The following is a 57,671-nucleotide window of genomic DNA, read 5'->3' as shown; positions in this document are numbered from 1 at the left end:
ACGCGGCGCATCTCGTGGTCGATCACATCGAGGGTGTGGGGCGCGGCGGAGAGCCCGTACGCCTGCTGGGGGTCGGCCGGCAGCGCGGACAGGCGGCCCACGCGTGCGCTCATGCCCCAGCGGGCGACCATGCCCCGGACGATCCGTGTGACCTGCTCCAGATCGCTCTCCGCCCCGGTGGAGACGACCCCGAAGACGACCTGCTCGGCCGCCATGCCGCCGAGGGCGCCGATGACACGGCCGCGCAGGTACTCCTCGGTGTACGCGTAGCGGTCCGACTCGGGAGTGGAGAGGGTGACGCCCAGCGCCGCGCCGCGCGGCACGATGGTGACCTTGCGGACCGGATCGGCGCCCGGCTGGAGCATGCCGAGCAGGGCGTGGCCGCTCTCGTGGTAGGCGGTGCGGCGGCGCTCGTCCTCGGGCATGACCAGGGGGCGTTCGGCACCGAGCTGGACCTTCTCCAGCGCCGTCGACAGGTCCGCCTGCGTGACCTGGTCCCGCCGTCGTCTGACGGCCAGCAGCGCGGCCTCGTTGGCGAGGTTCGCGAGGTCGGCGCCCGTCATGCCGGGGGTGGTGCGGGCGACCTGGGCGAGGTCGACGCCGGGCGCGAGGGGGATGCCGCGGGTGTGGATGCGCAGGATGGCCTCGCGGCCGGCGCGGTCGGGCGGGGAGACGTGCACGACGCGGTCGAAGCGGCCGGGGCGGGTCAGGGCCGGGTCCAGGACGTCGGAGCGGTTGGTGGCGGCGAGCACGACGACGCCCTCGGCGCCGGAGAATCCGTCCATTTCCGTGAGGATCTGGTTCAGGGTCTGTTCCCGTTCGTCATGGCCGCCGATGGAGGTGCCGCCGCGTACCCGGCCGATGGTGTCGATCTCGTCGATGAAGATGATCGACGGCGCCACCTTGCGGGCCTCGTCGAAGAGTTCACGGACCCGCTGCGCGCCGACGCCGACGATCATCTCGACGAATCCCGAGGCGGAGGCGGAGAAGAACGGCACTCCGGCCTCGCCGGCCACGGCCCGGGCGAGCAGCGTCTTGCCGGTGCCGGGCGGGCCCGCGAGCAGCACGCCGCGTGGCATGCGGGCGCCCATCCGCCGGTAGTCGCCGGGGTTCTTCAGGAAGTCGACGACGTCGTCGAGTTCGCCCTTGACCTCGTCGATGCCGGCCACGTCCGCGAACGTGGTGCGCTCGGCGCCCGGTTTGACCTCGACCGGTTTCGGCGGCCCGCGCCGGCCCAGTACGCCACCGCCCAGTCCGCCCAGCCCGCCGCCGCCCAGCCTGCGCATCATGAAGATCCATACAGCGACCAGCAGGATCACGGGCGCGAGGGAGACCAGCAGCGTCTCCAGCAGGCTGGGGCCGTGGGAGACCGGTTTCGCGGTGACCGCGACGTTCTTCGCGGTGATCGTGGCCCACAGGTCGCGGTCGCTGGCGAAGGCGGGCTTGTAGGTCTTGAACTCCGTGTACGTCTCGCCCTTGCCGCCGCCCGGCACGGGCTCCGGCCGCTTGAGCTTGCCCTCGATCTCCGCGCCCTGGGAGTAGATGTTCGCCACGTTGCCGGCGTCGAGCTGCTGGGTGAAGACGGTGTAGTCGACGGTCCTGGTCGTGGTGCCGCGCACGCTGTTGTAGATCCAGCCGAACGCCGCGTAGACCAGGAGCAGCACCAGCAGCTGTGTCAGGCAGCCGCCCAGGACGCGCCGGGGCGAGGGGGGCTCCGGCGGCTTCGGCGGGGTGCCCTCCGAGCGCCACGGCTGTTTGGGGTCGTCGCGCGGCGGTACGGACTCGGACATGCGGTGGGCCTCCCCGGCGCGGGCGGTTTCCGGTGGCTGCGTCCGGAAAAAGGGCGTGCTGTCCGCAGGATCGTCGCCGTACGGCCGGGGTGCCCGGCGGGAGGCCCGGCAAGGTGACGATGTTGGGCCGGACGGGCGGGACGGGGGCCCGTACGGCCGGGTCCCGCCGGGCCGCGCGGGACGTCCGCACGGTGTCGCGCCCCCGGGGCGGAACGGACCCTCCCGGGGAGCCCCGTCCGCGCCCCGGCCCCCCGCTCGCGCCCCCGTCGTCCCGCGCCCGTGCCCCGCCCCGCGCCACAGGCGCGACCGCTCGCTTCCGCGTTCACTCCCCGAGCGCGCCCTCATCGTGGACGATGGGCCCGTAGTCACCTCAACCTGCCCACCCACAAGCCCCGTTGCTGGAGCCGACGATGGCCAAGAGCGTTCCGGTTCACTGCCCCACGTGCCGCCGGGAGCACGCTTTCACTCCGCCGACCTTTCCGTGCGCGTGCGGCGCGCCGCTGACCCTGCCCGTGCCCCCTGACGCCGCGACCGAGTTATCCGCGCACTGTTCCTGGCGGGATTCGTGGGTGGCGGTGCGCTGCCCTGCCTGTGACCGGCAGGACCAGTGGCCGCGCCCCGAGTTCGGCTGCTCGTGCGGGGCCGTGGTGCGGGTGTGCGTGAACCCGACGGCCGGTGGGGAGGCTGCCGGGGGCGAGGCGCCGGACGAGCAGGCGCCGCCTCTGCGGCCCCCGTTCCGGCCCGTCGCGATCCGTACCGCCGAGGACGCGGTCGTCGCCGCCGAACGGTATGTGACCTGGCTGGGGTTCGCGGGGGTGACCCGGCCCGGTGACCCTGTCGGCTCGGGGGTCGACCTGCGCGCGGCCGGGCTCGTCGCGCGCGTCGACCCCACGACCGTCCCCACCTCGCTGCGCGCCGTGGAGTGCCTGTGGCTGCACGGGCTGGCGGACTCGGCGGTCGGCGCGTTCTTCTCCCTCGCCGGCTACGAGCGCGAGGCCCGGGCCCGCGCCGACCAGCTGTATCTGCCGCTGTTCGTCATGGATCTGACCGGGACCCCGCAGCCCCTCAACGGGCCCGCGGACGAACTCGTGGACCACGGGCCCGTCTGACCCCCGGAAGTCCCGGGGAGTCCCAGGAGCGTGCCCGGGCCCACCGGCACCGGGAGCAAGCTCAAGAAAACCTCTGAACGCCGCGCCACCGATGGCGAGTCGGTACCGGGAACCGGAAGACTGCGTGGCGGGCCCGCGAACGAGACGGGGGGATCGCGGGCCCTCCACGCGCCGCCGCGCGACGGCGCCGCTACGCCTGCGCGACCCCCGCCGTCGCCTGCTCCCGCAGCTCCACCTTCCGCACCTTCCCGCTCACGGTCATCGGGAAGGACTCCATGATCCGCAGATAGCGCGGCACCTTGTAGTGCGCGAGGCTTCCCCGGCAGTAGCGGGCGAGTTCGTCGCGGCTGAGGTGCCCGGCCGGGTCCCGGAGTATGACGCAGGCCATGATCTCCTCGCCGTACTTCTCGTCCGGCACCCCGATCACCTGCACGTCGGCGATCTTGGGGTGGGCGTGCAGGAACTCCTCGATCTCCCGCGGGTAGACGTTCTCCCCACCCCGGATGATCATGTCCTTGATGCGGCCGACGATACGGACGTAGCCGTCCTCGCCCATGGTCGCGAGGTCGCCGGTGTGCATCCATCCCTCGGCGTCCACGGCCTCGGCGGTCAGCCCGGGCTCCTGCCAGTAGCCGAGCATCACCGAGTAGCCGCGCGTGCACAACTCGCCGGGCTCGCCGCGCTCCACGGTCTTCCCCGTGTCCTGGTCGACGACCTTGACCTCGATGTGCGGCAGTACGCGGCCCACCGTGCCGGTGCGGCGGGCGAGGTCGTCGTCGCGGCGGGTCTGGGTGGCGACCGGGGAGGTCTCGGTCATGCCGTAGCAGATGGCGACCTCCGCCATGTGCATCTCGGCGACCACCCGCTTCATGATCTCCTCGGGGCACGGCGAGCCCGCCATGATGCCCGTCCGCAGCGAGGACAGGTCGTAGGTCGCGAAGTCCGGCAGGTTCAGCTCCGCGATGAACATCGTCGGCACCCCGTACAGCGAGGTGCCGCGCTCGCGTTCGACGGCGTGCAGGGTGGCGGTCGGATCGAAGGAGGGCGCCGGGAGGATCACGCACGCGCCGTGCGAGGTGGCGGCCAGATTGCCCATGACCATGCCGAAGCAGTGGTAGAGCGGTACGGGCACCACGACGCGGTCGTCCTCGGTGTAGCCGAGCAACTCGCCCACGAAGTAGCCGTTGTTGAGGATGTTGCGGTGGGAGAGGGTGGCGCCCTTGGCGAAGCCCGTGGTCCCGGAGGTGTACTGGATATTGACCGGGTCGTCGCAGCTCAGCCGCGCCTCGCGGTCCGCGAGCCGTTCGTCGGTCACCCGCTCCCCGAAGGCGATCAGCCCGGCCCAGGTGGGATCGGCGATGTAGACGACGTCCCGCAGCGCGGGCACGCTCGCGCGCACCTGCTCCACCATGCGCCGGTAGTCGCTGGTCTTGTGCTCGACGGACGCGACGAGCACGCTCACGCCGGACTGCCGCAGCACGTGCCCCAACTCGTGGACGCGGTAGGCCGGATTGATATTGACCATGACGGCGCCGATACGGGCCGTGGCGTACTGCACCATCATCCACTCGGGACAGTTGACGGCCCAGATGCCGACCCGGTCCCCTTTGGCCACGCCCTTGGCGAGCAGCCCGCGCGCCACCTGGTCCACGGCCCGGCCGAACTCCGCGTACGTCCAGCGGCGTCCGCTGGGCACGTCGACGAGCGCCTCGCGGTCGCCGAACCGTTCGACGGCCCGGGCGAGATCGGCGCCGATGGTGTGGTCGAGCAGGGGTGTGGTGGTGCTCCCGGCCGCGTAGGAGGATGTGCTCACCTGTGGTCTTCCTCTCGGTACTCGTCTCCACCGCCGCGCATGGTGCGTTCGCGCAGCTCGATACGCCGGATTTTGCCGGACACGGTCTTGGGCAATTCCGCGAATTCCAGCTTCCGGACGCGCTGGTAGGGGGCGAGCACGGCACGCGAGTGGGCGAAGAGGGCCCGTGCGGTGTCCGCGTCCGGCTTCCAGCCGGCGGCGAGGACGACGTACGCCTTGGGTACGGCCAGGCGTACGGGGTCGGGGGCGGGCACGACGGCGGCCTCGGCGACGGCCGGGTGGGCGAGCAGGGCGCTCTCCAGCTCGAACGGCGACACCTTATAGTCACTTGACTTGAAAACCTCGTCACTTCGGCCCACGTAGGTGAGGTATCCGTCGGCGTCCCGTGAAGCGATGTCGCCCGTACGGTAGTAGCCGCCCGCCATGACCTCGGCGGTGCGCTCGGGGTCGCCCGCGTACCCGGCCATCAGTCCCACCGGGCGGTCCGTCAGGTCCAGGGCGATCTCGCCCTCGTCGGCGGGCTCGCCGGTGACCGGGTCGAGGAGGACGACGGTGAAGCCGGGGCCGGGGCGGCCCATGGAGCCGGGCTTGAGCCGCCGGCCGGGCGGGTTGGCGATCTGCACGGAGGTCTCGGTCTGGCCGAAGCCGTCGCGGACGGTCACGCCCCACGCCGCGCGGACGGCCTCGATGACCTCGGGGTTGAGGGGTTCGCCGGCGGCGACGGCCTCGCGGGGCGGGGTGCGCAGGGCCGAGAGGTCGGCCTGGATGAGCATGCGCCACACGGTCGGCGGGGCGCAGAAGCTGCTCACCCCGCAGCGGTCCATCTCGGCCATCAGCCGGGCCGGGTCGAAGCGCGTGTAGTGGTGCACGAAGACGGTGGCCCCGGCGTTCCAGGGCGCGAAGAGGCTGGACCAGGCGTGCTTGGCCCAGCCGGGCGAGGAGATGTTCAGGTGCACGTCGCCGGGGCGCAGCCCGATCCAGTACATGGTCGTCAAGTGGCCGGCCGGGTAGGAGAGGTGGGTGTGCTCGACGAGTTTGGGGCGGGCGGTGGTTCCGGAGGTGAAGTAGACGAGCAGGGGGTCGTCACCGCGGGTGGGTCCGTCGGGGGTGAAGTCCTCGGGGGCGTGCGCGCTGTCCTCGTAGGCGAGCCAGCCGGCGGTGGCGCCGCCGACCGCGATCCGGGTGGGTCCGGCGGGCAGGCCCGCGAACTTGCCGGTGTCGGCGGCGCCTACGAGCACGTGGGCGACGGCGCCGCGCTCGATGCGGTCGGCGAGGTCGGCGGGGCCCAGCAGGGGGGTCGCGGGGATGACGACGGCGCGCAGTTTCATCGCGGCGAGCGCGGTCTCCCACAGTTCGCTCTGGTTGCCGAGCATGACGAGGAGGCGGTCCCCGGCCCGTACGCCCTGGGCGCGCAGCCAGTTGGCGACCTGGTCGGAGCGGCGGCGCAGGGCGTCGAAGGAGTGGCGGGCCTCGCGGCCGTCCTCCTCCACGATCCACAGCGCGGTGCGGTCGTTGCCGCGGGCGAGCGGATCGAACCAGTCCAGGGCCCAGTTGAAGTGCTCGGGGCGGGGCCAGGCGAAGCCCTCGCAGGCGCCCTCGCAGTCCTCGCGGTGGGCGAGCAGGAAGTCGCGGGCGGCGCGGAACGCCGCCGCCGGGTCCGTCCCGCCGGCCCCACCGGCCGCTGGTGTCGCGTTGCTTGGCGTCACGTGTCCTCCAGATCGCTGTGGGCGCGGGCGGACCCGTGTGTTACGGATCCGTCAACGCGCCGTCAAGGGTGCCGGGTACAGGGTCAACAGGCTGTCAAGGGGCGGCGCTCGGGGGCGGGGGGCGGGCATAGCGTGAGCGACGCACCATCGCTCGTTCCGACACCCTTCCACCTTCGGGGACTGTCATGCATGTGAGCCGTACCCCTGCCGAGGCCGCCGCCATCGCCGCGGTCAGCTGCCCGCAGGCCGACGAGTCAGAGCCCTCCGAGCCTGCCCATCCCGACGGGGCGCGGCCCCTGGACCGGGGTTCCGCGGACCCGCTGTACGTGCCCGTGCGGCCGTGCGCCGACGGCTTCGCCCTGCGGATCTTCCGCTCGCCCCTCGGGGCCCGTACCGCTGTCGCCTTCACCAGCCGGGCGCGGCTCTTGGCCGTGCTGGGCGCCGGTCACGACTGTGTCCGGCTGTCGCTCGACGCGGTGCACGCGCTGACCGCGCCCCTGGGGATCGACAGCGTGCGTCTCGATCCGCAGCTGACGGCTCCCCCGGTGCGTACCGGCCCGGAGGGCGTCGAAGCGCTTCCGGTCTTCCCCGGCTGAGGAACTGCCGTACGGGCTGCGGCTGTTCGCCGCCCGCTCCCGTTCCGTTCTCTTTTCTCCTTCCCGGCCGTCCCCGCCGGCGTGCCGCCGTGCCGGGGACGGCCCCGCCTTTGTGCCGCTGTCTCCTCGGAAGAGGCCCGTACCGTGTCCCTGCCCCTCGTGCCCGTGCCCGTTCCCCTGCCGGACCTTCCCGGCTCCGCGCCCGCCGCGGTCGTGTGGCCCGCGTCCGCCCAGGCGCTGCCCGGCGGTGATCTGGCCGTCGGCGGAGTGCCGCTGACCGAGCTCGCCGACCGCTTCGGCACCCCCTGCTATGTCGTCGACGAGGACGAGGTGCGCGCGCGGGCCCGGGCCTGGCGGGCGGCGCTGCCGGACGCCGAAGTCGCCTACGCCGGCAAGGCGTTCCTGTGCCGGGCGATGGTCCACTGGATCGAGGAGGAGGGGCTGTCCCTGGACGTGTGCTCGGCGGGCGAGCTCGAACTCGCCGCGCACTGCGGCTTCCCCGCCGAGCGGATCGTGCTGCACGGCAACGCCAAGAGCCCCGAGGACCTGCGCACGGCGCTGCGGCTGGGGGTGGGGCGCGTGGTGATCGACAGCACCGGGGAGATCGCCCGGCTCGCGGCCCTGGTCCCGGCGGGCGCCCGGCAGCGGGTCCTCGTCCGGGTCGTCCCCGGGGTGGCGGCGGGCGCGCACGCGGCCGTACGGACCGGGGTGGCGGGCCAGAAGTTCGGGCTGCCGGTCGCGGGCGGCGAGGCCGAGGACGCCGTCGAGCGCGTCCTGGGCCAGCCCCGGCTGGAGCTCGTCGGCCTGCACTGCCACCTGGGCTCGCAGATCACGGACCTCGACCCGTACGTCACCGCCGTACGGCGCCTGGTGACGCTGCTGGCGCGGCTGCGCGACAAGCACGGGGTGACCTTCCCCGAGCTCGACCTCGGCGGCGGCTTCGCCATCGCCTACCGCGACGGCGAGGCGTCCCCGGACCCGGGCGCGTACGCGCGGCGGGTGGGCGGTGAGCTCGCGCTGCGCTGCGGGGAGGCGGATCTTCCGGTGCCGCGGCTGACGGTGGAGCCGGGGCGCTGGATAGCGGGCCCGGCGGGGGTGGCGCTGTACCGGGTACTGGCGGTCAAGCGCTCCGGGAACCGTACGTTCGTCGCGGTCGACGGCGGGATGAGCGACAACCCGCGCCCGGCGCTGTACGGGGTGCGCTACACGGTCCGGCTCGTGGGCCGGCCGACGGCCGCGCCCGCGCGGGCGATGACGGTGGTGGGCCGGCACTGCGAGGCCGGCGACGTGCTGGCCGAGGACGTGCCGCTGCCCGGGGACGTCCGGCCCGGGGACGTGCTCGCGGTGCCGGCGGCCGGGGCGTACCACGTCTCCATGGCCTCCGCCTACAACCTTGTCGGCCGGCCGCCGGTGGCCGCCGTCCGCGACGGCCGCGCGCGGCTGCTCGTCCGCCGGGAGACCCTGGACGACCTGCGGGGACGTGACGTGGGGGTGTGATCCGGGGGTGTGACCGGGGTGACGTGGGGTGTGACGTGGGGGTGTGATGTGGGGGTGTGGGCCCCGGGATGCCCCAGGAGTCACACCGCCCTCTATCGCTTCTTTTGGCCCGTATATCCTGTAGTGCGGTCCGACGACGAGCGAGAGGGAGCCAGCATTGTCCGACACCCCTCCCGGCCGTCGCAGACCCGCGCCGAAGAAGCACTCCTGGCTCCGGCCGAACGGAGGCCGGGCACACGGCGGCCGTACGGAGGCCCCCGCCGCCCCGGACCCGGCGCCCGCCCCCGATCCCATGGACCCGCCCGCCGGCGAGGGCACCGTCGTGCACGCCGCCGTCTACCGCGACGGCCGCCGCGTCGCCACCCCCGCCTCGCTCGCCGACACCTACCGGCAGCTGCGCGAACAGCCCGGCGGCATGGCCTGGATCGGGCTGCACCGCCCCTCGGAGGGCGAACTCCTCTCGCTGGCCGAGGAGTTCGACCTGCACAAGCTCGCCGTCGAGGACGCCCTGGAGGCCCACCAGCGCCCCAAGCTGGAGCGCTACGGCGACACCCTCTTCGTCGTGCTGCGCGCGGCCCGCTACCTCGACGCCCCCGAGGAGGTCGACTTCGGCGAGCTCCACCTCTTCGTCGGACCCGACTTCGTGATCACGGTCCGGCACGGGGCCGCCCCCGACCTGTCCGCCGTGCGCGAGCGCATGGAGGCCGCCCCCGAGCTCCTGGCACTGGGCCCCGAGGCCGTCCTCTACGCGATCCTCGACGCCGTCGTCGACGGCTACGCCCCCGTCGTCGCCGGGGTGCAGAACGACATCGACGAGATCGAGACCGAGGTCTTCGGCGGCGACCCCGCCGTCTCCCGCCGCATCTACGAACTCGCCCGCGAGATGGTGGAGTTCCAGCGCGCCACCCGCCCCCTGGTGGGCATGCTGCACGGGCTGATGGCCGGCTTCGCCAAGTACGGCACCGACGAGGAGCTGCAGCGCTATCTGCGCGACGTCGCCGACCACGTCACCCACACCAGCGAGCGCGTCGACGGCTTCCGCTCCGCGCTCGCCGACATCCTCGCCGTCAACGCCACCCTCGTCACCCAGCAGCAGAACGCGGAGATGCGGGCCCTGGCCGAGGCCGGCTTCGAGCAGAACGAGGAGATCAAGAAGATCTCCTCGTGGGCGGCGATCCTGTTCGCGCCCACACTGGTCGGGACGATCTACGGCATGAACTTCAAGGAGATGCCGGAGCTCCAGTGGGCCGCCGGCTATCCCTTCGCGATCTGCCTGATGGCGGTGGTGTGCGTGAGCCTGTACTTCATCTTCAAGAAGCGGGACTGGCTGTAGTCGCAGGACGACGCGGGGCCGGCTGTGCGGCGCCGGCCGCTCACCTGCCCGTGAAGAAGTCCCGCACCCGGCGCCGCCCCCGCCGGTCCGGGCCCTGGTAGTCGTCCTCGTCGGACTCGTCCGGGCCGTGCAGCACGGTCCAGCTCACGGCGGAGACGGCCGGCTCCAGGGACAGCCGGCTGACGGCCTCCTCCATGAGGGAGTCGTCGCGGCGCTCGGTGGTGACGTCGGCGGAGACCATGACCCGCCCGGCCTGCTCCACGTCCCGGCTGCGCACCGAGCGCAGCTGGAAACCGGGCCGGGCCAGGGCCTGCACGACGAGGGTGCGCACGTGTGCCTCCTCGCTCTCGGAGCACACGACCTCGAAGTGGTAGTCGGTCTCCTCCTCGATGCCGCCGCGCGGCTGCCGGTCCAGCCGCCGGGCCAGCGGCCGCAGCAGCGTGTTGGCGCCGACGACCCCGGCGGTGCCGAGCATCCCCAGCACGTACAGGCCCGTACCGGCGAGCGCGCCCACCGCGGCCGAACACCACAGCGTGGCCGCCGTGTTGAGACCGCGCACGCTCAGCCCGTCCCGCATGATCACGCCTGCGCCGAGGAAGCCGATACCGGAGACGATCTGCGCGGCGACCCGCGAGCCGTCGTAGCCGGTGGTGCTCGTCGCCGCCGAGAAACCGTAGATCGACAGCAGGACGAAGAGGGAGGACCCGGCCGCGACCAGCGCGTTCGTCCGCAGCCCGGCCATCCGGGCGCGCCACTGGCGCTCCAGGCCGATGACCGCGCCGAAGCCGAGCCCTGCTCCGATGTTGGCCGCCATGTGCCACTCGTTCAGCATGGTCCGCCCTCCTCTTCCAGTGTCCTGCTGTGGTGTTGGTTGTCCTCTTGGGTTGCCGCAATGCCCGGGGGTCGCCCCCGGGCATTGCAGCACCGGCTTGTTACAGCCAGCTGTTGAACCGCCGCATGTACCAGGTCTTCACACCCTGGGTGAGCAGGCAGTACGCCAGCAGCGTGCCGACGAGCCACGGGAAGTAGGACATCGGCAGGGCCTGCATGCCCAGCACTCCGGCCAGTGGCGAGAACGGCAGCACGATGCCGACGGCCATCACCAGCGCCGTCATCAGCATCACGGGCGCGGTGGCCCGCGACCGCACGAACGGGATCTTGCGGGTGCGCAGCATGTGCACGACCAGGGTCTGCGTCAGCAGGCCCTCGACGAACCAGCCGGACTGGAACAGCGCCTGGTGCTCCTCGCTGTTGGCACCGAAGACGTGCCACATCAGCAAGAAGGTGGTGATGTCGAAGACCGAGCTGGTCGGGCCGAGCACCAGCATGAACCGGCCGATGCCCTTGGCGTCCCAGGAGCGCGGCTTGCGCAGGTACTCCTTGTCCATCCGGTCCCAGGGAGTGGCCAGCTGCGAGATGTCGTACGCGAGGTTCTGCACGAGCAGCTGCATGGCCAGCATCGGCTGGAACGGGATGAACGCGGAGGCCACCAGCACCGAGAAGACGTTCCCGAAGTTCGAGGAGGCCGTCATCTTGATGTACTTGATGGTGTTGCCGAAGGTCTGCCGGCCCTGCAGCACGCCCTGCTCCAGGACCATCAGGTCCTTCTCCAGCAGGATGATGTCCGCGGACTCCTTGGCGATGTCGACGGCCGTGTCGACGGAGATGCCGACGTCGGCGTCGCGCAGCGCCGCGGCGTCGTTGATGCCGTCCCCGAGGAAGCCGACGGTGTGGCCCTCGGCCTGCAGGGCACGCACGATGCGGGCCTTCTGCACGGGGTTGGTCTTGGCGAAGACCGTGGTGCCGCGGACCAGGCGGCGCAGCTCCGCCTCGTCCAGCGCGTCGATGTCGCTGCCGGTGACGACCTCGCCGACGTCGATGCCGACGTCCGCGCAGACCCGGGCCGCGACCAGCTCGTTGTCGCCGGTGACGACCTTGACCGCCACTCCGTTGTCGGCCAGCGCGCGCAGCGCCTCGGCGGCGTCCTGCTTCGGCGGGTCGAGGAAGGCGAGGAAGCCGATCAGGTTCAGCTCCGCCTCGTCCGCGACCGTGTAGGTCTGCCGCTCGGCGGGCAGCGAACGGGTCGCGACGGCCAGCACGCGCAGGCCCTGCCGGCCCAGGTCCTCGGCCGTACGGGTCACCCGACGGCGCAGGGCGTCGGTGAGCTCGACGCGACGGCCCCGGTCGGTCATGTGCGTGCACAGCGCGAGGACTTCCTCGACCGCGCCCTTGGTGATCAGGACGTGCTCGGCGGCCGGACCGTCGATGTCCTGGTAGCTGAGGTCGTTGCGGCTGAGCACCACCGACATCCGGCGGCGGGCGAAGTCGAAGGGGATCTCGTCGACCATCGTGAAACGCGCGTCGACGACAACCTCCTCGGCCTCGTGCACGCGGTCGATGACGGCCTGGTCCATCAGATTCCGCAGACCGGTCTGGAAGTGGCTGTTGAGGTAGGCGTACTCCAGGACCTCGGTGTCCTCCTGACCGTGCACGTCCAGGTAGCGGTCGAGGACGATACGGTCCTCGGTCAGCGTGCCGGTCTTGTCCGTGCACAGCACGTCCATCGCGCCCAGGTCCTGGATCGCGTTGAGACGCTTGACGACCACCTTGCGCTTGGACATCGCGACGGCGCCGCGCGCGAGGTTGGTGGTGACGACCATCGGCATCATCTCGGGGGTCAGACCGACGGCCACGGCCACCGAGAAGCTGAAGGCCTCGGCCCAGTCGCCCTTGGTGAAGCCGTTGATCGCGAAGACCGCCGGGACCATGACCAGCATGAACCGGATCAGCAGGAAGCTGACCTTCTTCACCCCGGTGTCGAAGCTGGTCTCGGGACGCGCGCCGACCAGGGAGCCGGCCATCGAACCGAAGTAGGTGTCCGCGCCGGTCGCCACGACGACGCCGGTGGCGGTACCGGAGGTCACCGAGGTGCCCATCAGCGCGAGGTTGTCGGCCTCGACCGGGTCCTCGGTGGTGTGCTGACCGTAGTCGCGGCTGCGAGTGTCGGCCTTGGCGACCGGCAGGGACTCGCCCGACAGCGCCGCCTGGCTGATCATGAGGTCCTTGGCTGTGAGCAGCCGCAGATCCGCGGGCACGAGGTCGCCGGCGGCGAGCTTCACGACGTCACCGGTGACGACCCGCTCCATCGGGATCTCGACAGTGCCGGGCGTCCCGGCACGGCCGGCCCGCCGCTGCACGGCCGTCGTCGTGGTCACCAGGGCCCGCAGCGCGGTGGCGGCCTTCCCGGAACGGTACTCCTGCCAGAACCGCAGCAGGCCGCTGACCAGCACCATCGTGGCGAGGATGGGAATCTTCGGGTCGAAGGGCTCCTCGTCGGCGACCTGCAGCCACTGCCACAGCATGACCGCGTCCAGCACGATCAGCACGCCGATGAACGGGTTCACGAACGCCTTCAGCAGCTGCACGTACCAGCGCGGCGCCCGCTCGTGCGCGACGACGTTCGCCCCCTCGCGGGCCAGTCTCTCGGCGGCCTCCTCCTGGAGCAGCCCGCCGTTCGTCGCCCGCAGATCCTGCAGCACCTGCGACGCCGGCAGCGCGCTCACCCGCGCCAGCTTCTCACCGACCGCCCGCGTACGGGCCTCCAGCTCGGCGGCCTTGCGGGTGCGGTTACGGGTGGAACGGCCGGGGCGGCCCGGGGGTGCGAGCTTTTCGGGGGTGAGGGTGGTGTTGGTCATCTCGGACCTCTCCTCGGTGGGGTTTTGAGCCCAGTGAGTTGTCGAGCTCGGTGGGTTTTTGGGCTCGGTGGGTTTTTGGGCATGACGGCATGGCGGCGTGGCGCCGGTGCGCGGATGGCGCAGGGGCGCGGCGGCCGTGCCGGTACCCGGTGCACGGAATTGAGCGAACGGATCGGTATCGGGACCAAAGTCCCGCGAGCGCAGGACGAATTGCCCTCCGGGGGCGAATCGCCCACCGGAGCGGCCCCGATCAGCAGATCAGAAAGGGGGAAATTCCTGGTGAATGCCAGAGGAAGGGAAATGCACGCGACAGCGGCCGGGGCACGCGAGCCCCAGGCCGTCGGCCCGGCGAACGATCAGCGAAGTGAGCCCTGACTCAGGGAACTTGAGAGGAGAAAAGGCTCAGCGGACCGCGAGCGAAAAGAGCACGCTGCAGCGAGGACTTCCCTCGGGACTCCGACTGGTCATCCCGATCACCTCCTCGCTCGTACGGACAGCGTCGGTGCCGCACGGGTGCGTACGTAGGCGTACGCAATCACCGCGGAGTGCACAGGACACACGGGAGCGTGTGGGCTGCACGGCACCTTTCGGGGTTCAGCATGGCTATCGGTGGGGGCGGCGTCAAGCCGGGGGGTAATCGGCGGGTAAAACAGCGCGGGCGGTCACGAGGCTCGGCACAGGGGGCCGGACGGGATGCGGGCGGGGAGGCTGTCCCGCTCCTCACGGGTGAACTCGCGGTTGCCGATGACGTCGCAGAGCTTGCGGCGCCAGGCTTCGGGCTGGAGCGGAAGAAGCTGTACGCCGTTCTCGTCGCGTGTGGTGAACATGAGCGTCTTGCCGTCGCGGGAGACATCGACGAGCTTCCGCTTGGAGTCAGTGCTGGAGGCTGCGGCTTCTTCCCCGAGATCCCAGGAGCTGTCGTACGAGCGGTCGCCCACGCGGTAGACACGTACTTTGTTGCCGTAGCTGTAGAAGAATCGCCCCTCGCCGTCAAGAAACCCGGAGTGGCCCACGTCGTACCGGTCCTCGCTCTCGCCGGTGATGGGCAGCGGACCCAGTTCCTTGCGGAGCGGGCTGCGTCTCCACAGCTCGATCGTGGATCCGTGCCGCATGACGGCGAAGTAGCGGGAACTCGGGTCGAACTTGACGGCGATGGTGTCCGGTCCGGTGGTGTAGCGCGCGGTCACATGGCCGTTCCGCAGGTCCACCACATGGATGTCGGGATTGCCCGCCCAGACAATCACCACCTGATGCGCCCCGGGGTAGCCGGTGAAGTAGAGGGAGGCTGTCTTCTGGCTCTCGCCGAACACGGAATCCGTCGCCTGCCGAAGGGGAGCGGCGTCGTAGCGTGTCAGCTCCCTGCCGGTCAGGGAATCCCACTGCTGGATCACAGTGCCGGAAGAGGTGAGGAGGTTTCCCTCTCTGTCGAACATGAAATGGTGGTCGGCGGTGGCCTCATCGTCCTCCGGTTCCGGCGTGACCCTGATGAGGCTTCTCTGCCGTAGCGTGGAGAGGTCACGAATGGCGATGGAGTCCTTGCCGACCTGTTCGGCCAGCAGGTTTCTCCGTTCGTGAAGCTGGACCCTCATGGCTCGCTTCACACCGAAGTCATTGGGTTTCCAGTGGGGTTCGGGACGCTGGGATTCCGCGAGGACTCTGCCGGTGCCGGCATCCCTGATCTGGATGCGTGAACTGTCCTTGAGGACCACGACTTCCCGTTTCCCGTCCGCGGTGAGTGCGACCTCACCGATCGCGCCAAGGTCGGAGGAAGGCATGCTGGTGATGTTCACGGACGAGGCACCGGCGCTGATCAGCAGAACCTTGTCGCCGGAGCGGACGAGACTTTGGTAACTGGGGTACTTGGGGTGGTCCCAGTCCATGCGGGAGAGGACCCGGCCGTGCTGGAGGTCGATCAGTTGCAGGCGCCGGTTGAATCCAGTCGGAACAACCAGGAGTCCTTGGCTGTCGGCCGCCAGGTTCTGACAGGTCATGCCCTCGCTGTCCCCGCTACGTCCACCCTTGTTGCTGTAGTGCCCCTGCTCGGTGCCGTCGGAGATTCTCCGGCTGCTCAGGGTGACACGGTCGACATCGTCGTGCTGACATGTCACAACGGCTGTGGCGTCGCCCGAGATCACGTACGAGTCCGCCTGGTCCACCAGCGTCCTGGAGGTCCGTGCAGCCCTGTCGATCAGGACCAGGCCGACTCGCCTGGCATCGTCCGCCTGCGTGCCCGCCAGAAGACTGCGGCCGTCGGCTCCGAACGCGATATGGCCCGAAGCATGGTCGGGGGCGGGTATCTTTCCTTCTATCCTGCCGCTGTCCGTGTTCCACCAGACGATCGTGTCCGGCTTGTCGGCGGCCACAGCCGCGACCAAGTGTCCGTCGTCCGACATGGCCGCCTTGTAATCCCCGTAGGGGAAGGGACTCTTGATTTCCGGGGCGGCAGGAAGCCGGTGCAGAGGACCGAGAATCCTGCTGCCCGAAGGACGGATGTCGTACCAGGCGACCGAGCCGTCCGTCATGGTCAGTCCTGCTCTCTTGCCGTCGCCCGACACCAGCGGGTTGAGGGACAGGCCGGGTGCGTCCACCTGCTCACTGCGCACCGTGCCCGTGACGGCGTTCACGAAGATCGTGGACTTCCCGGTACGGGAGCGGACCATCACCACGTTGCCGTCCCGGCTGGCCTGGATTCCGGCGACCCCGCCCACGGTTCCGGACAGCGTCCGGTGCATTTGCGCGACGCGGATGTAATTGCGCAGCAGCGCGTTGCGCGCCTCCTGTGTGGGCGCGGAATCATAGGCGGCCAGCGCCAGCTTGGCGGCCAGTACCGGGTCGCTTCCCTGCTGGTCGGCCGAGTTCTGGGCAAGGGAACGGGAGTTGGCGACAGCGTCACGTTCTTCGGCCACTTGCCGCTGGTAGACGTAGAGGGATCCGAGGACCAGGACGATGGCGAGGATGCCGGCCAGGACGGTCTTGATACGGCGACCGCGGCGGGCCACAGCCTCCCTGCGCGTTCGGCTGGCCGCCAGGAACGTGGTGACTTCCGGCGGCAGCGAACGCTCCTGGGCCCACTCCGTGCCCTCCACGAGGGCGGTTCCGTGCAGCAGGTCTTCGGGGAGGCCGCTGTCGGCGTGACGTCTCTGCTGTTCGGCGGCCCGGTGGAGCCAGACCTGGAAGCGGTGGTCCTGGGCGACCCAGTCGCGCAGTTCGCCCCAGTCGCGAATCAGGGCGTCGTGGATGAGTTCGGCCGTGGGTTCGCCCGCGCCGCCGTCAGGCTGAGGTGTCGTACCGGTGGTGACGATGCGGTGGCGGGTCAGTTCGGCCAGGACGGTGTCGAAGGCCGAACCGGCCGCCGGATTCTCGGAATCGGATCCCACAGCGAGTGCGCGCAAGCGATCCAGGGGCACCTGCTGTCGCGTAGCGGGCACCGCCCGGGTGTCGTCGGCCGGCCGCACCAGCGCGGTGAGCAGCCGTTGAGCGATCGGCCGCTGCTCGCCGGGCAGTTGGCTCAGAGCCGTGTTGCACCACGTCGTCAGGCTACCGGCGATCCCGCCGATCTGCTGATAGGCGTGGTGAGTGAGTCTGCCGTCGGAACGTCTCTCCCACAGTTGGCTCAGGGCGAGTTCCAGCGGCGGCAGCAGCGTCACGGAAGCGTGCCGGTCGGCGGTGGCGGCCAGCACGTCCGTGATGATGCGTTCCGGCAGGCCGTCCTCGACCCGGAGCCCCACCGCCTGCGCAGGCCGACTGATGATCGCGTGGAGTTCCGGGCTGCTCAGCGAGGCGGGCACGTTGAGCAGCCCGGGTGTGACCGCTTCCAGGAGGTCGGGGGCCAGGGCTGCCAACCGTGGGTAGAAGTCGTCCCGCATGACCAGGAGTACGCTGACCGGGATCCGCGGGTCGTTCGCCGCCGCCAGTGCCTTCACGGCGGTGGCCCCCGCCTCCGTCAACCGGCCGTCCGCGAGGCCGGATTGGGTGAGCAGTTCCTCGAACTGGTCGATGACCAGGACCAGACGGGAGCAGGACGGCTCGGCGTCCAGCCGACGTCGCACCGCACGGAGCAGGCCGTCCGTGGAAGCCCCGGGCAGACCCGCCCGTTCCAGCTCGGCCAGCAGGTTCCGTCCCGGGCGGGCCACCAGGGACAGCCAGCGGTCGCTTCCCGGTATGCGGCCGGCGGCGAGCGCGGGCAGTACGCCCGCCTGTACGAGCGAGGATTTGCCCGCGCCGGAGGGCCCCAGCAGCATCAGCAGTCGGCGATGGCGGCCCAGCGCCCCCAGTACGCTCTCCACGGCGGCCTCCCGCCCGTGGAACCACTCGGCGTGCTCGGCCGTGAACGGCTCCAGCCCCCGGTACGGGCACACCTGCCGCTCGGCGAGCTCCGGCCACGCCTGACGCAGCACCTCCGTGGGGGTGGCGTAGGCCACGGCCAGCCCCTTCAGGTGCTGATCGGGCGCGGCGATCGACGTGACCATGCCGATGGCCAGGCCGGTCGTCCCGTCGATCAGCGGGCCGCCGCTGAAGCCCGTGGTGAGGTCATTGGCGGCGGTCAACTGCAGCAGCGCCCCGGGCCCGTTCCCCGTCGTCAGCAGATCACCGGCCACCGCGTACCCGAAGTGGCCGCCGGGCGGAGCCTGTGCGGGGAACCCGTAGGCGCGTACGCGATGGCCCCGGCAGCCCGCCGCCGAGCCGAGCGGCAGGGGGGCCACGCCCGGGGGCACGTTCCGCAGGCGCAGCACGGCGACGTCCTGGGCGTCGGCGGGCCGCCACGCCTCGGTCAGGACGTGCGCCTGCGCATGGCCCGCGGCGGCCGCGTGCGGGAAGGCCAGCCACACCGTGTCCCCGGGCCCGTGGCCCGCGGCCTGGACGACGTGCGCGCAGGTGACGAGGATGTCGTCCGCGACGACGAAGCCCGCGCCGGCCACGGCGCCGTCCGCGTCCAGGATCTGCGCCACCGCACCGGTGAGGTTTGTCGCGGCCCGGTCCGTCAACGCGCCACACCCCCAACAGGCGACTTCAAAAATCTTTGACAAGATAACAACTGATCGATGTGGAACCGCCGTTGTGCCGTCGTCCGGCGTCGAGAACCGGACATTCGACTCGTGACCGTCGACCGCAGCGCATCAGCCCGGGGAATCGCCGCCCTCATCCCCCGGACAGCTCCACAATGGAACTCGACAGCCCAAGCGGATGGCATATGGCGGCAGTTGAAGGGGAGGACTGCATGAATCGCGCGGAGCATCTGCGCGCCGTGATCGGAGAGTACGAGGACAGCATCCGCGAGCACCTCGGTGACGAGCAGTACGAGGGGCTCCTGGCAGGGATCCAAACCCTTTACCAGGCCGAGGATTTCACCACGGTCGTACGTGCCGTGCACAGCCTCCGCGTGATCCTGAGCCCTCTCCCCGGCGCCCATCCGGTCTGGTCCGTCCTCAACGCGTTGCTGGCCTCCAGTTCCGAAGCACCGGACGAAGGTCCCGTCGCCGCCACGGGCATCGTGCAAGAAGCCCGCCCCGTGGACCGCGGCGCGGCCTTCCCGCTTCCCGAGGACGAACCGCCTGCCCCGGATTCACCTGTGCCGCCCGCCATGGAGAGTCTCATGGGATCCACAGACGTCCCGGAACCGGGACCCGAGACCGTCGCCGTCATCGCGGAGGTACAGCGCCGCTTGCTCACCGCGCCCTCGCTGTCCGCCGAGGAGGCGAAGAAGCGGTGCGCCGGCCGGCCGCCGCGCGAACTGATCCGGCTCGACGACCCGGTACGCGGCGCCCGTTACCCCGCCTTCCAGTTCACGCTCGGGCGGGGCGGAGCCCCCCTTCCCGTGGTGCGGCAGGTCAACCGGATCCTGCTGGCCGAGGTCGACCCCTGGGGCGCCGCCGACTGGTGGCTGAGCGGCAACGCCTGGCTGGGCGGACCACCGGTCACGTTGCTGGGCGTACTGCCGGACGCGTCCCTGGCGGGAGCCGCGCAGGCACTGGTGGAGGGCGACTGATGACGGGCAACGTCTCCCCCGGTACGTACGTGATGGAGCCCAACACGCGGGTCATTCCTGCCGGAATGCAGTGGTGGCGGGTGCACAGCAGAACGCGCTCCGCCCAGGACTTCAACCCCGTCAGCGCCGACGCGCACTTCGGCGGCAACCGGTTCGACGGCACCTCCTACGACCCGTACCCGTATCTGTACATCGCGTCCGATCCGGCCGCCGCCCTCGCCGAAAGCCTCCTGCGCTCACTGGACTTCGACACCGCGTCGGGCATGCGCCTCATCCCTTACGCCGCCGTCGCGAACAAGACGCTGAGCATGGTCCGTACCCGCTCCGACCTGCACCTGATCTCACTGGTCACCGAGGCCGACCTCGCCGCCGTGTGCCAGGACTCCTGGCTCCTGGAAGGAGAGGGCGACCGCTACGCGAAGACGCGGCGCTGGGCGAGCGAGATGCGCGCCCAGGCCCCGGACGCGATGGGGCTGGTGTGGCAGTCCCGGCGCTGCCGGCCGCGGCTGGCCTCGGTGCTCTTCCAGGACCGGTGCGGTCACGGCCGGCTGAGCGCGGAGCGGGGCGAGGAACTGGGATCGCCCACGGGTGTCGCCACCGCCAACCGGCTGCTGGCGCCGCTGCGCGCGGCCATTGTCTCACCGTGGAACCGGACAACGCGCCCGCCCAACCGGTCACTTGTCCGCCCGTAGCGGGGGTGCCAAGGTGCCCGGCATGCCGATCGACGACGACGCCTACGCATCCCTGCTGGAGGAACTGAAGAACATCAGGAGGGTCGGGCTGACACGGCTGCGCACCCTCGACACCCCCGCACTGGCCCGGGCCGCGACCGCGCGGGCCGGGAACGGTTCCGTGGAGGCGCTGCTCCGGCTCGCCGTGTCCCGTCTCGACGAGGGCACGTTGCGCACGGCGGCCGCGTACTCGCTCGGCCTGGCCCAGGGGACGCGGGACTGGCCGGCCGCCGACCGGCGCCGACGGGCGGCCGAGATGTACGGGGTGAGCACCGAACGTTTCCGCAAGGACCAGGAGCTGATGCTGCTCGGCCAGATCGCCGAGACCATCTGCCTCCTCACGGAAGGTCCGGCGGCACCGCGATGGGATGTCACAGCCACCCACCGGGTCGTCTCCCTGCCGGTCGGTACCCGGACCGTCGCCGTCACGGTGCACATCCACCCGGTCGATCTCCTGCGCGACGTCGACGTGGTGGTCTCACCGACCAACGTCTTCCTCGCCCTGCCCGAGCCCTACAAGTCGTCGGTCTCGGCATCCCTGCGGCGTGCCGGGGCCGTGCGCGGGGCCACCGGCGAGGTACTGGAGGACCGGGTCCAGGACGAGTTACGTGCCTGGGCCGCGCGGCACGGCGTCTCGGGCCACCCCGTGCCACCCGGAACGGTCGCCCCCACCGGCGCCGGCGCCCTGGCCGAGCAGGGGATACGCCGCATCTACCACGCCGCTGTCACCGTGCCGCGCGGCGGCACCAACGACTACGACGTCCTGCCCGCCGACATCACCCGCGCCGCCGTCCGCGCGCTCGCCCTCCTGGCGCAGGAACAGCACACGTTCGGTCCCCCGCTGCGTTCCGTGTGCTTCCCGTTGCTCGGGGCGGGCCGGGGCGGGCTGCCCTACGAGACGAGCATCGGTGCGTTGTGGGCCGCTGTGGAGGCGGAGTTGGCGCGCGGTGAGGCGTGGGACGTCCACTTCGTCGTCCGCAACCCGGCCGCGGCGGCGCTGCTGGAACAACTGCCCGCCAGAATCCGCCCGGAGGGCACCCGATCCGCGACCAGCGGAACCGCTTCACTGTAATCACCGGGCCGTCCGGGAAGCCGGGTGCTCCCCCACGGAATGTGGTGTGGCAGGTGGGGACGCCGCAGGGGGTGTACCCGGCGTCCGGGGCCCGTGGGGGGAACTCCAGCAGGACGGGGGTCTGCTGGCACGTTCTCATCGGCCCGGCCGTGTGGGCGAAGCAGCCGGCACGGCCGGGCGCTTCGGCGGACCCACGTGGAATCACTCAGACCCGATTCAAGGAAGCGAGAACGAACGTGCTTCGACACAGGCTTGTCTCCGCGACCGTCGCGGTCCTCTCGGTCGGCGGTGCACTCGCAGGTGCCACCTCCGCCAACGCCGCAGACACCCCGAACCTCACGATCAGTTGCAACTGGAGGCACAGCCACCACACTCCGGGCAGTGCAGGCGGCACCATGTACAAGACGGACAACCTCAAGGCCGGACCGTATGCCGCGTGCAAGACGCTGAAGGTCGTCCCCACGGGCACCAAGTTCTGGATCTGGTGCCGGACCCACAACGCCTACAACAACCTCTGGTTCTACGGCCGCATCGCGGGAACGGACACCACGGGCTGGATGTACGCCGGTGGGCTGCGGACCTGGGGAACCACGGAGGAGTGCACGAAGTAGTGCTGCCGGGGCCTCCGCGAACGGCTGTGCCTCTGACGGCCCAGGAACTCAGAAGGGTGGCGGATGAACTCGCCGGTGGACAAGGAGGTGGAGGCGCTGATGGATGCTGCCCACGACCAGGCGGCCAAGGCACTGGGGCTCACGTGCACGGGGCCGCCGGCGTGGGGCTTCCTCGGTGTCACCCTTGGGCGTCGAGCGGGGGACCAGTGGCTACGGGTGAGCCGGACGGCGAAGAGGAACGCGGGCCGGAAGCAGGGTGAGGGCATCGTCGGCGCCTCCGAGCTGGTGCCCGAAGGCGTCCCGCGCCCTCGCCTGCACGCGGTGCACGACTGGACTGACGGCGAGTGGGCCTTCGAGGCCGAAGTCCTGGACTGCCTCACGCGACCCGTGGTGTCTCCGGACCGGGCCGACATCGACCACGACCCGGGGCTGCCTGACGAGTGGTGGGCCGACCTTCGCCAAGCCCTGGCCCTGCTCGCTGAAGCGGACGGTGTGAAGACGACCGTCCGGGATGGGTGGATCGAACGGGCCTTCCCTCAGTTCCTTGGCGTCCCGGCCCCTGCCACGGTGGAGCGGGTGACCGGTCACGGTGACCTGCACTGGGGGAACCTCACCGTTGCGCCCCTGTGCCTGCTGGACTGGGAGCGGTGGGGCCGGGTGCCGTTCGGCTTTGACGCGGGCCTCCTCCACGCCAACAGCCTGCTCGTTCCCGACGTAGCCGCCCGTATCCGCAAGGAGTTCGCGGCGGTCCTCGACACCCCCGCCGGCCGGATCGGGGAACTCGCGGCGCTGGCCGAGATGCTGCAAGCGGTAGCCCGTGGCTGGTACCCCGACCTTGCGCCCCGCCTTGTCGCCCGCGCGGAAGCCCTCACCGGTGTTCGTCCGCCCGTCCGCGAGTGAACTATGATCGCGCCTCCTTCCGTTGATGCTCCAACTCGTGCTGGTGAAGCTCCTTTTCGAGGGCAGCAGCCTTGGTCCACAAACCCTCGCGGCGTGCGACCGCGCGCTGGATGACGAAGCCCAGGCAGAAGCGGCACGGGCGTACGGCGGCGGGCTCGTGCTCGCCGGGCGGTGCGGTCATGGCCGGCCTCCGTGTTCGCGGGCTTCGGGGAGTGCCGTGCGGATCGCGGTGGCCAGTTTCTCCGCCGTTTCCGTGTTGCAGCGGCCCAGGTCGACCAGGACGACCGCCGGGGCGCAGTAGCTGGACGTTTCAACACGCAGTGAGGGGAGGGTGATTCCGGCGTGGCGGAGTGCGCCGTCGAGTTCGGTGACAGCTGCCTCGGCCCGCCGGAGGAGTTCCGCGTGAGTGGTCTGGCGCTGTCTCGTTGTGGTCTGGGTCACCCCGTGAACGTACGGCGGCGCTCCGCGATCAGCGGGGACAAGCTGTCCCCCTTGCGCGGAGCGCCCCCTTGCTCAGGCGGCCATGCCGACCTCGTCGGCCAGGAGTTGCGCATCGGCCCGCAGTGGGCCGCGTGCTTCCGTCGCGAGGTGGTGCACCAGGCTCCGGGCAACGGGTGTGTACCGGACCGACTCGGGCGAGGTGTCCACGGCTTTGCGCATCCAGTGCAGCGCCCCGGCGAGGTCCTTGCGCTGCTGCTGTGCGCGGGCCAGTTCGATCAGGACACGGGAACGGCGTTCCACGCTGGGCACGGTGTCGAGGTCGATGTCCTCGGCCCGGCTGAGCGCGGCCCCGGGAGTGCGCAGGTCGACGCCGACGCTGACTCCGTGGATGTCGGTGTTCGCCCGGCCGAAGACGGTCCAGGCGTGCGCGTATCCGGCGGGCAGGCGTCCGGCCGTACGGTCGGCCTCGTCCCAGCGCCTCCAGGCGTCGCCCTCGCGGCCTTCGCGGGCGTACGTGATCGCGGCGTGCAGGTTGAGTGCCCCGTACATCCCCCGCAGGTCGTCCGCGCCGTGTTCCAGCGTCGGCCGGATCGCCTCGGCGGCCTCCTCGACCGCCCGGATCGCCTCCTCGGCGTAGCCGGTCTCGCGCAGGCCGTTGCCGTACGTCCACGCGGCCCCTGCCAGGCACAGCGGGTCGTCCGCCTCCTGGGCCGCCTGCTGGCCCCGGTCCGCGATGATCCAGTACAGCTCCGGCTCCACCGAGTACGCGGCGGCCTGCTGCGTCAGGTGGTACACATCCGCGAGCACGGCGTACGCGCGACGCCGCTCCACCCCCTCAAGCTGACGCGGCAGTGCCTGCGCGTCCCGGAGGAGTTCGGGCAGCAGCGCGCCGACTTCGGTCCGCTGGAAGCGCGACGTGTGCCACAGCCGCCACGCCTGCGCCACACGCCCCCGCAGCGCGTCCACGGACGGCGGCTCCGCAGGGGCGGGCGGCGGGAACAGTGGGCCGCGCACCGCGTCGCGGATCTCATTCACCGTGGGCAGGACGAGCCGGCTCCCGGGGGTCAGCGGTCGCGGCGTGGGGTCGCCCGTCAGCAGGGACAGGTCCGACAGCTTCAGGGCGGAGGCGAGCCGCACCAGGAGTGTGTGGTCACGCAGCGGGCGTTCGCCGCGCTCGATCTTCTTCAGCCAGTCGGGGCCCCGGCCGCACAGGCCGGCCAGGACCGGGCGCGTCATGCCCACCCGCTCGCGGTAGTACCGGACACGTTCGCCGGTCGCCATCTCGGCAAGCTCGCTCATACGGCACTCCCTGGTGTCAAGACCTTCAAAGAGCGTACGCCGGGGGCCGGTTACACGGCAGTGCCTCACTCGTACGGGTAAGCACTGCCGGAACAGCCGTGCCCAGGGGCCCGGCCACCGCGTTGCGACATTGCGGCAATATCGCACCTTATGCCGCTAATTTAACTTTTCGAGATCATCTCGCCTGTCGCGACCGGACCCCCGAAGGCACATCATGAGTGAAGCCCTGACGACGTCGAACCGGACGGATGCCGTGGACGAACCTCCCGCACCCCCGTCGCCGTCCGATCTCCGGCGCCGGATCGGACGCTGGTGCTCCGGCACCCTGCTCATGGCCGTCAGCGCACCCGTCGGCTGCCGCCTCGGCGGCGTCGACGGCGTGACGCCCGCGCCGCAACTGCTCGCGTTCCTGCCGTGGTTGCTGGTACCGGGAGCGGTGGGGCTGGGGCTGGCCGTGGGGGCGCGGTGGCAGTTGGGGATCGCGTGGGGGGCGGTGGTACTCGCTGTCACCGGGACACTGCTGCGGCCGTACGGCGGGGAGGGGCCCGTGGCCCGGGGGCCCGTCGCCGCACAACTGCGCATCCTCAGCGCGAATTTGGAGTTCGGGCAGGCCACGCCGGGGCTGTTGCAGGCGTTGCGGCGTGATCGGCCGGATCTGGTGTCCGTGCAGGAATGCTCCCCCGACGTGTGCGCGGCCGCGCTCGACAGCGCGGAGGTACGGGCCGCCTACCCGTACCGCGTCGTCACCGGCGACGGACGCGCGGAGGGCTCCGCACTGCTGAGCCGGTTTCCGTTGACGGAGGACGGCGAGGTACGGGGGACGCTCGCGATGCCGCGCGCCGTGGTGACCGTCAACGGGGTCCCGCTGCGCTTCCAGGTCGCGCACCCCATGCCTCCGCTACCCGGGCAACTCGGCGTGTGGCGTACGGAATTGTCCCGCCTGCGCGCCGTCGCCGCCGCGCGCGGCAGCACGGCCACCGTCATCGCCGGCGACTTCAACGCCTCCCAGGACCACGCCGCGTTCCGCTCCCTCCTCGACACCGGCCTGCGCGACAGCGCCACCACGCTCGGGCACGGCCGTACGCCCACGTGGCCGTCGCTGACCGCGCCGCCGCTCGGGGTGCAGATCGACCACGTCCTCGTGAGTCCGGCGCTGGAGCCGCGCTCGGTCCGGTTCCTGGATCTGGCGGACACCGACCACCGGGCCGTCCTGGTCGAGGCCGCTCTGCACCGGTGAAGGGTGCCGCGATGTGCCAGGCTGGGGTCCACAGCGGCACGGGAGTCGGCATGGCGGCACAGCTCGTCCTCTGGGACATCGACCACACACTGCTCGACACGCGAGGTGTCGGCCGACGGCTCTTCGCCAGCGCGTTCCACCGCGCCACCGGCCGGGTCATGGACCGGCCAACCCGCATCGACGGCCTGACCGAACGCGTCATCTTCCGCGAAACGGCGAAACGGCACGGGCTGGCCCCCTCCCCGCAGGACTTCGACACGTTCGCGCGGGCCCTGGCGTACGAGCACCGGCTTCACGTGGCCGAACTGGGCGAACGGGGCCGGGCGCTGCCCGGTGCCGCCGCCGTGCTCGGCGCCCTCGCGCGGCTCCCGGGTATCTCCCAGACCGTGGTGACGGGCAATATCCGCGCCACGGCGGAGATCAAACTCGCCGCGTTCGGGCTGGAGCGCCACCTGAACCTCGGCATCGGCGCCTACGGCGAAGACCACGAAGAGCGCGTGGAATTGGTGAGGACCGCCCTGGATCGAGCGGGCTGCTCGGCGCGGGATGCGGTACTCCTCGGCGATACACCTGCTGACGTACGAGCCGGGCTCGGCGCAGGAGTACGCGTACTGGCCGTGGCCACAGGACGGAGCACTCTGGAAGAACTACGGGCAGCAGGTGCGGATGCAGCCGTGCCCGATCTGCGCGATACCGGCGGCATCGTGCGGACCATCACGGGCGGGGAAATCCCATAGACGGCCCTGCCGTGGACAGGATGACGGCCGACTTGACGCATACAGGCGAGGTCGGCGTCAACGCCCCCAGTTCCTGAGCGCCTCGGTGTCCAAAGTGATGCCCACCGGACCCGGCAGAGTCACCGTCTTGCCGAACGGAAGGGTCCGCGTGCACTCGTACCGGACTCCGTCGGGCTCACTGTGGACGGTGATCTCGCGGGCGTCCCGGTCGATCAGCAAGTAGACCGGGATGCCCGTCTCGGCATAGGCGCGGGGCTTCTCCACCCGGTTGCGCCGATCGGTGTCGGCGTCGTACGAGGTGACCTCCACGACCATCAGGACGCCTTCCGCCGAGGCCCACTCGCCCTGCCCGACGAAGGCATCACTGGGCGCGAGGGCGCCGTCGGGGCGCGCACAGTCGCTGCCGTACGTCTGGATCTTCAGCCCTTGACGGTGCAGCCACAGCTCGGGGCGCGCTTGCACGCAGATGCGCGTCAGCCACTGGACGATGCGGCCGTGGTCCCCGTCCGCCCCGGGCTTGACGCCCGGTCTTCCGTTGACGAGCTCCAGCCGCTGCCCTTCAGTCTCTGCCGACTCGGCGGCACAGCGAGCGGCAATGCGACCCTCATGCACCGTTCTGTCCCTCGCGCTCGACGACAGCGGACCCGCACGGCTGGAACTGACCCCAAGGGGCAGCGAACGCGCGGACAAGGAACTCTACTGGGCGTTGCAGAAGTTGCCGCTCACCGGCACCCTGCACCGCTCCACCCGCCACCCACCCGCCGAAGGCCGGCCGAACGGAATGGAGAGCCACATGATCGAAGCCGAGCTCAAAGCCCGCGTGCGGGATCCCGAGGATCTTCTGCGTCGCCTCGACCGGCGTGCCACCGCTCGCCCCGAGGTCTACCGGGACACGTATTTCGACACTCCGGACGGCACCCTGACCTCAGGAGACCGTGAGCTGCGCATCCGTACCGTGCATGGCGGGTCCGGTGGGGTGCGGTCGTTGCTCACGTACAAGGAGCCTCGGGTGGACGAGGCTTCCGCGTCCAAGCCGGAGCACGAGACGCATATCGACGTGCCTGCCGCGATGCAGGTGATCCTGGGCGGGCTCGGCTATCTTCCGGCGGTCGCGTTCGAGAAGAGGTGCCGGAACTACGTGCTTGAGGAGCGCGGCCGTCAGCTTCTGGCCACGGTGGTGCGGATCCCGGAGATCGAGGGCACGTTCGTGGAGGTGGAGACTCTGACGACGGAGGAGGACCTTCAGGCGGCGCTGGGGGACGTCAGGGCGGTGCTGGGCACGCTCGGGATCGCCGAGGACGATCTGACGACCGAGCCGTACACGGCCGCCGTGGCCGCCCGGCGACAGGGGTGAGCACGCGCACCACGCGAACAGGTCCCTGGACTCGGCTGGTTCACGCCGTAGACGGCCAAGATCCATCCCACTACGGTCCCGTTCCGGGGCGATCACCGGCCCCCGGAGCCGAAGGGACACTTCCAATGACCTCCCTCAAGGGTTTCCACACCCTCACCAGCGTCAAGAGCGGCAAGCTCCTGGACGTGGCGGGCGCGAGCACGCTGGACGGTGCCAACGTGTACCAGTGGGACGCGAACGGGACCGACGCCCAGGTGTGGGACGTGCAGCCCGCCGGGGAGGACGGGGTGTACGTACTCGTCGCCCGCTGCAGTGGCAAGGCGCTCGACGTGCAGGACAGCGGTACCGCCAACGGCGCCAACGTCGTGCAGTGGTCCGTGACCGCGAACCGGCCGAGCCAGCGGTGGCGGCTCGTCGCCCTCGGCGACGGCACCTACACGCTCACCAACGCGCACAGCGGCAAGCTGCTCGACGTCTACGACAACAGCATGGAGCGCGGCGGCAACGTCATCCAGTGGCCGGCCAACAACGGCGACAACCAGAAGTGGAAGTTCGCTCAGGTCAAGTGAGCGGGTTCGTCGCGGTGGATGGGGGTGTCCGTGTCCGTCAGCGGGATCCCCGTCCCGCCGCGCCGTACCGCGACGATCTCCGCCGCGATCGACAGGGCCGTCTCCTCCGGGGTACGGGCCCCGAGGTCGAGTCCGATCGGGGAGTGCAGGCGGGAGAGCTCCGCCTCGCCCAGGCCCGCTTCCCGGAGCAGGTTCAGCCGCGTCTCGTGCGTGCGGCGTGATCCCATGGCGCCCACGTAGGCGACCGGCAGCCGCAACGCCCGTTCCAGCAGCGGGATGTCGAACTTCGCGTCGTGGGTGAGGACGCACAGGGCCGCGCGGGCGTCCAGCCGTTGCCGGGCGAGGTAGCGGTGGGGCCAGTCGGCGACGACCTCGTGCGCGTCCGGGAAGCGGGAGCGCGTCGCGAAGACCGGGCGCGCGTCGCACACCGTCACATGGTGGCCGAGGAACCGGCCCGCCCGCGCGAGGGCCGCCGCGAAGTCCACGGCGCCGAAGACGAGAAGGCGGGGCGGCGGGGCGGCGCACTCGACGAACAGGGGGGTGCAGCCGGTCCGTACGGTCCCGGTGCGGCCCGCGTCCAGCGCGGCCCGGGCCGTACGCGCCGCTTGCGGCCCGAGGGTTCCCGCGTACGTGCCGTCCGTACGGGCCAGCAGCGCGCCCCACGGGGGGTGCACCGCGCGCGCGAGCGCCACCCGGCCGCCCCGCGCGGCGGCCGTCAACGCCTGCTCGTACAGGACGCGTTCGGGGTCACCGGCACGTACCGGCGTCACCAGTACCTCCAGTTCCCCGCCGCACGTGAGCCCCACCGCGAACGCGTCCCCGTCCCCGTCCGCGTCCCCGTCCGTGGGGCCGAAGCGCTCCAGCGTGCTCCGGCCACTTGCCAGGGCCGCCCGGCACAGCTCGTACACCGCGCCCTCCACGCAGCCGCCGGATACCGAGCCGAGGGCCTGGCCGCCCGTGTCGACGGCCAGGGCCGCGCCCGGCTGCCGGGGGGCGCTGCCGCGTACGGCCACGACCGTCGCCACGGCGAAGTCGCGCCCCTCCCCCAGCCACCGCACCAGCTCCCCCGCGATCTCCAGCACGTTCACGCCCCCTTCGCGCCCAGCCACTGCTCGATCGGGTGCAGTGCGAAGTACACGCCGAAGACGGCGGTCAGCAGCCACATGAAGGCACCCGGTTCCCGCCATTTGCCCTGCCCGGCCTTGATCGCGGTGTAGGCGATGACGCCCGCGCCGACGCCGGCGGTGATGGAGTACGTGAACGGCATCAGCGCCACCGTCAGGAACGCGGGGACGGCCACGGCCCGGTCGCCCCAGTCGACGTGCCGCGCGCTGCTCATCATCATCGCGCCGATGACGACGAGGGCGGCCGCCGCGACCTCGCCGGGCACGATGCGGGTGAGGGGGGTGAGGAACAGGCAGGCGGAGAAGAGGAGTCCGGTCACGACGGAGGACAGGCCCGTGCGGGCTCCCTCGCCCACCCCCGTCGCCGACTCGATGAAGACGGTCTGCCCGGAGGCGCCCGCGAACCCGCCGATCGCGCCGCCCGCGCCGTCGACGATCAGGGCCCGGTTCAGTCCGGGCAGGCGGCCGCGGGCGTCGGTCAGGCGGGCCTCGGTGGCGACGCCGATGATGGTGGCCATCGCGTCGAAGAAGCCCGCGAGGACGAGGGTGAAGACGACCATGCCGACGGTCGTCGTGCCGAGCGCGCCCCAGCCGCCGAACTCGACGTGCCCGAAGAGGGCGAAGTCCGGCAGGGAGACGGCGCCGCCGGACAGCCGGGGCGCGCCGTTGCGCCACACGTCGGGCCCGAGGCCGGCGGCGGCGGTGACGGCGACCGCGAGGACCGTGCCGGCGGTGATGCCGATGAGCATCGCGCCGGTGGTGCCCCGGGCCTGGAGGACGAGGATCAGCAGCAGGGTGGCGCAGAAGACCAGGACCGGCCAGCCGGTGAGTTCGCCGGCCGGGCCGAGGGTGACGGGGCCGCCGCCGTTCGAGGCGTGCACGAAGCCCGCCTTGACCAGGCCGATGAGGGCGATGAACATGCCGATGCCCATGGTGATGGCGTGCTTGAGGGCCAACGGGATGGCGTTCATGACGAGTTCGCGCAGCCCGGTGGCGGCCAGCAGCACGATCACCGCGCCGTACAGCACACACATGCCCATCGCCTGCGGCCAGGTCATATGGGGGGCGACCTGGGTGGACAGGACTCCGGAGACGCCGAGTCCGGCGGCGAGCGCGAGCGGGGCCTTGCCGATGAGGCCCATGAGCAGGGTGCACACGGCGGCGGCGAACGCGGTGGCGGTGATCAGGGCGGTCCGGCCGAGGGTGTGCCGCTCGACGTCGGGGCCGGAGAGGATCAGCGGGTTGAGCAGCAGGATGTAGCTCATCGCCATGAACGTGGTGATGCCGCCGCGCACTTCACGGCCGATCGTGGAGTGCCGGGCGCTGATGTGGAAGTAGCGGTCGAGGCGGGACGGGGCGGCGGGGTGCCGGGTGCCCGTGTCCTCGGCCGTCGTCGCGGTGGTTCGGCTCATGCGGGTGAACTCCCGGGCTCCGTAGGGGTGGTGGGGGGTTCGCGACGGGGGACGGCCCGAGGTGAGGGGGAGGATCTCAGGGGTGCCGGTGCTCAGGTGTCGGTGAGGTGTTCGGGGCGTACGGGTACGCGCGCGAGCGGCAGCCCCGTCGCGGCGCGGAGGGCCGCGACGACCGCCGGGGTGGAGGAGAGCGTGGGCGCCTCGCCCGCGCCGCGCAGCCCGTAAGGCGCGTGGATGTCGGCGAGTTCGAGGAGGTCGACGGGGATCGCGGGGGTGTCGAGGATGGTGGGGATGAGGTAGTCGGTGAAGGAGGGGTTGTGGACTTTCGCGGTGGCCGGGTCGACGACGATCTCCTCCATGACCGCGAGGCCCAGGCCCTGGGTGGTGCCGCCCTGGATCTGGCCGACGACGGACAGGGGGTTCATCGCCTTGCCGACGTCCTGCGCGCAGGCCAGTTCGACGACCTTGACGAGCCCGAGTTCCGTGTCGACCTCGACGACGGCGCGGTGGGCGGCGAAGGAGTACTGAACGTGGCCCTGCCCCTGGCCGGTGTGCCGGTCGAAGGGTTCGGTGGGGCGGTGGCGCCAGACGCGTTCGAGGTCGATGACGTCGTCGCCGAGGACGTCGGCGAGGTCGGCGAGGACTTCTCCGCCGTCGGTGGCGACCTTGCCGCCCTCCAGGAGGAGTTCGGCGGTCGCCCAGGCCGGGTGGTACGGGCCGAAGCGCTCCCGGCCGAGGTGCAGTACGGCCTCCCGGACCGCCTCGCAGGCGTGCCGGACGGCGCCGCCGGTGACGTAGGTCTGGCGGGAGGCGGAGGTGGAGCCGGCGGAGCCGACGCGGGTGTCGGCGGGACGCAGCACGACCTGGTCGACGCCGAGTTCGGTACGGACGATCTGCGCCTGGACGGTGATGCCGCCCTGGCCGACCTCGGCGGCCGCCGTGTGCACGGTCGCGACGGGCTCCCCGGCGACGGTTTCTAGGCGGACGCGGGCGGTGGAGTAGTCGTCGAAGCCCTCGGAGAAGCCGACGTTCTTGATGCCGACCGCGTAGCCGACGCCGCGCACGACGCCTTCGCCGTGGGTGGTGTTCGACAGCCCGCCGGGCAGGGCCCGCAGGTCCGGGGTGCCGCCCGCGCTCTCCCACTGGCGCTCGGGCGGCAGTGGGAGGGCCTTGACGCGGCGCAGGAGTTCGGCGACCGGGGCGGGGGCGTCGACGCGCTGCCCGGTGGGCATGCGGGCGCCCTGGGACATGGCGTTGCGCTGCCGGAACTCCACGGGGTCCAGGCCGAGTCCGGCGGCCAGCCGGTCCATCTGCGCCTCGTAGGCGAAGCAGGCCTGGACCGCGCCGAAGCCGCGCATCGCCCCGCAGGGCGGGTTGTTGGTGTAGAGGGCGAGGGCTTCGACGTCGACGTTGTCGACGACGTAGGGGCCGACGGCGAGGGAGGCGGCGTTGCCGACGACGGCCGGGGAGGAGGAGGCGTAGGCGCCGCCGTCGAGCACGATGCGGGCACGTACGAACAGGAGTTGTCCGTCGCGGTCGGCGCCGTGCTCGTAGTGGAGGCGGGCCGGGTGGCGGTGGACGTGGCCGAAGAAGGACTCGAAGCGGTTGTAGACCATCTTCACGGGCCGGCCCGTGCGCAGGGCGAGCAGGCAGGCGTGCGCCTGCATCGACAGGTCCTCGCGGCCGCCGAAGGCGCCGCCGACGCCGGAGAGCGTCATGCGCACCTTCTCCTCGGGCAGTCCGAGGACGGGCGCGAGCTGGCGCAGGTCCGCGTGGAGCCACTGGGTGGCGATGTACAGGTCGATACCGCCGTCCTCGGCGGGCACGGCCAGCCCGGACTCCGGGCCGAGGAACGCCTGGTCCTGCATGCCGACTTCGTAGTCGCCGCTGACGACCACGTGGGCGCGGGCCCGGGCGGCGGCGACGTCGCCGGTGCGGACGGGCTGGCGGTGGACGATGTTGGGGTGGGGGACGTGGGGGGCGTGGGCGTCGGTGCGGTGCGGGTGCAGGACCGGGGCGCCGGGGGCCAGGGCCGTCCTCTCGTCGGTGACGACGGGCCGTTGCCCGTAGTCGACGCGGATACGGGCGGCCGCGCGGCGGGCGGTCTCCGGGTGGTCGGCGGCCACGAGCGCGACCGGTTCCCCGTGGTAGCGGACGACTCCGTCGGCGAGCACGGGCGTGTCCCGCAGCTCCAGCCCGTAGCGGGTCGCGGCGGGCAGGTCGGCGCAGGTGAGCACGGCACGTACGCCGGGGGTGGCGAGGGCCGCGGAGACGTCGACGGAGCGGATGACGGCGTGGGCGTGGGGGCTGCGCAGGGTGGTGCCCCAGAGCATGTCCTCGTGCCAGAGGTCGGAGGCGTAGGCGAACTCACCGGTGACCTTGAGGGTGCCGTCGGGACGCAGGACGGACTCACCGATCCGCCCGGGGCGTTGACCGGTGCCCGGGGGGCTGGGGGTAGTGGGGGTCATGCCGTACCGTCCTTTCCCCGGCGTGCCGCCGCCAGGCGCACCGCGTCGAGGATCTTCTCGTAGCCCGTACATCGGCACAGGTTTCCCGCGAGCGCTTCGCGGATGTCGGCGTCCGAGGGGTCGGGGACGCGTTCGAGGAGTTCGTCGGCGGCGACCAGGAGGCCGGGGGTGCAGAAGCCGCACTGGACGGCTCCGGCGTCGACGAACGCCCGCTGGACGGGCGAGAGTTGGTCCTCCTCGTCGGGACCGTCAGGGCCGGCACGGCCTTCGCGGCCGTCGCGCGTGCGCGCGTACCGCGCCAGGCCCTCGACCGTGACCACGTCCCTGCCCTCGGCCTGCCCCGCCGCGACCAGGCACGCGCAGACCACGACGCCGTCCAGGCGGACCGTGCAGGATCCGCACTCGCCCTGTTCGCAGGCGTTCTTCGAGCCCGGCAGGCCGAGCCGTTCGCGCAGCACGTACAGCAGGCTCTCGCCCTCCCAGACGTCGTCGGCCCGCTGCGGGCGGCCGTTGACGGTGAAGTTCACGCGCACCGCGTGCTCCCCTCCCCCGTGGTGTATCCCGTGGTGTGGTCGTGCCAGGCCCAGCCGAGGGTGCGGCGGGCCAGGACGGCCACGGCGTGCCGCCGGTAGCGGGCGGTGCCGCGGACGTCGTCGATCGGGTTGCAGGCCGCGGCGGCCAGCTCCGCGAAGCGCGCGCAGAGCGCCGGCGGCAGTGGTGTGCCGGAGTCCCAGTGGCCGCCGGCGGCGAGTTCGGCGGCGAGGAACTCCTCGGCGGCGGTGGCCCGTACGGGCGTGGGGGCGGCCGAGCCGATGCCGGTGCCGACCGTACGGGTCCTCGGGTGCAGGGCGAGGGCGAACGCGCACACGGCGATGACCATGGCGTTGCGGGTGCCGACCTTGGCGAACTGCTGCGGGCCGTCGGCCTTTTGGACGCGGACGGCCCGGATGAGTTCGTCGGGGGCGAGGGCGTTGCGCTTGACGCCGGTGTAGAACTCGGTGACGGGGATGAGCCGGCGGCCGCGTACCGACTCGGCCTCGATCTCTGCGCCGGCCGCGAGGAGCGGGGGGTGGCAGTCGCCGGCCGGGGAGGCGGCGCCGAGGTTGCCGCCGACGCTGCCGCGGTTGCGGATCTGGGGGGAGCCGACGGTGTGCGCGGCCAGGGCGAGGCCGGGCAGTTCGGCCCGTAAGTGCTCCATGATCGCGGTGTAGGGGACGGCGGCGCCCAGGCGCACGGAGGTCTCCTCGTGCTGCCAGGTGTACAGCTCGTCGATACGGGTCAGGTCGAGCAGGCGGTCCGGCCGGCGGTGGTCGAAGTTGATCTCGACCATGACGTCGGTGCCGCCCGCGACGGGCACGGCGGTGGGGTGCTCCGCCTTCGCGGCGAGAGCGTCTTCCCAGCGGGCAGGGCGCAGGAAGTCCATGGGCGCCTCGTGGGGGGTCTGAGTCGAATCCTGCGGTCACCGTTCGCGGCCGCGTCCCGCGCTGCGGAGGCGGCCCGCAGCCAGTACAGCGAGGGCCCCGCGGCCGGGTGCAGTCACCGAAACCATGAAGCGGTTGGCTGGCCAGGCCCCACGTCTTGTAGATTCGAACGAAAGACGGGGTTCAGAAACCTCACTGCATTCCACTGGTGACAACACGAGAGATCGGCGGCGACCACGATGCGGCTGCGCGCACTCCTGGAGACCGGGGCACTGGGCCTTCGGCTGCTCGGCGGCGAGGACGAGCTGGACCGCACGGTGCGCGGCGTGATGACGACGGACCTGCGGGACCCCAGCCGCTACCTCTCCGGCGGTGAGCTCGTGCTCACCGGGCTGGCCTGGCGGCGCGAGCCCGCCGACTCCGAGCGGTTCGTGCGCATCCTGGCGACGGCCGGGGTGGCGGGGCTCGCGGCGGGCGAGGCGGAGATCAGCTCGACGCCGGACGACCTGATCGAGGCGTGCGCGCGGCACCGGCTGCCGCTGTTCTCGGTGGACGAGACGGTCTCGTTCGCCTCGATCACCGAGTACGTGGTGCGGCAGGTCTCCAGCGAGCGGGCCGGGGATCTGGCGGCGGTCGTGGACCGGCACCGGCGGCTGATGACCTCGGGTCCGGCGGGCGGCGGCCCCGAGGTCGTGCTCGATCTGCTCGGCTCGGACCTGGACCTGCGGGCGTGGGTGCTCTCCCCCACCGGGCGGCCGATCGCCGGTTCCTCGCTCGCGGGCTCGGGCCCGCAGCTGCCGGCGTCGGTGTGCGCGACGCTGGCGGGCGAGCACCTGGCGGCCGCGCGCGCGGGGCGGCGCGGCCCGTACCGGGTGACCGCCGAGGGCGTCACGTACTCACTGTTCCCGGTCGGCGCGGGCGGACGGGCCGTCGGCTCGCGGGACGTGCGCGAGAGCGTGCTGTCGGACTGGCTGCTGGCGGTGGAGGCGGACGCCGGGGACTGGCCGGCCGAGCGGCTCGACCTGCTCGACGGGGTCACCCAGCTGATCGCCGTGGAGCGGGACCGCCGCGACGCCGCCCGCGCGGTGCGCCGCCGCCTCGCCCAGGAGGTGCTGGAGCTGGTGCAGACGGGCGCCGCCCCGCCGGAGATCGCGGCCCGGCTGCGGGTGGCGGCGCCGGTGCTGCTGCCGGGCCTGGGCTCGGCCCCGCACTGGCAGGTCGTCGTCGCCCGCGTCGACTGGTCCGGCGGCGACGGGCCGGAGCTGCCCGGCGGGCAGGTCGCCCAGTCGCTGCTGGAGGAGATGCTGGACACGCCGGGCGGCGAGCCCTCCGACCGGATCGCCGTCGCCCACACCGGTGAGGAGGCGGTGGCGCTCGTGCCGCTGCCCGCCGTGGCCCCCGCCGGGGACGAGGGCACGGGCCCGGGCCTGGAGGCCGAGGAGCTGCTGGCCGCCGTGCGGGAGCCGCTCGCGCGCGGGCTCGGTGACGACGGCCGGCTCACCCTCGGGGTGAGCGCCGCCGTGCACTCGGCGGAGGGGCTGCGCGGCGCGCTGGAGGAGGCGCGGCACGCCCGCCGGGTCGCGGCCGCGCGGCCGGGCCGGGTGTGCGCGGCGGGCCACCAGGAGCTGGCCTCGCACGTGCTGCTGCTGCCGTTCGTGCCCGACGACGTGCGCCGCGCCTTCACGGCCCGGCTGCTGGATCCGCTGCGCGACTACGACCGCCGCCACCGCGCCGAGCTGATCCCGACGCTGGAGGCGTTCCTGGACTGCGACGGCTCCTGGACGCGCTGTGCGACGCGGCTGCACCTGCACGTCAACACGCTGCGGTACCGGGTGGGGCGGATCGAGCAGCTGACGGGGCGCGATCTGTCGCGCCTGGAGGACAAGTTGGACTTCTTCCTCGCGCTGCGCATGAGTTGACATCTGTCGCGGGCGTCGTCGGGTGCCGTCGGCCCGTTCGGGCGACACATGAGCAGTCGGACGCTCACTCCCCGGTACGCTGCGGCCAGCGCCGGCAGCCGCGGGCTGCCCGGGGGGCGGCAACTCCCCCCGGGTTCCCCGGAGTCCGTCCGGCGCCGCCGCCGGGTTTGTGAATCGCTTCACACCAAACCCTTGGCCGTGCCCGGCAGTTCGTGCTGGGATCGGCTCGGATCCGCCGGGACCGAGGGCGGGCACGGCCTCCGGCTTCGACGCGCGCTTGGGGAGGGCACTGTGGCGGAGACCGCCATGCGGAACTCGGGATTGCCGGAGCCACGGGGGGAGCACGGGGCCGGCCCGCACGACGACCCGTTGGACGGTGCCGTGTGGCGGCTGCGTTCGCGGGCCTGCTGGGAGGACGCGGCGGCCCTGCTCGCGCCGCGCGCCGCGCACGAGGCCGGGCCGGCGCTGCGGCGGGCGGCGGTGCTGGCCGAGCGGTGCGTGTTCACCGGGCGCGGCTGGCAGGCCGCCGAGGACGCGCTGCGCTCGGCCGAGGCGCTCGCCACCGACGACGAGGAACGCGGCGCCGCCGCCTGCGAGCGCGGCCATCTCGCCTACGCGGCCACCCTGCTGGGCGTACGGGACCGGGCGGACGAGGCCCGCTCCGCCCTCGGGCGCGCGGCGGCGCTGCTCGCCCGCGACTCCCCCACCCGCCCGCTGCTGCACTTCCGCCGGGGGCTGATCGCCCAGCACCTCTCGGACAACCCCTCCGACGCGACGGCCGCCTTCGAGCGCGCCCACGCCGGGGCGAGCGCGCGCGGCCAGCGGCTGCTGACCTCCTTCACCTGGCGGCACGTCGCGGCCATGGCCGAGCACGACGGCCGGCTCGCCGAGGCCCGGTACGGCTTCGCGGAGTCCCTGCGGATCCGCGAGGAGCTCGGCTACCTCGTCGGCATCGCCCCGGCACTGGCCTCACTCGCCGCCGTCCTCCCCGACCCCCAGGAAGCGGCCCGCCTCCGCGCGGAAGCGGGCCGCCTGGTCCGACTACTGGGCGGCGTCCCCACGTGGCTCGCGCCCCGCCTCACCCCGACGCCGGGCCCGGACCGCCCGGCGGAGACGGACTGAGGCGAGCGCGGGGCGGGTACGGGGCGCGGCCCTCGGCCGCGCCGCTGGCGGAGTGCCCGCGCGGCGGGAACGGCGTAGGGCATGGGCTGGTACGGGCGGGACGGGGCACCCGGAGATCAGCGCGTGGACGCGAGGTGCCCGTCGGCGCGGGCGGCACGGCAGACGGCACGGGTCGGTATGTGCGGGGCCGCGCGGCGTCGCCGCGGGCGGACCGGGGCGCCCGGAAGTCAGCGCCCGGACGCGACGTGTTTGCCGGAACGGCAGACCGCACGGGTCGGCATGCGCCGGGCCGTACGTCGTCGCCGCGGACGCGCCGGGGACCCGGACTTCAGCGCCCGGACGCGACGTGTCCGTCGGCACAGCCAGAACGGCGCACGGCACAGGCACGGGCCCGTACGCGCCGGGCAGCGCGCGTTGTCGTCGCGTGCGGGCCGGGGCACCCGGAGATCAGCGTGCGGACGCGAAGTGTCCGCGCGCCACGCGTTCGACGGTGTCGAGGTCGCGGGCCGCCAAGGCGTCCAGCAGCGTGAGGTGTTCCTGTGCGTCGGCCGTCAGGTCGGTGGGTGGGAGCGCTTCGCCGGGGGCGGGGGGCCATTGGGCGCGGCGGTGGAGTTCGTCGGCTACGGCGACGAGTTGGCGGTTGCCCGTGTGCGCGAGGAGCGCGCGGTGGAAGGCGCGGTCGGCCTCGGCGTAGCGTACGCGGTCCCCGGCGGCCGCCGCCGCGCACGCCGCCTCGGCGAGCGGTACGAGCTCGCGGCAGCGTGCCGCCGGGAGCGTACGGGCGAGCCGCAGCACGGCGGGCACCTCCAACAGGGCCCGTACCTCGGCGAGTTCGGCGAGGTCGCGCGCGGTGCGGCAGGTGACGCGGAAGCCCCGGTTGGGCACAACCTCGACGGCGCCCTCCTGCGCGAGCTGCTGCATCGCCTCCCGTACGGGCGTGGCGGACACCCCGAACCGCTCCCCGAGCGCCGGCCCGGAGTACACCTCGCCCGGTGTCAGCTCGCCGCTGACGAGCGCCCGGCGCAGCGCGTCGAGCACCTGCCCGCGCACGGAGTACCGCTGCGGCGGCCGGGGCCGGACGGGGCCCGGCGCGGGAGCGCGCCCGTCGTGGACGTGCTCACCGCGTACATGCACGTGCTCACCGCGTACGTGCTCGCCGTACGCCTCCTCGGCACGCGACCGTACCTCGCGTGCCGCCTCCGCCTCCGCTCCCGCTCCGGTCCGCGGCCGGTACCGGGCGGTGCGGGGTCTGCCCTGCTCCATCGGGGGTCCTCCTGTGTTCCTCTGCACCATAGGCGGCGCCCAAGCCAGTTCAAACCCCGATCAACCAGGGTAAGGCAAGCCTTACCTGCAAACGACCATGATTCGGGACTCCCGGAGGGCGGCGCACCGATCCCCCTCTCCCGCCCCGCGCGGCACACCGGACGCACCGGCGCCTGTCGGCAACCCCCAGCCCTTACACCACTCGATCCAGTGATGAACGGGGAACACAATTCCCCTTCGCTCGCACACAGTTCGAATTCCGCTGCAGAAACCCGTATGCCTTTGCCCTCCATTGGCAGGCAGTTGCTCCGAAACCCCTTGGAGTACGGTCCGATTCCGACAGGATGGCGCCGGAAAGGCCGTACAGCTATGCAAGGGACGCACGATGAGGGTGACGGAAATACCGCTTAATTGGATGCTCCCCAGTGTCGTGGCGCTCGCCGGGGCCGTGGTCGCGGTGACGTTGCTCGCGCGCAGCCGGCACGGGGGCTCCGACGAGACGACAGGGTCCGCGGACTCCTGGGAGCGGTCGGAGGGGCGCAGGCGCCGCAAGGAGGGCCTCTACGCGAGCGCCTCGTACGTCCTGCTCTTCTGCTGCGCGGCCGTGGCCGCGGCGCTCTCCTTCCACGGACTGGTCGGGTTCGGTCGGCAGAACCTGGGGCTGACGGACGGCTGGGAGTTCCTGGTGCCGTTCGGTCTGGACGGGGCGGCGATGTTCTGCTCGGTCCTCGCCGTGCGCGAGGCGAGCCACGGCGACGCGGCGCTGGGCTCGCGGATGCTCGTGTGGACCTTCGCCAGCGCGGCGGCCTGGTTCAACTGGGTGCACGCGCCGCGCGGGCTGGACCACGCCGGCGCGCCGCAGTTCTTCGCCGGCATGTCGCTGTCCGCGGCGGTGCTCTTCGACCGGGCGCTCAAGCAGACGCGCCGGGCCGCGCTGCGCGAACAGGGCCTGGTGCCCCGCCCGTTGCCGCAGATCCGCATAGTCCGCTGGCTGCGCGCCCCCCGCGAGACCTTCGGCGCCTGGTCGCTGATGCTCCTGGAAGGGGTGCGCTCCCTGGACGAGGCCGTCGACGAGGTCCGCGAGGACAAGCGCAACCGGGAGCAGGAGCGCTCGCGCCGCCGCGAGGCCGACAAGCGGGAGCGGGCGCGCCTGAAGGCGTACAGCCGGCAGCACCGCTGGGCCCGGGTGCGGGGCGGCCGGCAGGTCGGGGTCGAGGTCAGCGCCACCCAGGTGCCCCCCGCCGCGCCGCCGCCCGCGCAACTCGCCGGGGACCCGTCCATAACCGAGCAGGGACAACTCCCCTCGCGCGCCCGGCCGCTGCAGGCGGTGGGCGGCGGACAGGAGCCCATCGACCTCACTGCCGAGGACGACACCCAGGCCATCCCGCGACTGGACTCGCTGGAGGCCAAACTCGCCCAGATGGAACGCCACTTCGGCTGACACACCCGGCCGGTACGAGTGCCCCGGACCGTGAACCGGTCCGGGGCACTTCTGCTGTTCGCTGCTCTCTGCTGCCGTCCGCCGCCGCCTGCTGTCCACCGCCCGCCGTCTGCCGTCCGGGCGCGGGATCAGCGCTCCCGCGCGCCCAGTTCGAACCAGACGGCCTTGCCGACGGCGTGCGGGCGGATCCCCCAGCCGTCGGAGAGCGCGTCGACGAGCAGCAGACCGCGCCCCGAAGTCGCGGTGCTCTCCCAGGGATCCGCGCCCTGCGCGCCGCGCGCGCCCTGCCCGCTCTCCGCTCCGGCCGGCTGCCGCGTCGTGAAGTCCCGCACCTCGACGCGCAGCAGCCCCTGCGCGGGGCCGGCCGGACCGGCCGTGAGCGTGACCGTGACGACCGCGCTGCCGTCCGTGTGCACGAGGGCGTTGGTGACCAGCTCGCTCGTCAGCAGCTCGGCCGTGTCCGCGCGCCCCGGCTCCCCCCAGTACTGGAGGAAACGGCGCAACTCCGCCCGGACCTCGTGCACCGCACCCAGATCACGCCGGCCCAGCCTCCGCTCGAACCGGGGCCCCCGGCGCTCCGGGCGCGGGCCCGGCGGGGCCGTACCGTCGCCCTCCGTCGTGCCGCCCGTGGCCGCTGCCGTGCGGGGCAGTGGCGGAGCGGCTCCCGGTGGGCTTCCCGACGACGCGCCGTTCGCCCCCGTGCCCCGCGGTGCCGTGCCGCCCGCGGTCCCTCCCCGGCCCGCGTGGCCGCGTGTTCCCCACCGGTCCGCTGTCCGCTGTCTCATCCTTCCCTGCCCCGACCCCTCCCCGGCGCCCCGGCATCGAACACGTTCCCGTACGTTCACGCAATGCATGCCCCGGGCCGGGCAGAACGACTCCTGTTGACCCGTCAACAGGGCAACAGGAATCAAATACCGGAGGATTTCCGCCGCTTGTGCCACGGTTCGCGGTCCGCGAATATGCCATGGACACTGCACTCAATAACGGGCCAATAACGCCGGGTTGTTGAATGGGGATTCAGCCCTCCCAGAGCGCACAGGCGGTGCGGTCGTCGGCGTATCCCTTGACCCGCAGCTGCGCGTCGGCGAGGAACGCCGCCAGGCCCGGCGGCGGGCCGCCCGACCAGCGCTCCGCCAGCCGGTCGCCCAATTCGGGCTCGTCGCGCAGGGGTTCGGCCAGACCGGCCGTGCACAGCAGCAGCGTGTCACCGGGCCGGGCCGCGGACACCAGGAAGCGGAAGCCCTCACCGGGCCTGCCGGGCGCCGGGAAGGCCGGCGCGCCACCGGGGGCCGCGGGGTCGGGCGGCACCGGGCCGTAGCCGACGACGGGCACGCCCGCGCCGTTCACGACACGGGACTCCGCCTCCTGGTCCAGATCGTCCCAGACTCCCTCACGCAGCCGGAACAGGCCCCCCGTCCCCGCGCCGAAGCACACGCGCGTACGGCAGCGCGGGTCGGCGGTCAGCAGCAGGGCGCGCACGGCGGCGGTGTACTCCTCGGGGCGCAGGCCGAGTTCGGCGGCGCGGGCGCGCAGCCGCCCGTACGAGCGGTCGGTGAGGCGCTGGAGCCCCGCCCTCAGCTCGCCGCGCCGGCCGCCGCGGATGTCGTCGGCCAGCCGCGCGTGGCTGCGGCCCACCGCGCCGCCCAGCCAGGCGCACACGTCCCGGGCCGCCCGGTGCGCGCCCTCGGCGGCGCGGGTGCCGCCCGCCATCGCGACGAACAGCAACGCGCTCTCGCCCTCCCCGAACCGGGCCGTGAGCAGCGCGTCCCGGCGCGGCTCCCCGCGATAGCGCGCCGAGTCGCCGCGCAGCGACAGGGCGCGCAGGGTGACCGCGCCGTACTGCGCGCCGTCCAGCACGGTGTCCGGTACGGAGTCGCCGAGTTCCCCGGGGTCGGCGTCCGGCCAGGCCGTCGGCTCCGGGTCGTACGTGGGAGGCCGCTCCCCGACGAAATCGACCGCCCGGCCCCGCTGCCGGGGCAACGGCACGAAACGGGCGCCGCCGGAGGGTTCGACCTCGACGGAGGGGCGCGCGCCGGCAGAGGGCCGGAGTTCGGTGGAGGGCCGGCCCCGGTCCGGGGAACGCGCCTCGGCGGACAGCCGGACGTCGACAGCGGGTTCGAGCTCGGAGGAGGGCCGGGGGCCGGGGGCCGGCCGGATCCCGGCGGACTCACGGGACGCCGGCGGCGAGGGTGTCACGGCATCGGATGCCTCTTGCGTCTCCTGCGTCTCCTGCGTCTCTTGCGCTTCCTGCGTCTCCTGTGGTGCGGGCTTCCCGGTACGCACCCTGCCGCCCTTCCGCCCGCGCGGGGCACCCCGCGCCTCGTCCGACAGCCTCTCCGAGGCGGCGGGAGGCGGCAGTTGCAGCGGTCCAGCACCGGAGCCGAGTCCGTCGGGACCGACGGGCCGAACAAGTCGACCGCCACGACCGGGGTCACCGGAACCCACGTCCCCGGAACCGCCGAGCCCGCCCGGCTCACCGGGGAAGCCGAACCCGTCCGAGGCCCCGGCAACGTCGGGATCGACGGACCGCACAGGGCGCCCCGCACCCCCCGAGCCACCGGAGCCCCCAAGCCCGCCCGGCTCACCGGGAAGACCAGGCCCACGGGAGACGCCGACGCCGTCGCCGCCAACAGGCCGTACGGGCCGACCCGCACCACCGGAGCCACCGGAACCGTCGAACCCTTCGGACGCGACAGGCTGCGCGGAACGGCCGTCACATCCGTTGACGGCACGGCCGGAATCACCAGGAGCCGAGCACCCCTCGGACACGTCGAACTCACCCGGTTCACCAGGGAAAACGGGTCCGTCTGACACCCCGCAAGCGTCGGGATCAACGGACCGCCCCGGCCGCCCCGCACGATCACCGGGGAAGCCCCCAGCGCCGTCGAACCCGCCGCCACCGGCAGGCCGACCCGCACCCTCGGCACGGCCGGAACCACCAGGGGCCGAGCGCCCCCCGGACACCTCGAACTCACCCGGTTCACCAGCCAAACCGGACCCATCCGACACCCCGGAAGCGTCAGGATCAACGGACCGCCCCGACCGCCCCGCACGATCACCGGGGAAGCCCCCAGCGCCATCGAACCCGCCGCCACCGGCAGGCCGACCCGCACCCTCGGCACGGCCGGAACCACCAGGGGCCGAGCGCCCCCCGGACACCTCGAACTCACCCGGTTCACCAGCCGAACCGGACCCATCCGACACCCCGGAAGCGTCAGGGCCAACGGATCGCCCCGGCCGCCCCGCACGATCCCCCGGGAAGCCCCCGGAAGCATCGAACTCGTCGCCACCGGCAGGCCGTACGCGCCGACCCGCACGACCGGAGCCGCCGGAGCCATCGCGTTCGCCCGACCCACCAGGGAATCCGGACACACCCAGCCCGTCGCCACCAACAGGCCGTCCCGGCCTCCGTGCTCCACCCGAGCCGCCAGAACCCGCGAAGTCCCCGGAAACCTCGAACCCGTCGCCACCGACGGGCCCTTCTGGCCGCACAGCACCACCAGGGCCACCGGAACCGTCGAACTCGCCCGGCTCACCCGACACTCCGGAGACGTCGGCGCCGTCGCCACCGGCAGGCCATACGGGCCGACCCACACCCTCGGAACCGCCGAACCCGTCGGCCCCGGCGGGGTCTGACGGGGGGCCGTAGTCGGCATCCGGCCGGTCCGGACTCTCCTGGCCCTCGGGGCCCGGAAACGCTTCGGCGGTGCCGAACCAGTCGGAGGCGCCGGCCCCGCGCACCACTACGAACTCCTCGGCCCCTTCTCCGGCCGACTCGGGCTCCGGGCCGGAGCGTTCACCGCCCGCGCGGCGCCCGGCGCCCTCGCCCAGGACGGGCTGTCGCGCCCCTCCCTTTCCGGGCGACTCGGTCGGGCGCCCCGCCGCGCGGGCGGCACGCCGGGCCGGGCGGCCGGACCGGGCGGGGGCGGCAGGGGCCTCCCCCGGTTCCGCTCTCGGTGCCCCCCGCGCAGCCCCTTTATTTGGTTTTTCGGGCTTTTCTGCTTTTCCCGTTTTCCCCGCTTTTCTCGTGGGCCGCGCCACCGCCCGCCCCCCTCCCACGACCGCCGAAACGGAGCTGAATCGCTCGTCCAGGCTGTCGTCCTGGCTTCGGCCGGCGGCGGTCGCGCCCGTGTCGGCGGTGCCTTCGCCGTACAACTCGCGCCACCAGGCGTCCTCTTGGCCGGGTCGGTGATCCCCCTGCTGACTCATGCCCTTATTGTCCACACTGTCAGGCATACGGGAAGAGTGCACGACAGACCTCCCCCGGGGATGATGAATCTCGTCGAAATTGTTCGTGCCGGCCCGGCGATTCGGTGAGTTGCGGGAGGGATGTCGCATGCCCTGTGCCATAGGACCGGAAACGGAATCATCGGCCGAAAGAGCCGCCATAGAACTGGTGACCGGAATTCACTCCGTCGGTGAGCGACTGCGTCAACTCCGGTACGGGGCAACGCGGGAGGTGTGCGCGCTGCTGACGGGCAGACCCTGGGCCGCCGTCACCCCGGCAGGGGCGGCGACGGCGGCCCGCGTACCGCTGAGGATCGTCGTCGAGCGCGCCGGACCGTACGCACGCGCGGGATCGGCCGCCGGCGGGATCGCGTTCGGCGGCCCGGCGCTGATCCGGGTGGTCGAACGGGTTCCCGCCGAACTCGTCGTCGCCGACCGGGAGATCGCGCTGCTGCGCCTCACCCCGTCCGCTGCGGACGGGAGTTCGGACGGCACCACGGAGGACGACACGGTCCACTCCGAGCCCCAGGAATCACAGGAGTCCCTCGCATTGGCCGTACGCTCCGGGAAACTGCTGGCCTCCCTCGTCGACCTCTTCGAGGACGTCTGGCAGGAGGCACTGCCCCTGCGGGTGTGCGCGGACACCGGCCGCCGGGACGGCGGCGCCGGGCCCGACGCGACGGACCTGCGGATCCTGTCGCTGCTGCTGGTCGGGCTGACCGACGCGAGCGTCGCCCGGCAACTGGGGCTCGGGCTGCGGACGGTGCAACGCCGCGTGAAGCGGCTCATGGAGCTGGCGCGCGTCACCACCCGGCTGCAACTGGGCTGGTACGCGGCGGAATGCGGCTGGACGGCGGCGCGGGGCACGCCGTGACGCCGTCGCTCACACCCCCGCTCCCTCCAGCGCGAGCAGCGCGCGCTTGCGGTCCAGTCCGCCCGCGTAGCCGGTGAGCGAACCGTCGGCGCCGATCACCCGGTGGCAAGGACGCAGCACGAGCAGCGGGTTGGCGCCGACGGCGCCGCCGACGGCGCGCACGGCGGCCCGTGACGCGCCGACGCGGGCGGCGAGTTCGCCGTAGGTGGTGGTGGAGCCGTAGGGGACGGTGTCCAGCGCGGCCCACACCTTCTCGCGGAACGCGGTGCCGTGCGTGGCGAAGCGCAGGTCGAACTCCTTGATCCCGCCCGCGAAGTAGGCGGCGAGCTGCCGCCGCGCCTCCGCGAACGCGGCGGGCTCGCGCCGCCAGTGCGGTGCCGTCTCCGGCGCGTTCCTCTGGCCGGGGACGGACAGCGAGCACAGCGCGGTGCCGCCGGGCGCGCCCGGGTCGGGGGTACCGGTGAGGAGCAGGAGCCCGAGGGGACTGTCGATCTCGGTGTAGAGCACGGTGGTGCCGGGGGTGTTCATGGGGTGTCCTTCGGGATCGGGCGTGCGGTGTGGTTCCACAGGTGGTGCACGGCGTACGAGCGCCAGGGCCGCCAGCCGTCGGCCGCGGCCGGGGACGCGTCGAGCGCCGCGAGGCCCTGGCGTACGCCCGCGTCGCCGGGCAGGAAGACGTCCGGGTCGCCGAGGGCGCGCATACGGATGTAGCCGGCGGTCCAGGGGCCGATGCCGCGCAGGGCGAGCAGGGCGCTCTCGCCCGCGTCGCGGTCGGCGCCCGGGTCGAGGCGGACGGTGCCGTCGGCGAGGGCGGCGCACAGGGTGCGCAGGGCGCGGCGGCGGGCGTCGGGCATGCCGAGTTCGTCGAGGGCGGCGTCGGCCAGGGCGCCGGGTTCGGGGAAGACGTGGGTGAGGCCGCCGTCGGGGGCGGCGAGGGGTTTGCCGTAGGCGGCGACGAGGGTGCCCGCCAGGCGTGCGGCGGCGGCCACGCTCACCTGCTGGCCGAGTACGGCCCGTACCGCGAGCTCCGGCCCGTCGGCCGCGCCCGGCGAGCGCAGTCCGGGCCGGGCGGCCACGAGCGGCCGCAGCCGGGGGTCGGCGCCGAGCCGTTCGGCGACGGCGTACGGGTCCGCGTCGAGGTCGAACAGGCGGCGGACCCGCTGCACGGCCGTGGACAGATCGCGCAGGTCGGTGAGGTGGAGCCGGCAGTCCAGCCAGGCGCCGTGCGGCGGGCCGGGGGCGGGCTCGTGGATCTCGGCGATGCCCGTGCCGTAGGGCAGCCGCAGGGTGCGGCGGTAACGGCGGGGCGTGCCGGGTGCGCCGGGTGCGCCGGTGACCTCCTCGATGCCGGTGATGGCGCGCAGTTGCAGGAAGTCGAAGATCTCGCGGGCGGCGTACGGGCCGCGGTGCGCGAGCCGCAGCGGGATCCCGGCGGGCGCCGGGTGCGGGCCCCGGGGCCGGCCCGCGCGGGCCGCCGCGCGCAGTTCGCTGGGGGTCCGGGCGTAGACGGCGCGGATCGTGTCGTTGAACTGCCGCACGCTCGCGAAGCCGGCGGCGAACGCGGTCTCCGTGACCGGCAGGCTCGTGGTCTGCAGCAGGACGCGCGCGGTGTGGGCGCGCTGGGCGCGGGCGAGGGCGACGGGACCGGCGCCGAGCTCCTCGGTGAGCTGGCGGTGGACCTGCCGGGAGCTGTAGCCGAGCCGCGCGGCGAGCCCGGCGACGCCCTCGCGGTCGACGACGCCGTCGCCGATGAGCCGCATCGCCCGGCCGACGAGGTCGGCCCGGGCGTTCCACTCGGCGGAGCCGGGCACCGCGTCCGGCCGGCAACGCCGGCAGGCCCGGAACCCGGCGCCCTGCGCGGCCGCCGCCGAGGGGTAGAAGCGGACGTTGGCCCGCTTGGGGGTGACGGCCGGGCAGCTGGGCCGGCAGTAGATTCCGGTGCTCGTCACGGCGAGAAAGAACTCGCCGTCGAAGCGCGCGTCCCGGCTGCACACCGCTTGGTAGCGGGCGTCGTCACGGGTGGTGGCTGCGGGCTGGTTCACGCCTCCAGTCTGCGGCAGGGGCGGGTGGGGGACTGGCGGGAATCGGACATGACGGTACGGGGGCCTCCGGCCGGGTGTGCGGGGTGGTGCCGGGGTCCGGGACTCTGCCCCCTGGCGGGGGCCTGCGGGCGGGCTCGCGGCTCCGGTACGGCGACAACAAGCCCGCGCGGCGCCAGCCGCGACCGGGGGTCCAGGGGCGGGGCCCCTGGCGGGGCCCGGGCCCGCGGCCGGGACCCGGTAGCGGCAGCGACAAGCCCGTCGCGGGGGCGCCTCCTCCGGGGAGGCTGAAGACGAGCAACACCGCAGCCCCGACCGGGGTCCAGGGGCTCCGCCCCTGGCGGAGGCCCGGGCCCGTGGCCGGGGGCCCGGTACTGGCACCGGCGAGCCCCGCCAGGGGCACCTCCCCCAGGAGGCCGAGGACGAGCACCGCAGCCCCGACCGGGGGTCCAGGGGCTCCGCCCCTGGCGGGGGCGCGGGGGCGGAGCCCCCGGGTCAGTGGCCGCGCTTGCGTTCCATCGCCGCCCTCCCCTCCGCCTGTTTGCGCTGCCAGTCGCGGCGGATCTCAGCCCGCAGCCGGGCATCGGTGCGGGCGGCGATGCGGGCGTTCTCGCGCAGCAGTTTGCGGTAGCTGTCGAGGCGGCGGGCGGGGAGGTCGCCCGCCGCGATCGCGTCCTGGACCGCGCAGCCGGGTTCCGTGGCGTGGGCGCAGTCGTGGAAGCGGCAGTGCTCCGCGAGGGTCTCGATCTCGGCGAAGGTCTGCTCGACGCCGGCGCGGGCGTCCCACAGGCCGACGCCGCGCAGGCCCGGGGTGTCGATGAGGACGCCGCCCGACGCGAGCGGCAGCAGGTCGCGGGTCGTGGTGGTGTGCCGGCCCTTGCCGTCACGGTCGCGGGTGGCGTTCACGGCCTGGGCGGCGGCCTGCCCGCACAGGGCGTTGGCGAGGGTGGACTTGCCGACGCCGGACGGGCCGAGGAGCACGGAGGTGCCGTCGGCGAGGACGGCGGCGAGGACGTCCATGCCGTGCCCGGTCCCGGCGCTGACGGCGAGGACCTGCACGCCGGGCGCCGCCGCCTCGGTGTCCGCGAGGAGGTGGCCGAGGACGGCCGGGTCGGGGACGAGGTCGGCCTTGGTGAGGACGACCAGGGGCTGGGCCCCGCTCTCCCAGGCGAGGGCCAGGAAGCGTTCGAGGCGGCCCAGGTCGGGTTCGACGGCGAGGGAGACGGCGACGACCGCGCGGTCGACGTTGGCGGCGAGGATCTGGGCCTCGGAGCGCTGTGAGGAGGTGGAGCGCACGAAGGCGGTGCGGCGCGGCAGCAGGGCCCGTACGAAACGGTGGTCGGCGTCGACGGCGGCCCAGTCGCCCGTGCACATCACGGCGAGGGTGTCACCGGTGGCGACGAGGGCGGCGTCGGCGTGCACGGTGCGCACGGTGGTGCCGTCGGCGACGACGAGGTCGCAGCGGCCCCGGTCGACGCGGACGATGCGGCCGGGCAGCAGGCCCCGCTCGGCGTGGGGGGCGAAGCTCTCGGCGAAGCCGGCGTCCCAGCCGTAGGGGGCGAGCGGGTGCGCGGAGGCGGAAGACGAAGACGTGGTGGAAGCAGGGGAGTTCACGGAAAAGGCCCTTCGCGGGAGGTGTGGCTCCCGGGGGCGCGCGGCGAGGACGTGCCGTCAGCCGGTGGCCGCGGGAGCGGGGTCGGTGGATTCCTGGGTGCGGGCAGGCCGCAGCGCAATGACCGTCCTCAAGGTCCTCACCTCCGCTTCCTCCGGCTCGTGTTGTTCGGCTCGTGGTGCTCGTGTGTGCTTCGCCGAGATGCTAAAGGCCCCCGGTCACGGGGGCCAAATGGTTTTTTCGCGGGGCCAGCGGGGTCAGTCGCGCCGGTCGGGTTTGGCGTGCCGGGCGTGTTTGGGGCGGTGTTCGGGCTTGGCGGTGTGGATGCGGGAGCGGACGTCCTCGGGCGGCAGGAACTGCGCCCAGCGCTCGGGGAACTCCGAGGGCGGCTCGCGGTCCCGGCCGGCCGCGCCCTCGTCGACCGGTTCCTCGTAGTCGTCGAGGTCGTCGTCGTGCAGGCCGGCTTCGAGCGCGGCGGCCGCGCGGGCGGCCGCCTCCTGGGCGGCGAGGGCGGCGCGCTGCCGGTCGACCTCGGCGCGGGCGGCGGCGGTGGCCACGGACGGCCACACCCGGTCCATGGCCGCGTTGACGGCGGCGCCGACGAGCACCGCGAAGGCCGAGACCCCGATCCACAGCAGCACCGCGACGGGCGCGGCGAGCGAGCCGTAGATGGTCAGGCCCTCGACGGTGTGCGTGAGGTAGATGCGCAGCAGGAAGCTGCCGAGCACCCACATCGTCAGCGCGACGAGCGCGCCGGGGATGTCCTCGCGCCAGGGCGAACGCACGGGCACGGACACGTGGTAGAGCGTGGTGAGGAAGGAGACGGACAGCACGATGACCACCGGCCAGTACAGGACGCGCACCAGCTCGGCGCTCCACGGCACGACGGACATCACGGCGTCCGGCCCGGCCACCATCAGCGGCAGCGCCACCGCCCCGATGAGCAGGGCCACGAGGTAGAGCAGGAAGGCCATCAGGCGGGTGCGGACGATGCCGCGCCTGCCCTCCAGCCCGTACATGATCGTGATGGTCTCGACGAAGACGTTGACGGCGCGGGAGCCGGACCACAGGGCGATGGCGAAGCCGAGGGAGATCACGTCGGGGCGGCCCTCGGTGACGTCCCGCAGCAGGGGTCTGGCGATCTCGTTGACGCCCTTGTCGGACAGCACGGTCGCGGCCGCCTTGAGGATGTTGTTCTGGATCGAGCCGATGGTGTCCGTACCGGTCCAGTAGTCCAGATACCCCAGGAGGCCGAGCAGGCCCAGGAGCAGCGGCGGCAGCGAGAGGAGGGTGAAGAACGCCGCCTCGGCGGCGAGTCCGGTGACCCGGTACTCGACGCAGGAGTTGACGGTGTCCTTCAGGAGCAGCCACGCCATCTTGCGTTTCGAGACATTTCGGTACAGGACGCGAGCCCTGTGGAGCCTGCCCGCTCTCCGCTGCTCCGGTTGTTGGTTTCCTGCCTGCACTCTCCAACCGTATAGGCCCTGGCCAGGCTCGTTCACACCGTGGCCGGGCGGGCCGGGGGCGCGGGGGTCGCGGGAGAGAGGCGGGGATGGAGACGGGGAGGCCGCGGAGGCCGAGTGGAGGGTGGTGCTGCGCCGACTCGGCACCACCCTCCGGCCGCTCGTGAAAACGATCCCGCCGACGCGGTGTCCGGGGCAACCGTTGCATGGAGTTGCAATCGGCGGGATGCCCCTCCGGGCCGGTCCCGGCGACGGCACCATGGTCACCGTGAACCGGGGACCCATCGACGAAGTCCTGCTGCCCGCCGTCCGGGACGCCGCGCTGGCCGGCGCGCGGCCGCCCGTGCCGCCGCGCCCGGTGATCGGGCAGTCGTGGCAGCGTGTCCGGCTGCGCGGCCTCGACCCGGACCGGGGCAGGCCACCGGCGCCGCTGCCCACGGAGGAGATCGAGCACCGCCGGCACAGCTCGCCGCTGGCCGAGCTGCTGCCGCAGCTGCGGGAGGGCCTGGCCGGGGTGGTGGACGCCGACCGGCATCTGCTGGTCGTCACGGACGCCGACGGTCTGCTGCTGTGGCGGGAGGGCACCCGGCCGGTGCTGCGCAGCGCGGACCGGCTGGAGTTCCGGGTGGGTGCCGCGTGGCGGGAGGAGCTGGTGGGCACCAACGGCATCGGCACGGCGCTGGTGGAGCGCCGCCCGGTGCAGGTGCGTTCCGCCGAGCACTTCGTGCGCACCCACCACGCCTGGACGTGCGCGGCGGCCCCGCTGCACGATCCGCGCGACGGCCGCCTGCTGGGGGTGCTCAACGCCTCCGGCCCGGCCGCCTCGTTCAATCCGGCGACGCTGCCGCTGGTGACGGCGGTCGCCAAGGTCGCCGAGGCGGAACTGCGGGCGCGGCACTGGGAGTCGGTGGACCGGCTGCGGACGGTGGCCGCGCCGATGCTGGCCCGGCTGGGCGGGCGTGCCCTGGCGGTGGACCGGGACGGCTGGACGGCGGCGGTCAGCGGGCTGGCGCCGGTGCGGCGCATCGCCCTGCCGAAGGGGGTGGAGGCGGGCCGGGTGTGGCTGCCGGCGCTCGGGCTGTGCGTGCTCGAACCGCTGCCGGACGGCTGGCTGGTGCGGGTGACGGAGCCGGCGGCGCCCGCGGAGGCGCCGCCGGGCCGGGTGGTGCTGGATCTGCGGCGGCCGCGCGAGTGGACGGTGACGGTCTCGGGCGCGGCCGGCGAGTGGGCCAAGGAGCTCAGCCCGCGCCACGCCGAGCTGCTGTACGTGCTGGCCCGGCACCGCTCGGGGCGGACGGCCGCGCAGTTGGCGGCGGATCTGTTCGGGGACTCCTCGCGGGAGGTGACGGTACGGGCCGAGCTGTCGCGGATGCGGCGCACGCTCGCGGGGGTGCTGGGCCGGCGCCCGTACCGCTTCGCGGACCATCTCGACGTGCGGCTGCTGCTGCCGCACCGGGCGGAGGACCTGCTGCCCGCGTCGCGGGCACCGGCGGTGCTGGCGGCCCGCCGGGCGGCCGCGCAGCCGTGACCCGGGGGCCGGGCGCGGGCCGGGGCGTGGTTGGCTTCCGTCCATGAACGCGAAGAACGACGACACGGGCACGGACACGGGTACGGACACGGGCACGGGGACCGTCACGGTGACCACCTGGTCCCTGGAGCAGACCTCGCCGGGCGACCTGGTGCCGCCCACCGTGCCGGGCCCGCCGCCGGGGGTGCGGATCGTCCGCGCCGAGGTGCCCTCGCCGGAGTTCAGCCGCTTCCTGTACACGGCGGTGGGCGGCGACTACCGCTGGACGGACCGGCTGGGGTGGACGTACGGGCAGTGGCGGGCGTTCCTGGAGCGGCCGGGCGTCGAGACGTGGGTGGCGTACGAGCACGGCACCCCGGCCGGATACCTGGAGCTGGAAGCGCAGCCCGAAGGGACCGTGGAGATCAGCTACTTCGGGCTGCTCCCGGCGTTCCAGGGCCGCCGCATCGGCGGATACCTGCTCGCCTACGGAACCGAGCGCGCCTGGGACCTCGCCGAGCGCCGGCCGCAGCTCCCCCCGACGAAGCGGGTGTGGCTGCACACATGCAGCAAGGACGGCCCGCACGCCCTGGCCAACTACGAACGGCGCGGCTTCCGCGTCTTCGCCACGAAGACGGAGCAGGAGCCGCACGCTCCGGTGCCGGGCCCGTGGCCGGGGGCGCATGGCGGCTGACGCCGCGGGAACCGGTGACTCGTGGCGCCGGCCGTGCCGGGTGCCGGTGCGGGTGCCGGGGGCGGGGGCGCATGCCGGCTGACGCCGCGCGGCCCGGCGAATCGTGGCGCCGGCCATGCCGGGCGCCGGCGCTGTGCCGGTGCCGGTGAGCACCCCGGCCGGCGTCCCAGCAGGTCGTACGCGCCACGCCCACCGTGGCGGAGCCGCACAACTCAGCTGCCCCGCACAGGACTTCGCGGTGCCGGCCCGGCGGGCGCCCCACACGCGCTGGAGCCCTTCGGCCTCCCGCCCGGCGGGCCACCCCTGCCGGGCCCCGCGCCGACGCGGGCATCGCCCCCAGGGGCCGCGCCCGCCCACCCGCCACCGCATACCACTCCCCGAGACACACCAGTCCGCATCGCGGACAAGTGTGGACTCCCCCGAGAGCGCCGTGCGACGCTTCCGTCATGCCCAGCGCCGGAGTTGCCTTGATCAGTCGACGCCACGTCGACCTCGGCCGTGTGTCCAGCGCCATCTGTCGTGCCCCCCGCGCCCTGTGTCCGGCGCACTGACGCGCTGACAGCAAGCCGTTCCGGCGGCGCCCTTTCCGTAGCGGCGCCGTAGTCCCGCCGCCCCCGTCGCCGTGGGCGAGCCGACGCCGTCCCCCTTTTCCGCTCCCTTTCCGCGCACTTCACGCAACGCGCATGCCGGCCACGCCCGTTGCCGCTCCGGCGCGCCCCGATCCCCGACGAGGAACCACCATGGCCGCCACCACACCGCCCCCGGCCGTCTCCCCGCCCCGCCGTCCCTCCGGCCGCCCCGCAGGCCGGCACCGGGGCGAAGGGCAGTGGGCCGCGGGGCACTTCACTCCGCTCAACGGCAACGAGCAGTTCAAGAAGGACGACGACGGTCTCAATGTGCGGACACGTATTGAGACGGTCTACGCGAAGGCGGGTTTCGACTCCATCGACCCGGCCGATCTGCGCGGCCGGATGCGCTGGTGGGGCCTGTACACCCAGCGCAGGCCGGGCATCGACGGCGGCAGGACGGCGGTGCTGGCGCCGGAGGAGCTGGACGACCGGTACTTCATGCTGCGGGTGCGCGTCGACGGCGGCCGGCTGACCGTGGCCCAGCTGCGCGCGATCGGCGAGGTGTCGCAGACCTACGCGCGCGGCACGGCGGACATCACCGACCGGCAGAACATCCAGCTGCACTGGGTGCGCATCGAGGACGTGCCCGCGATCTGGGAGAAGCTGGAGGCCGTCGGGCTGTCGACGACCGAGGCGTGCGGCGACTGCCCCCGCGTGATCATCGGTTCGCCCGTCGCGGGCATCGCCGCCGACGAGATCATCGACGGCACCCCGGCGGTCGAGGAGATCCACGCGCGCTACATCGGCAGCAAGGAATTCTCCAATCTGCCGAGGAAGTTCAAGACGGCCGTCTCGGGCTCGCCCGTGCAGGACGTGGTGCACGAGATCAACGATGTGGCGTTCGTGGGCGTGGTGCACCCCGAGCACGGACCCGGCTTCGACGTGTGGGTCGGCGGCGGACTGTCGACCAACCCGCGCCTGGCACAGCGGCTCGGCGCGTGGGTGCCGCTGGCGGAGGTCGCGGACGTGTGGGCGGGCGTCGTCGGCCTCTTCCGCGACTACGGCTACCGGCGGCTGCGGACCCGCGCCCGGCTGAAGTACCTGATGGCCGACTGGGGTCCGGCCCGTTTCCGGCAGGTGCTGGAGGAGGAGTACCTGGGACGGCGGCTGCTGGACGGTCCCGCGCCCGAGGAGCCGGTGGGCCGCTGGCGCGACCACGTGGGCGTCCACGCACAGCGCGACGGCCGCTTCTCCGTGGGTTTCGCGCCACGCGTCGGCCGCGTCGACGGCGCCACGCTCACCAAGGTCGCCGATCTCGCGGCCACGCACGGCAGCGACCGGCTGCGCACCACCGTCGAACAGAAAATGATCGTCCTCGACGTGCCGGGCGACCGGGTCGACCCGCTGGTCGAGGGACTTGAGGCACTGGACCTCCAGGTGCGGCCCTCGCCCTTCCGGCGCGGCACGATCGCCTGCACGGGCATCGAGTACTGCAAGCTCGCCATCGTCGAGACCAAGGCGCGCGGCGCGTCCCTCATCGACGAACTGGAGCGCAGAATGCCGCACTTCGAGGAGCCCATCACCATCCACGTCAACGGCTGCCCCAACGCCTGCGCCCGCATCCAGACCGCCGACATCGGCCTGAAGGGCCAGCTGGTGCTGGACAATGACGGCAACCAGGTGGAGGGCTTCCAGGTGCACCTGGGCGGCGCGCTGGGCCTGCGGTCCGGCTTCGGCCGCAAGGTGCGCGGACTGAAGGTCACCTCCGCCGAACTCCCCGACTACGTCGAGCGCGTCCTCACCCGCTACGGCCAACAGCGGGCCGAGAACGAGCGGTTCGCGCAGTGGGTGGAGCGGGCCAGTGAGGAGGACCTGTCGTGAGCGGGAGGGCTGCCCCTTTCTTCTGCCCCTACTGCGGCGACGAGGACCTGCGTCCGCACGAGGCGGGGCACGGCGCCTGGGAGTGCGGTGCCTGCAACCGGGCGTTCCGGCTGTCGTTCCTCGGCCTGCTCGCCAAGGGCCTCACCACGGGGGAACGGCCGTGAGCGCACCGCACACCGTACGGGACACCGACGCCCTGCGCGCCCTCGCCGAGGAAGCCGGCCGCGCGCTGGAGGACGCGCCCGCGCGGGAGATCCTGCGCTGGGCCGCCGACACCTTCGGGCCGAGGTTCTGCGTCACCTCCTCCATGGCGGACGCCGTCGTCGCCCACCTCGCCGCCCGCGTACGCCCGGGCATCGACGTGATCTTCCTCGACACCGGCTACCACTTCCCGGAGACCCTCGGCACCCGCGACGCCGTCGCCGCCGTCATGGACGTCCGCGTCGTCACGCTCACGCCACGGCAGAGCGTGGCCGAGCAGGACGCCGCGTACGGGCCCCGGCTGCACGAACGCGACCCGGACCTGTGCTGCGCACTGCGCAAGGTCGCCCCCCTCGCGAACGGCCTCGCCGCGTACGACGCGTGGGCGACCGGGCTGCGCCGCGACGAATCCGCCACCCGCGCCCGTACCCCCGTCGTCGGCTGGGACGAGCGGCGGCGCAAGGTCAAGGTCTCCCCCATCGCCCGCTGGACGGCCGCCGACGTCGACGCCTACGTCGCCGAACACGGCGTCCTCACCAACCCGTTGCTCATGGACGGCTACGCCTCCGTCGGCTGCGCGCCCTGCACCCGCCGCGTCACGGCGGGCGAGGACGTACGCGCCGGACGCTGGGCCGGGCACGCCAAGACCGAATGCGGGCTGCACGGTTGACGGCCGGAAACACGAGAAAGCAGCAGGAGCACAGCATGAACCGACGGACGACTCAACGCACGGATACGGGCGGGGCCACGGTGTGGCTCACCGGCCTGCCGAGCGCGGGCAAGACGACGATCGCCCGCGCGGTGGCGGAACGACTGCGCGCGGAAGGGCGGGAGGTGGAAGTACTCGACGGCGACGAGGTCCGTACCTTCCTCTCCGCCGGCCTCGGCTTCTCCCGCGCCGACCGCGACACCAACGTCCACCGCATCGGCTACGTCGCCCAGTTGCTCGCCGCGCACGGGGTGACGGTACTGGTGCCGGTGATCGCGCCGTATGCGGATGCGCGGGAGGCGGTGCGCAAGCGGCATGCGGGGGCGGGGACGCCGTTCGTGGAGGTGTGGGTGGCGACTCCGGTGGAGGTGTGTGCGGTGCGGGATGTGAAGGGCCTGTACGCGCGGCAGGCGGCGGGGGAGATTTCCGGGCTGACGGGGGTGGACGATCCTTATGAGCCGCCGGTGGCGCCGGAGTTGCGGGTGGGGGCGGGCGGGGAGGCGGTGGGGGAGTCGGTGGCGGCGGTGTACGGGCTGCTGGTGGCGCGGGGGCTGGCGGGGGCGCGGGCGTGAGGGGGTCGTCCGGGGTGTTGTCGCATCTTGAGGTGCTGGAGTCGGAGGCGGTGCACATCCTGCGGGAGGTGGCGGGGGAGTTCGAGCGGCCGGTGCTGCTGTTCTCCGGGGGCAAGGACTCGGTGGTGATGCTGCATCTGGCGCTGAAGGCGTTCGCGCCGGCACCGTTGCCGTTCGCGCTGCTGCATGTGGACACCGGGCACAACTTCCCCGAGGTGCTGGCCTTCCGCGACCGGATGGTGGAGGAGTTCGGGCTGCGGCTGCATGTGGCGTCGGTGCAGGAGTTCATCGACCGCGGGGAGTTGCGGGAGCGTCCGGACGGTACGCGTAATCCGCTGCAGACGGTGCCGCTGCTGGAGGCGATCGGCCGGCATCGTTTCGACGCGGTGCTGGGCGGGGGGCGGCGGGACGAGGAGAAGGCGCGGGCGAAGGAGCGGGTGTTCTCCCTGCGGGACGCGTTCGGCGGCTGGGACCCGCGCCGGCAGCGCCCGGAGCTGTGGCAGCTGTACAACGGCCGGCACGCGCCGGGCGAGCACGTGCGGGTCTTCCCGCTGTCGAACTTCACCGAGCTGGATGTGTGGCAGTACATCGCGCGGGAGGGGATCGGATTGCCGTCGCTGTACTACGCGCACGAGCGGGAGGTGTTCGCCCGGGACGGGATGTGGCTGACCCCCGGT

The 57,671-nt window shown here is 72.9% G+C and carries 48 protein-coding genes (1 of these 48 running past the window's edge); 26 read left to right on the top strand and 22 right to left on the bottom strand.

The window, feature by feature from the left end:
- Positions 1-1,790 carry the 5' portion of an ATP-dependent zinc metalloprotease FtsH gene (ftsH, locus tag ACFP1Z_RS02985; protein WP_390314156.1) on the bottom strand. Its footprint begins 166 nt before the window's first position, so only the first 1,790 of its 1,956 coding nucleotides appear in the window; it begins with the start codon at positions 1,788-1,790; its stop codon lies beyond the left edge, outside the window.
- A 569-nt stretch (positions 1,791-2,359) separates the two neighbouring features.
- Between ftsH and ACFP1Z_RS02980 the strand changes: the two genes are divergently transcribed.
- Entirely contained in the window at positions 2,360-2,899 is a 540-nt protein-coding gene (locus ACFP1Z_RS02980; RefSeq protein WP_390314155.1) for a hypothetical protein, read from the top strand.
- 190 nt (positions 2,900-3,089) lie between these two features.
- On the opposite strand, the gene ACFP1Z_RS02975 is transcribed toward ACFP1Z_RS02980, so the two are convergent.
- Together ACFP1Z_RS02975 and ACFP1Z_RS02970 are read right to left on the bottom strand one after the other, a co-directional pair.
- A complete protein-coding gene (locus ACFP1Z_RS02975) occupies positions 3,090-4,712 on the bottom strand; it encodes an AMP-binding protein (protein WP_390314154.1) in 1,623 nt (540 codons plus the stop codon).
- Complete coding sequence (locus ACFP1Z_RS02970) at positions 4,709-6,334, bottom strand: AMP-binding protein (RefSeq protein WP_390314615.1); 1,626 nt, start codon at positions 6,332-6,334, stop codon at positions 4,709-4,711. Before ACFP1Z_RS02970 ends, ACFP1Z_RS02975 begins: the two co-directional genes overlap by 4 nt.
- A gap of 275 nt (positions 6,335-6,609) precedes the next feature.
- Here ACFP1Z_RS02970 and ACFP1Z_RS02965 point away from each other — a divergent pair, with 275 nt between their 5' ends.
- The 3 genes from ACFP1Z_RS02965 (at position 6,610) to ACFP1Z_RS02955 (ending at position 9,844) form a co-directional block, all read left to right on the top strand.
- Positions 6,610-7,014 (top strand): SAV_915 family protein, encoded by a 405-nt coding sequence (locus ACFP1Z_RS02965; protein ID WP_390314153.1) that lies wholly within the window; start codon positions 6,610-6,612, stop codon positions 7,012-7,014.
- Between the two features lie 150 nt (positions 7,015-7,164).
- Complete coding sequence (lysA, locus tag ACFP1Z_RS02960) at positions 7,165-8,511, top strand: diaminopimelate decarboxylase (protein ID WP_390314614.1); 1,347 nt, start codon at positions 7,165-7,167, stop codon at positions 8,509-8,511.
- A 157-nt stretch (positions 8,512-8,668) separates the two neighbouring features.
- Entirely contained in the window at positions 8,669-9,844 is a 1,176-nt protein-coding gene (locus ACFP1Z_RS02955) for a magnesium and cobalt transport protein CorA (RefSeq protein ID WP_390314152.1), read from the top strand.
- Positions 9,845-9,884: 40 nt separating this feature from the next.
- Here ACFP1Z_RS02955 and ACFP1Z_RS02950 read toward each other — a convergent pair whose 3' ends face one another.
- The 3 genes from ACFP1Z_RS02950 to ACFP1Z_RS02940 all read right to left on the bottom strand — a co-directional run bounded on the left by ACFP1Z_RS02950 (position 9,885) and on the right by ACFP1Z_RS02940 (position 18,524).
- Positions 9,885-10,676 (bottom strand): MgtC/SapB family protein, encoded by a 792-nt coding sequence (locus ACFP1Z_RS02950; RefSeq protein WP_390314151.1) that lies wholly within the window; start codon positions 10,674-10,676, stop codon positions 9,885-9,887.
- Between the two features lie 100 nt (positions 10,677-10,776).
- A complete protein-coding gene (gene mgtA, locus ACFP1Z_RS02945; RefSeq protein WP_390314150.1) occupies positions 10,777-13,539 on the bottom strand; it encodes a magnesium-translocating P-type ATPase in 2,763 nt (920 codons plus the stop codon).
- Between the two features lie 662 nt (positions 13,540-14,201).
- A complete protein-coding gene (locus ACFP1Z_RS02940) occupies positions 14,202-18,524 on the bottom strand; it encodes an nSTAND1 domain-containing NTPase (protein ID WP_390314149.1) in 4,323 nt (1,440 codons plus the stop codon).
- 233 nt (positions 18,525-18,757) lie between these two features.
- Between ACFP1Z_RS02940 and ACFP1Z_RS02935 the strand changes: the two genes are divergently transcribed.
- The 5 genes from ACFP1Z_RS02935 to ACFP1Z_RS02915 all read left to right on the top strand — a co-directional run bounded on the left by ACFP1Z_RS02935 (position 18,758) and on the right by ACFP1Z_RS02915 (position 22,839).
- Positions 18,758-19,525, top strand: coding sequence for a hypothetical protein (locus ACFP1Z_RS02935; protein WP_390314148.1), 768 nt, complete (start codon positions 18,758-18,760; stop codon positions 19,523-19,525).
- Positions 19,525-20,217, top strand: a complete 693-nt coding sequence (locus ACFP1Z_RS02930; RefSeq protein WP_390314147.1) for an RES family NAD+ phosphorylase — start codon at positions 19,525-19,527, stop codon at positions 20,215-20,217. The genes ACFP1Z_RS02935 and ACFP1Z_RS02930 overlap by 1 nt, the downstream gene beginning before the upstream one ends.
- 22 nt (positions 20,218-20,239) lie before the next feature.
- Positions 20,240-21,328: a macro domain-containing protein gene (locus ACFP1Z_RS02925; RefSeq protein WP_390314146.1), complete on the top strand. Its 1,089-nt coding sequence runs from the start codon at positions 20,240-20,242 to the stop codon at positions 21,326-21,328.
- Positions 21,329-21,723: 395 nt separating this feature from the next.
- On the top strand, positions 21,724-21,939 hold the full coding sequence (locus ACFP1Z_RS02920; RefSeq protein WP_390314145.1) for a hypothetical protein: 216 nt from the start codon (positions 21,724-21,726) through the stop codon (positions 21,937-21,939).
- A 63-nt stretch (positions 21,940-22,002) separates the two neighbouring features.
- Positions 22,003-22,839 (top strand): hypothetical protein, encoded by an 837-nt coding sequence (locus ACFP1Z_RS02915; RefSeq protein ID WP_390314144.1) that lies wholly within the window; start codon positions 22,003-22,005, stop codon positions 22,837-22,839.
- Between the two features lies 1 nt (position 22,840).
- Here the strand turns inward: ACFP1Z_RS02915 and ACFP1Z_RS02910 are convergent, their stop codons facing one another.
- The 3 genes from ACFP1Z_RS02910 to ACFP1Z_RS02900 form a co-directional block, all read right to left on the bottom strand.
- Positions 22,841-23,020, bottom strand: coding sequence for a hypothetical protein (locus ACFP1Z_RS02910; protein ID WP_390314143.1), 180 nt, complete (start codon positions 23,018-23,020; stop codon positions 22,841-22,843).
- Positions 23,017-23,280: a hypothetical protein gene (locus ACFP1Z_RS02905; protein WP_390314142.1), complete on the bottom strand. Its 264-nt coding sequence runs from the start codon at positions 23,278-23,280 to the stop codon at positions 23,017-23,019. The genes ACFP1Z_RS02910 and ACFP1Z_RS02905 overlap by 4 nt, the downstream gene beginning before the upstream one ends.
- A 72-nt stretch (positions 23,281-23,352) precedes the next feature.
- On the bottom strand, positions 23,353-24,579 hold the full coding sequence (locus ACFP1Z_RS02900) for a helix-turn-helix domain-containing protein (protein ID WP_390314141.1): 1,227 nt from the start codon (positions 24,577-24,579) through the stop codon (positions 23,353-23,355).
- A 214-nt stretch (positions 24,580-24,793) separates the two neighbouring features.
- Between ACFP1Z_RS02900 and ACFP1Z_RS02895 the strand changes: the two genes are divergently transcribed.
- Both ACFP1Z_RS02895 and ACFP1Z_RS02890 read left to right on the top strand, forming a co-directional pair.
- Positions 24,794-25,816, top strand: coding sequence for an endonuclease/exonuclease/phosphatase family protein (locus tag ACFP1Z_RS02895; RefSeq protein WP_390314140.1), 1,023 nt, complete (start codon positions 24,794-24,796; stop codon positions 25,814-25,816).
- 50 nt (positions 25,817-25,866) lie between these two features.
- Positions 25,867-26,553, top strand: coding sequence for an HAD family hydrolase (locus tag ACFP1Z_RS02890; RefSeq protein ID WP_390314139.1), 687 nt, complete (start codon positions 25,867-25,869; stop codon positions 26,551-26,553).
- 57 nt (positions 26,554-26,610) lie between these two features.
- On the opposite strand, the gene ACFP1Z_RS02885 is transcribed toward ACFP1Z_RS02890, so the two are convergent.
- Positions 26,611-27,165, bottom strand: coding sequence for a Uma2 family endonuclease (locus tag ACFP1Z_RS02885; RefSeq protein WP_390314138.1), 555 nt, complete (start codon positions 27,163-27,165; stop codon positions 26,611-26,613).
- A gap of 181 nt (positions 27,166-27,346) precedes the next feature.
- On the opposite strand from ACFP1Z_RS02885, the gene cyaB reads away from it, so the two are divergent.
- Both cyaB and ACFP1Z_RS02875 read left to right on the top strand, forming a co-directional pair.
- Complete coding sequence (gene cyaB, locus ACFP1Z_RS02880) at positions 27,347-27,907, top strand: class IV adenylate cyclase (RefSeq protein WP_390314137.1); 561 nt, start codon at positions 27,347-27,349, stop codon at positions 27,905-27,907.
- A 125-nt stretch (positions 27,908-28,032) separates the two neighbouring features.
- A complete protein-coding gene (locus ACFP1Z_RS02875; protein WP_390314136.1) occupies positions 28,033-28,476 on the top strand; it encodes an RICIN domain-containing protein in 444 nt (147 codons plus the stop codon).
- Here the strand turns inward: ACFP1Z_RS02875 and ACFP1Z_RS02870 are convergent.
- The 5 genes from ACFP1Z_RS02870 to ACFP1Z_RS02850 form a co-directional block, all read right to left on the bottom strand.
- Positions 28,464-29,558 (bottom strand): XdhC family protein, encoded by a 1,095-nt coding sequence (locus ACFP1Z_RS02870; RefSeq protein WP_390314613.1) that lies wholly within the window; start codon positions 29,556-29,558, stop codon positions 28,464-28,466. The two genes, ACFP1Z_RS02875 and ACFP1Z_RS02870, sit on opposite strands and share 13 nt — an antisense overlap.
- A gap of 2 nt (positions 29,559-29,560) precedes the next feature.
- Positions 29,561-31,012 (bottom strand): NCS2 family permease, encoded by a 1,452-nt coding sequence (locus ACFP1Z_RS02865; RefSeq protein WP_390314135.1) that lies wholly within the window; start codon positions 31,010-31,012, stop codon positions 29,561-29,563.
- A 92-nt stretch (positions 31,013-31,104) separates the two neighbouring features.
- A complete protein-coding gene (pucD, locus tag ACFP1Z_RS02860; RefSeq protein ID WP_390314134.1) occupies positions 31,105-33,480 on the bottom strand; it encodes a xanthine dehydrogenase subunit D in 2,376 nt (791 codons plus the stop codon).
- Positions 33,477-34,013: a (2Fe-2S)-binding protein gene (locus ACFP1Z_RS02855; protein WP_390314133.1), complete on the bottom strand. Its 537-nt coding sequence runs from the start codon at positions 34,011-34,013 to the stop codon at positions 33,477-33,479. Before ACFP1Z_RS02855 ends, pucD begins: the two co-directional genes overlap by 4 nt.
- Positions 34,004-34,903, bottom strand: a complete 900-nt coding sequence (locus ACFP1Z_RS02850; RefSeq protein ID WP_390314132.1) for an FAD binding domain-containing protein — start codon at positions 34,901-34,903, stop codon at positions 34,004-34,006. The genes ACFP1Z_RS02855 and ACFP1Z_RS02850 overlap by 10 nt, the downstream gene beginning before the upstream one ends.
- Before the next feature lie 237 nt (positions 34,904-35,140).
- On the opposite strand from ACFP1Z_RS02850, the gene ACFP1Z_RS02845 reads away from it, so the two are divergent.
- Together ACFP1Z_RS02845 and ACFP1Z_RS02840 are read left to right on the top strand one after the other, a co-directional pair.
- Entirely contained in the window at positions 35,141-36,820 is a 1,680-nt protein-coding gene (locus tag ACFP1Z_RS02845) for a PucR family transcriptional regulator (protein ID WP_390314131.1), read from the top strand.
- A gap of 306 nt (positions 36,821-37,126) precedes the next feature.
- A complete protein-coding gene (locus ACFP1Z_RS02840; RefSeq protein WP_390314612.1) occupies positions 37,127-37,942 on the top strand; it encodes a hypothetical protein in 816 nt (271 codons plus the stop codon).
- Positions 37,943-38,389: 447 nt separating this feature from the next.
- Here ACFP1Z_RS02840 and ACFP1Z_RS02835 read toward each other — a convergent pair whose 3' ends face one another.
- Positions 38,390-39,205, bottom strand: a complete 816-nt coding sequence (locus ACFP1Z_RS02835) for a GntR family transcriptional regulator (RefSeq protein ID WP_390314130.1) — start codon at positions 39,203-39,205, stop codon at positions 38,390-38,392.
- 385 nt (positions 39,206-39,590) lie between these two features.
- On the opposite strand from ACFP1Z_RS02835, the gene ACFP1Z_RS02830 reads away from it, so the two are divergent.
- The gene (locus tag ACFP1Z_RS02830) at positions 39,591-40,646 is read left to right on the top strand and encodes a DUF2637 domain-containing protein (protein ID WP_390314129.1); all 1,056 of its coding nucleotides are present in this window, start codon (positions 39,591-39,593) and stop codon (positions 40,644-40,646) included.
- Positions 40,647-40,774: 128 nt separating this feature from the next.
- On the opposite strand, the gene ACFP1Z_RS02825 is transcribed toward ACFP1Z_RS02830, so the two are convergent.
- Both ACFP1Z_RS02825 and ACFP1Z_RS02820 read right to left on the bottom strand, forming a co-directional pair.
- The gene (locus tag ACFP1Z_RS02825; protein WP_390314128.1) at positions 40,775-41,170 is read right to left on the bottom strand and encodes an ATP-binding protein; all 396 of its coding nucleotides are present in this window, start codon (positions 41,168-41,170) and stop codon (positions 40,775-40,777) included.
- A gap of 493 nt (positions 41,171-41,663) precedes the next feature.
- Positions 41,664-42,842: a protein phosphatase 2C domain-containing protein gene (locus tag ACFP1Z_RS02820; RefSeq protein ID WP_390314127.1), complete on the bottom strand. Its 1,179-nt coding sequence runs from the start codon at positions 42,840-42,842 to the stop codon at positions 41,664-41,666.
- Between the two features lie 162 nt (positions 42,843-43,004).
- Between ACFP1Z_RS02820 and ACFP1Z_RS02815 the strand changes: the two genes are divergently transcribed.
- Positions 43,005-43,457: a hypothetical protein gene (locus ACFP1Z_RS02815; protein WP_390314126.1), complete on the top strand. Its 453-nt coding sequence runs from the start codon at positions 43,005-43,007 to the stop codon at positions 43,455-43,457.
- A 1,585-nt stretch (positions 43,458-45,042) separates the two neighbouring features.
- Positions 45,043-45,747, top strand: coding sequence for a helix-turn-helix transcriptional regulator (locus tag ACFP1Z_RS02810; RefSeq protein WP_390314125.1), 705 nt, complete (start codon positions 45,043-45,045; stop codon positions 45,745-45,747).
- Positions 45,748-45,756: 9 nt separating this feature from the next.
- Here the strand turns inward: ACFP1Z_RS02810 and ACFP1Z_RS02805 are convergent, their stop codons facing one another.
- From ACFP1Z_RS02805 to ACFP1Z_RS02790, 4 genes are all read right to left on the bottom strand, one after another.
- Entirely contained in the window at positions 45,757-46,275 is a 519-nt protein-coding gene (locus tag ACFP1Z_RS02805) for a methylated-DNA--[protein]-cysteine S-methyltransferase (RefSeq protein WP_390314124.1), read from the bottom strand.
- Positions 46,272-47,789: a DNA-3-methyladenine glycosylase 2 family protein gene (locus ACFP1Z_RS02800; RefSeq protein WP_390314123.1), complete on the bottom strand. Its 1,518-nt coding sequence runs from the start codon at positions 47,787-47,789 to the stop codon at positions 46,272-46,274. Before ACFP1Z_RS02800 ends, ACFP1Z_RS02805 begins: the two co-directional genes overlap by 4 nt.
- Before the next feature lie 492 nt (positions 47,790-48,281).
- Positions 48,282-49,400: a ribosome small subunit-dependent GTPase A gene (gene rsgA, locus ACFP1Z_RS02795; RefSeq protein WP_390314122.1), complete on the bottom strand. Its 1,119-nt coding sequence runs from the start codon at positions 49,398-49,400 to the stop codon at positions 48,282-48,284.
- Positions 49,401-49,655: 255 nt separating this feature from the next.
- On the bottom strand, positions 49,656-50,864 hold the full coding sequence (locus ACFP1Z_RS02790) for a YihY/virulence factor BrkB family protein (RefSeq protein WP_390314121.1): 1,209 nt from the start codon (positions 50,862-50,864) through the stop codon (positions 49,656-49,658).
- 256 nt (positions 50,865-51,120) lie between these two features.
- Between ACFP1Z_RS02790 and ACFP1Z_RS02785 the strand changes: the two genes are divergently transcribed.
- The 8 genes from ACFP1Z_RS02785 to cysD form a co-directional block, all read left to right on the top strand.
- Positions 51,121-52,389, top strand: coding sequence for a GAF domain-containing protein (locus tag ACFP1Z_RS02785; protein WP_390314611.1), 1,269 nt, complete (start codon positions 51,121-51,123; stop codon positions 52,387-52,389).
- Positions 52,390-52,432: 43 nt separating this feature from the next.
- Entirely contained in the window at positions 52,433-53,062 is a 630-nt protein-coding gene (locus ACFP1Z_RS02780) for a GNAT family N-acetyltransferase (protein ID WP_390314120.1), read from the top strand.
- A gap of 446 nt (positions 53,063-53,508) precedes the next feature.
- Positions 53,509-53,613: a putative leader peptide gene (locus tag ACFP1Z_RS02775; RefSeq protein ID WP_390314119.1), complete on the top strand. Its 105-nt coding sequence runs from the start codon at positions 53,509-53,511 to the stop codon at positions 53,611-53,613.
- 189 nt (positions 53,614-53,802) lie between these two features.
- Positions 53,803-55,512: a nitrite/sulfite reductase gene (locus tag ACFP1Z_RS02770; protein WP_390314117.1), complete on the top strand. Its 1,710-nt coding sequence runs from the start codon at positions 53,803-53,805 to the stop codon at positions 55,510-55,512.
- Entirely contained in the window at positions 55,509-55,676 is a 168-nt protein-coding gene (locus tag ACFP1Z_RS02765; protein WP_390314116.1) for a PDDEXK family nuclease, read from the top strand. The genes ACFP1Z_RS02770 and ACFP1Z_RS02765 overlap by 4 nt, the downstream gene beginning before the upstream one ends.
- Complete coding sequence (locus ACFP1Z_RS02760) at positions 55,673-56,383, top strand: phosphoadenylyl-sulfate reductase (protein WP_390314115.1); 711 nt, start codon at positions 55,673-55,675, stop codon at positions 56,381-56,383. Before ACFP1Z_RS02765 ends, ACFP1Z_RS02760 begins: the two co-directional genes overlap by 4 nt.
- A 35-nt stretch (positions 56,384-56,418) precedes the next feature.
- Positions 56,419-56,994 (top strand): adenylyl-sulfate kinase, encoded by a 576-nt coding sequence (gene cysC, locus ACFP1Z_RS02755; RefSeq protein WP_390314114.1) that lies wholly within the window; start codon positions 56,419-56,421, stop codon positions 56,992-56,994.
- Between the two features lie 14 nt (positions 56,995-57,008).
- Positions 57,009-57,671: sulfate adenylyltransferase subunit CysD (gene cysD / locus ACFP1Z_RS02750; protein ID WP_390314113.1), on the top strand; the 663-nt coding region annotated here is incomplete at its 3' end.

Source organism: Streptomyces gamaensis, from assembly GCF_042656465.1.
Taxonomy (GTDB): Bacteria; Actinomycetota; Actinomycetes; order Streptomycetales; family Streptomycetaceae; genus Streptomyces; species Streptomyces gamaensis.
The sequence above is the reverse complement of the archived record's forward strand: the minus strand, read 5'-3'. Positions and strand labels throughout refer to the sequence as shown.

What these genes read in the sequence shown, in the direction of transcription:
- ACFP1Z_RS02950 (WP_390314151.1), bottom strand. Translation starts at nt 10,676, where the DNA reads ATGCTGAACGAGTGGCACATGGCGGCCAACATCGGAGCAGGGCTCGGC.
- mgtA (WP_390314150.1), bottom strand. Translation starts at nt 13,539, where the DNA reads ATGACCAACACCACCCTCACCCCCGAAAAGCTCGCACCCCCGGGCCGC.
- ACFP1Z_RS02935 (WP_390314148.1), top strand. Translation starts at nt 18,758, where the DNA reads ATGAATCGCGCGGAGCATCTGCGCGCCGTGATCGGAGAGTACGAGGAC.
- ACFP1Z_RS02930 (WP_390314147.1), top strand. Translation starts at nt 19,525, where the DNA reads ATGACGGGCAACGTCTCCCCCGGTACGTACGTGATGGAGCCCAACACG.
- ACFP1Z_RS02925 (WP_390314146.1), top strand. Translation starts at nt 20,240, where the DNA reads ATGCCGATCGACGACGACGCCTACGCATCCCTGCTGGAGGAACTGAAG.
- ACFP1Z_RS02920 (WP_390314145.1), top strand. Translation starts at nt 21,724, where the DNA reads ATGTACAAGACGGACAACCTCAAGGCCGGACCGTATGCCGCGTGCAAG.
- ACFP1Z_RS02915 (WP_390314144.1), top strand. Translation starts at nt 22,003, where the DNA reads ATGAACTCGCCGGTGGACAAGGAGGTGGAGGCGCTGATGGATGCTGCC.
- ACFP1Z_RS02910 (WP_390314143.1), bottom strand. Translation starts at nt 23,020, where the DNA reads ATGACCGCACCGCCCGGCGAGCACGAGCCCGCCGCCGTACGCCCGTGC.
- ACFP1Z_RS02900 (WP_390314141.1), bottom strand. Translation starts at nt 24,579, where the DNA reads ATGAGCGAGCTTGCCGAGATGGCGACCGGCGAACGTGTCCGGTACTAC.
- ACFP1Z_RS02895 (WP_390314140.1), top strand. Translation starts at nt 24,794, where the DNA reads ATGAGTGAAGCCCTGACGACGTCGAACCGGACGGATGCCGTGGACGAA.
- ACFP1Z_RS02890 (WP_390314139.1), top strand. Translation starts at nt 25,867, where the DNA reads ATGGCGGCACAGCTCGTCCTCTGGGACATCGACCACACACTGCTCGAC.
- cyaB (WP_390314137.1), top strand. Translation starts at nt 27,347, where the DNA reads ATGATCGAAGCCGAGCTCAAAGCCCGCGTGCGGGATCCCGAGGATCTT.
- ACFP1Z_RS02875 (WP_390314136.1), top strand. Translation starts at nt 28,033, where the DNA reads ATGACCTCCCTCAAGGGTTTCCACACCCTCACCAGCGTCAAGAGCGGC.
- ACFP1Z_RS02865 (WP_390314135.1), bottom strand. Translation starts at nt 31,012, where the DNA reads ATGAGCCGAACCACCGCGACGACGGCCGAGGACACGGGCACCCGGCAC.
- pucD (WP_390314134.1), bottom strand. Translation starts at nt 33,480, where the DNA reads ATGACCCCCACTACCCCCAGCCCCCCGGGCACCGGTCAACGCCCCGGG.
- ACFP1Z_RS02850 (WP_390314132.1), bottom strand. Translation starts at nt 34,903, where the DNA reads ATGGACTTCCTGCGCCCTGCCCGCTGGGAAGACGCTCTCGCCGCGAAG.
- ACFP1Z_RS02845 (WP_390314131.1), top strand. Translation starts at nt 35,141, where the DNA reads ATGCGGCTGCGCGCACTCCTGGAGACCGGGGCACTGGGCCTTCGGCTG.
- ACFP1Z_RS02840 (WP_390314612.1), top strand. Translation starts at nt 37,127, where the DNA reads ATGCGGAACTCGGGATTGCCGGAGCCACGGGGGGAGCACGGGGCCGGC.
- ACFP1Z_RS02835 (WP_390314130.1), bottom strand. Translation starts at nt 39,205, where the DNA reads ATGGAGCAGGGCAGACCCCGCACCGCCCGGTACCGGCCGCGGACCGGA.
- ACFP1Z_RS02830 (WP_390314129.1), top strand. Translation starts at nt 39,591, where the DNA reads ATGAGGGTGACGGAAATACCGCTTAATTGGATGCTCCCCAGTGTCGTG.
- ACFP1Z_RS02805 (WP_390314124.1), bottom strand. Translation starts at nt 46,275, where the DNA reads ATGAACACCCCCGGCACCACCGTGCTCTACACCGAGATCGACAGTCCC.
- ACFP1Z_RS02785 (WP_390314611.1), top strand. Translation starts at nt 51,121, where the DNA reads ATGGTCACCGTGAACCGGGGACCCATCGACGAAGTCCTGCTGCCCGCC.
- ACFP1Z_RS02780 (WP_390314120.1), top strand. Translation starts at nt 52,433, where the DNA reads ATGAACGCGAAGAACGACGACACGGGCACGGACACGGGTACGGACACG.
- ACFP1Z_RS02775 (WP_390314119.1), top strand. Translation starts at nt 53,509, where the DNA reads ATGCCCAGCGCCGGAGTTGCCTTGATCAGTCGACGCCACGTCGACCTC.
- ACFP1Z_RS02770 (WP_390314117.1), top strand. Translation starts at nt 53,803, where the DNA reads ATGGCCGCCACCACACCGCCCCCGGCCGTCTCCCCGCCCCGCCGTCCC.
- cysC (WP_390314114.1), top strand. Translation starts at nt 56,419, where the DNA reads ATGAACCGACGGACGACTCAACGCACGGATACGGGCGGGGCCACGGTG.